Genomic DNA, 57671 nt, shown 5'->3' on the forward strand with positions numbered 1-57671 from the left:
CTCCTGGGGCGGGGGTGAGGTCACCCCGCATTCTCCGTCCACCCTCCGGCCGGGCCGCAAGCCGGGACATTCCGGACGGGCGGGCTGCCGCCGGGCTGCTTAGCCTGACACCGTGACCCGGCATCCGCCCTCCGCCCCGCACCCGGCCCCGGGGCCCACCCACGGCTGGCTGCACGCACTCGCCGCGGTCCTGGCCGGGTACGCCGTCATGGTGGTCGTGGCGGCCCTGGGCCTGTGGCTCGCCGGAGCCTCCGAGCTGCCGCAGGGCGCCTTCCTACCCGTCATCGCGGCTACGGTGGTCATGGCCGTCGGGGGCCGCGTCGGCCTGGAGGGCGGTGCGGGCACCATCGCCCGGTCGGACGCGGCGGTGACCGTCTTCCCGCTCTCCGTCGCCCTGGCCGGAGCCCTCGTCACCGCCTACGTGGTCGTACGGCCGCTGCGCCGGCACGCGGTGGTCTCCGGGGACCGGCTGCTGTGGCTCTTCGTCCGGACGGGTGTGCTGTGGGCCCTCGTCACGCTGCTGATCGCCCTCGGCGCACGCCACACCTTCACCATCTCCACGGGCGAGGAGTTCCTCAACGAACTCGGCGACCTGTTCGGCATCACCCCCACGGTCGGTTTCCGCGCCGACGTCCCGGTCACGGTCGTCGCCGGGCTGCTCTGGCTGGCCGTCGTCCTCCTCCTGGCCTTCGCCGTGTCACGACGGGCGCCCCTGCCCTCCCGGCTGGTGCCCGTGCACACCGTCGTCCGGCCGGCCGCCCGGGCCATGGTGGGCGTCCTGCTCGCCTACGTGGTCGCCGGCGCCGTGATCGCGGTGGTCACCGCCTCCACGCGCGCGGAGCCCGCGGACAGCTTCGCCGTCGTCTTCCTCGGCCTGCCGAACGTGGCATGGCTCGCCCTCGGTCTCGGCATGGGCGCCTCGTGGCACGGCAGCGTGCAGGGGGCGCTGGGTGTGCCGATGCCGGAGGCGCTGGCCGCGGTGCTGCGCAGCGGGGACGGGGAGGCCACCCTCGACCTCGCGTCGCTCTCCGAGCACGACGGCAGGGCGTGGTGGCTGGTGGTCGCGGCCGCCGTCGCCATGCTGGGCGCCGGCTGGGCCACCGCTTGGCGCGCGCGACCCGGCACGGGGCACGTACGCAACGCCGTCCACCTGGGGGTGGCGTCCGCGGCGGCCATGCTGCTGATCGGCGTGCTCACCCGGATCGACGCGCACTACGGCCTGTCGCTGTTCGGCATCGGCGACCCGTCCGACACCGGCGGCCTCGGCGGTTCGATCGTGCTGCTCCCCAACCTGCTCCCCGCGATCGGCATCGCCGCGCTGTGGGGCGTGGCGGCAGGCCTGCTCGGCAGCATGGCCGTCCACCTGCTCGCCCGCGGGCGCACCGCCCGCCGGGACGCTGCGGCCCGCTGACCGGGTGCCCCGACCCGGAGGTTTGCCCGTCCGGGTGATCGGACGGCTCCGTGCCGGGGGTCGCCCGGTGCGAGGTCTGCCGGGCCGGGGCCGGTTCGGGCTCTGTGGGTGGCGATCCGGGCGCCGTCGCGTGGGGGCCGCCCCGCTGAGGCCGTCGCGGCGGCTGCGCACGGTTGCTCGGCGGACCGCGGTCAACGCGTGGTCGCAGGGCCACCTGAGGCCGTGCCGGGCGGCCCCTCGGGTTAGTCCGTCCGGGTGATGGGGCGGGTCCGTGCCGAGGTTCGCCCGGCGGCTGGTCCGCCGGGCCGGGGCCGGTCTGCCGGTGGCAGCTCGGCGCCGTCGCGTGCGGGCCGGCATTCCGGGCTGTCGGGCGTGGCGGCAGACCTGCTCGGCGGCATGGCCGCCCGCATCCTGACACCGGCCCGTCCTGCTGACGGCTGACCCGGCGGCGGCCCCGCCCAAGGCGGAGGTTTGCCCGTCCGGGTGATGGGGCGGCTCCGTGCCCGGGGTCGCCCGGTGCGAGGTCTGCCGGGCCGGGGCCGGTCCGGGCTCTGTGGGTGGCGATCCGTCCGGGCGCCGTCGTGCGGGGGGCCGCGGCGGCGACGGCTGTGTCCTGGGGCCTGCGGCAGACGATCGGCATCGGCGCGTGGCCCGGGCAGTACCGGCCGTCGGCCCTGGTATCCGCCTCAGGATTCGCTCGCCCATGTGATCGGGTGGGTCTCGGTCGGGGACGCGTCGTCGCGCAGCGGCGGCTCCGCCGGGGGCGGGGGTTCGCCGGGCCGCATCGCGGGCGGGTCGGCGGCGGCGTAGGTCGCCATGCGGGCGCCGTCGCAGTAGCACCAGCGGTCGTGCTCGGCGTCGAAGAGCCAGACGGCGTCGCCGTCCACGACGGCGCCGATCCGCATCCCGCTCGTTCCCCGGTCGAAGGTCTCCAGGTCGATCGTCCCGGCCGCGAGGTCCTGCACCATGGTCCGGTAGGAGCCGAGCGCCTCCACCAGCCGGTCCAGCAGCGGACGGGCGTCCGCCGTGCGCGCCGGGGAGCCGCCCACCGCCGGAGGGCCCTGCGGCACCGTGATCAGCAGCCGTCCGTCCACCCACGCGGACCAGCCGTTGGAGCACACGACCCGCGCCCAGTCGCCCCGGTGCTCGGTCACCCGCACCGGCAGCAGGGGGTCCAGCCCCGCGGAGGGGCTGGAGTCGTCCGGCGCCCGCCAGGTGGGCAGTCCGCCCGCCGGGGCGACATGGGTGGGGACGAACTCCGGCTCGTACATCAGGCCTACCTCCGCATGACGGCCGGCTCGTGCTGCCGCAGCAGCCTGACCACGACGAGACCGAAGGCCACCGACAGCACCACGAGCATGCCCATGTTCAGCAGCCACATCGAGGGCACGGGCCGGAAGAGCGGGTCCGACGTCACGTTGCTGGGTGTGAAGGCATGCAGGTCCAGCGTCGCGGCCATCGCCCCCAGCGCCCAGCGCGAGGGCACCAGCCAGGACAACTGCTCCAGACCCGGCACCCCGTGCAGGGGCAGCAGGGCGCCGCAGAAGACGACCTGCACGATGGCGATCAGCACCAGCAGCGGCATGGTCACCTCCTCCTTGCGCACCAGGGCCGAGATCAGCAGCCCGAGCATCATGGAGGTGAACGCCAGCAGTGCCACCGCCAGCGTGATCTCCGGCAGCGGTGGCATCAGGACCCCGCTGCCGCCCTGGGGTCTCAGACGCACGCCGACGAGGGCGACCATCGTCAGGACCACCGCCTGCGCGACGGTGATCACTCCCAGGACCACGACCTTGGACGCCAGGTAGGCCGAGCGGGACAGGCCCACGGCCCGCTCCCGCTGGTAGATGACCCGTTCCTTGACGAGTTCGCGGACCGCGTTGGCGGCCCCGGTGAGCACCGAGCCGACGCACAGGATCAGCAGCACGTTGAGCGCGTTGTTCCGGCCCAGCGCACCGCCGGCCAGTGCGCGCGCCATCCCGCCCATCACGAAGGGCAGGGCCACCATGATCGCCAGGAAGGTGCGGTCGGCGGCCAGCGACGCCGTGTAGCGGCGCACCAGCGTCCACAACTGGTCGCCCCAGCCCTGCGGCTTGGGCGGCTCCAGGGGTTCGAGCTCCGCCGGGGGCTGCGGTCCTGCGGGTTCCAGCGCCGCCGCGACGTACTCGTCGTAGAGCGGGGAGGCCTCGTACTGGCCCGCCCAGTCGCGGTTCTCCTCGTTCTCGAAGGCCTCGAAGGCTTCCGGCCACTGCCGGAAGCCGAAGAAGGGGAGGGTCTTGCTGGGCGGCCCGTAGTAGGCCATGCGCCCGCCGGGGGCCATCACCAGCAACCGGTCGCAGACCTCCAGGCTGAGCACGCTGTGCGTCACCACGATGACCGTGCGGCCGTCGTCGGCGAGCTCGCGCAGCATCGTCATCACCGAACGGTCCATCCCCGGGTCCAGGCCGGAGGTCGGTTCGTCCAGGAAGAGCAGCGAGGGCTTGGTCAGCAGTTCCAGGGCGACGCTCACGCGCTTGCGCTGGCCGCCGGAGAGGGTGTGGACCGGCTGCTTCACCCGGGCCTCCAGGCCGAGTTCGGCGATCACCTCGTCCACCCGGGCCTGCCGTTCCTCCTTGGCGGTGTCGCCGGGGAAGCGGAGTTCGGCGGCGTACGACAGGGCGCGCCCGACGGGGAGCTGCTGGTGCAGGATGTCGTCCTGCGGGACCAGGCCGATGCGCTGGCGCAGGTCCGCGTACTCGCGGTACAGGTCGCGCCCGTCGTAGAGCACCGTGCCGTGGTTCGCGGGGCGCAGGCCGGTCAGGGCGTTCAGCAGCGTCGACTTGCCGGAGCCGCTCGGCCCGACCACCGCCAGCAGGCACTTCTCGCCGACGGGGAAGCTGATGTCGTCCAGCAGCACCTTGCCGCTGTCGTCCACGCGCACCGACAGGTCGCGGACGTTGAGCGAGACCTCGCCGGTGTCGGTGAACTGCTGCAGCTTGTCCCCGACCAGCCGGAAGACCGCGTGGCCGACGTCGATGATGTCGCCCTGGTGCACGACCGCCCGTTCGACGCGCTGGCCGTCCAGATAGGTGCCGTTGTGGCTGTGCAGGTCGACGATCTCGTAGCCGCCGTCCGGCAGCGACCGCAGTTCGGCGTGGTGCCGTGAGACCAGCAGGTCCGAGACGACCAGGTCGTTGTCGGAGGCGCGCCCGATGTGGATCGTGCGGTCGGGCAGCGACCGCACCGACGTCGGGCGGCGGAAGGTGCCGGTCGCCGCGGGGGAGGCCATCGGCGGCGCCCGGTAGACCCCGGTGGGCGCCTCGGCGCTGCTCAGCCGGGCGCACGGCCCCTGCTCGGCGTGCCCGAAGCGGATGACGCTGCCCGGGCCGACGCCCCACTGCCGGACCTGCCGGCCGTTGACGAAGGTGCCGTTGGTGCTGCCCAGGTCGTGCAGCATCCAGCTGTCGCCCGCGGGCCGGATCACCGCGTGATGCCACGACACCCGGGGGTCGTCGAGGACGACGTCACCGTCGGGGTCGCGACCGACGTGGTACTCCCGACCCGGGACCAGGATCCGGGTGTCCCCGTCGGTCTCGAGCACGAGCTTGGGCGCGGTGGGCGCGAAACCTCGCTCGGCCACGCTTCGATCGTAGCCGCGGACCGGCCGCCCCGCCTGTCCCACCTGTCCCGCAACGGGCCGTCACATGGCCCTGAGGGACGGTGCCGGGGCCCTCACCACTCGGTCGGCGCGTAGTCCTTGAGGAACACCCCGTGCAGGTCCTCGCCCTGCTCGCCGCGGACAATCGGGTCGTACACCCGGGCCGCGCCGTCGATGAGGTCCAGCGGGGCGTGGAATCCCTCTTCGGCGAGGCGCATCTTGTCCGGGTGGGGCCGCTCGTCGGTGATCCAGCCGGTGTCGACGCTGGTCATCAGGATGCCGTCGGTCTCCAGCATCTCCCGCGCGCTGGTACGGGTCAGCATGTTGAGCGCGGCCTTCGCCATGTTGGTGTGCGGATGGCCCGCGCCCTTGTAGCCGCGGGTGAACTTGCCCTCCATCGCGGAGACGTTCACCACGTACTTGCGGCGGGCGGCGGCGGCCGCCATCGCCGGGCGCAACCTGCTGACCAGGATGAACGGCGCGGTCTCGTTGCACAGCTGCACTTCGAGCATCTCGACCGGGTCGACCTCGCCCACGGCCCGGCTCCAGCTGTTTGCCGCGTCGAGGTCGGGGACCAGCCCGCCGGCGTCGATCGCCGTGCCGGCCTCGATCCGGGCGAGCGAGGCCGAACCGCTCACCAGCGCCAGGTCCGTGACCTCCTGGGCCCGGGCCGACAGCTCCGCGCGCGGGGCGGGCAGCGCGGGCTGGGCACCGCTGCCGAAGGCCCCGAAGACCTCCGAGACGGGCAGCGCCCCGGCCGGGAGCGGGGCGGACTCGGCGGCCACCAGTTCCGCGTAGGCGGCGGGGGAGCGGCGCACGGTCTGCGCCGCGTTGTTGATCAGGATGTCCAGGGGGCCCTCGGCGGCCACCGAGTCGGCGAGCGCGACGACCTGGGCGGGGTCGCGGAGGTCGATCCCGACGATCTTGAGGCGGTGGATCCACTCCTCGCTGTCCGGCATCGCCTTGAAGCGCCGGATGGCGTCCGCGGGGAAGCGCGTGGTGACGGTGGTGTGGGCGCCGTCGCGCAGCAGCCGGTGCGCGATGTACATGCCGATCTTGGCCCGGCCGCCGGTGAGCAGCGCGCGGCGGCCGGTCAGGTCGGTGCGCGCGTCGCGCCGGGCACGGTTGGCGGCCGCGCACTCCCGGCACAGCTGGTGGTAGAAGGCGTCGACCTCGACGTAGCGCCCCTTGCACACGTAGCAGGAGCGCGGTCGCCGCAGGACGCCCGCGATCGCACCGGTCGTCGACGAGGAGGGCAGCAGCCCCTGGGTCTCGTCGTCGATCCGCTCGGCGGAGCCGGTCGCGGTGGACTCGGTGACCATCTTGTCGTGGGCGGTCTTGGCGGCCCGCCGGTCCTGCCGGCGGCGCTGCTTCACCATCCGGTAGATGCCGGCCGTGGCCTTGCGCACGGTGACCGCGTCGGGGTGGTCGATCGGCAGCTCGTCGAGCTCCCTGAGCACGCTGAGGCACAGCTCCAGGCGCGCCGGGTCGATGCCGGGGACGCCCTCCCAGGCCGTTGCCGTGCTCTGCTCGTTCTCGGTCGCCGTCATGCCCGCCGTCGTTCCCTGGATCGTGTGTTCCCACTGGTGTCCTGCGGAACTCTACGGAGGCCGGGGCGCCCGGCCAAAACGGCGGCTTTCGCCCGTGCGTCCCCGGCGGCCGCAGCCGGCGGCCCGGGGGCGGCCCCGGGACGGTCCGCGGCGTGCCGGCGGGTCACTCCAGGGGGGCGGTGGCCTCGCTCTCGTACGCGTAGTCCCACGGCTCGTCGGCCATGTGTTCGAGGCGCTTGTAGTACGCGGCGCTGTCCGGCCACGCCTGGTGCGCCCCCGCGTCCTGCACGCTGATGGCCAGCGGGTCGTACAGGATGCCATCGGGGGGCTGCCCCCCGGCTCCCAGTGCGATGCCGAGGGTGAGACCGTCCCCGGGGCCGCCGTGGAGTCGGATCCTGGTGGTCATGGAGGTCACCTCCTGCATCCATGATCTCTCGCCGGGGGAGGTTTGGTGAAGAACCCGGACAGCGACCCGGCCGTGGGCCGACAGTGCGTGAGAGATCCGTTACGTTACGCTTCTCCGCCCGCTCCAACCCCCCACGAGGTGCCCGCGTGCGCGAATTCAGTCTGCCCGCGCTGGTCCCGGCCACCCTCGCCGGCGGCCTGGCCGACGTGGTGTTCGAGACCGCGGCGCAGGCCCCGGACGAGGTGCGGCTGGGCCGCAAGGAGGACGGCCGCTGGCGGGACGTGACCACGGCCGAGTTCCGCGACGAGGTGACGGCCCTGGCCAAGGGGCTGCTCGCGCACGGGGTGCGGTTCGGGGACCGGGTGGGGATCATGTCGCGCACCCGGTACGAGTGGACGCTCTTCGACTTCGCGCTGTGGACCATCGGGGCGCAGCCGGTGCCCGTCTACCCGACCTCCTCCGCCGAGCAGCTGCGCTGGATCCTCCACGACACCGGCGCCGTCGGCTGCGTCCTGGAGCACGAGGACCACGCCATGACGCTGGGCTCGGTGATCGACCGGCTGCCCGCCGTGACCCGCGTCTGGCAGCTGGACTCCGGGGCGGTGAAGCAGCTGGTGGCCGACGGGGAGCGGATCTCCGAGGACGTGGTCCACCGGCACCGGCTCGCCGTGACGCCCGACGCCGTCGCCACCGTGATCTACACCTCGGGCACCACCGGACGCCCCCGGGGCTGCGTCCTGACCCACGGCAACTTCATGTGCCAGACCGACAACCTCATCGCCGGCTGGCGGCCGGTCTTCGACAGCGGCACCTCCGCGCAGCCGTCCGTGCTGCTCTTCCTGCCGCTGGCCCACGTCTTCGGCCGCATGATCCAGGTGGCGGCCGTACGGGCGAGGGTGCGCCTGGGCCACCAGCCCGGGATGACGGCCGCCGAGCTCCTGCCCGACCTGGCGCTGTTCCGGCCGACGTTCGTGCTCGCCGTGCCGTACGTCTTCGAGAAGGTCTTCAACGCCGCGCGCGACAAGGCGGAGGAGGCCGGCCACCTCGGTGTGTTCGACAAGGCCGTCGACGTGGCCGTGCGCTTCGCCGAGGCCCGCGAGCGCCGTGCGCTGGGCACCGGCCCCGGACCGAGCGCGGCGCTGCGCGTGCTGCACCGCGTCTACGACCGGATGGTGTACGCCAGGGTCCGCGAGGCGCTGGGCGGCCGGGTCCGCAACGCGGTGAGCGGCGGCTCCACCATGGGGCGGCGGCTCGGGCTGTTCCTGGAGGGCGCGGGGGTCACGGTGTACGAGGGCTACGGACTCACCGAGTCCACCTCGGCCGCCACCGCCAACCCGCCCGGGCGGGTGCGCTACGGCACGGTCGGCCTCCCCGTGCCCGGCACGGACGTGCGGATCTCGGACGAGGGCGAGATCCTGCTCCGCGGCCCGGCCGTCTTCTCCGGTTACCTCGGCGACCCGGGGGCCACGGCGCAGGCCCTGCGCGACGGCTGGCTGCACACCGGCGACCTCGGCTTCCTCGACGAGCACGGCTACCTGACGATCACCGGCCGCAAGAAGGAGATCATCGTCACCACCAGCGGCAAGAACCTCTCCCCGGCCGTCCTGGAGGAACGCGTCCGCGAGCATCCGCTGGTCGAGCACTGCCTGGTCATCGGCAACGACCGGCCCTATGTGACGGCCCTGGTGACCCTGGACGCCGAGGCGACGGCCCAGTGGCTGCGGTTGCGCGGCAAGGCCGAGGCCGGGCTGCAGGAGCTGGTGCGCGACCCGGAACTGGAGACCGAGGTGCGGCGGGCGGTGTCGGCGGCCAACACGCGGGTGTCGAAGGCGGAGTCGATCCGTTCGTTCCGCGTGCTGGCCGCCTCGTTCACCGAGGAGCGGGGGCTGGTCACCCCCTCCCGCAAGCTCAGGCGCCGGGCGGTCGAGGAGGCCTACGCCGCCGAGATCGACGCGATGTACCGGCGCTGAACCGTGGTCACGGCTTGGGGAGCAGGCATCCGGGCAGGGTGAGGTCGAACCGGTTGCCCGTGGTCACGCACGTGCCGATCCCGTAGGTCTGCTCGGCGTAGTTGATGCCCTGGCGGACGGTGACGGTGCCGTTCTCGGCCACCTCGCAGGGGTTGTTGAGGGTGCAGCGGCCGCCGTCCTCGTTCCCCGTGTTGTTGATGGCGACGACCTTGCCGGTCGCGGTGTCGATGACGGGCGAACCCGAGGTGCCGCCGATGGTGTTGCACGAGGAGGTGTAGCGGACCGAGTCCTTCCAGGTCCAGTCGCCCTCCTTGAGGAGGTGGACGAAGCCGTCGATGCTGCAGCTGTAGATGGTCTTCCAGTAGCCGGAGACGACCTTGATGGCCGTGCCCTGCACCGGGTGCGTACCGGAGACCCCCAGCGCGGAGATCCCGTAGGAGGACTGGATCTGCGCGTAGGTGCGGTTCAGCTGGTACACCGAGATGTCGGTGTCGGTCATGGTCGCGTACGCCAGCTTGGTGGCGCGCAGCGTGGCGACCGAGCGGCCCGAGGAGTTGAGCAGGCCGAAGGTGCGTGTCGACGTCTGGTTGACCAGCACCTCGCCGGGGTCGAGGAAGCCGCTGGTCAGGCAGTGCCCGTTGGAGAGCACCAGGGCGGGGTCGGTGGACGCGGAGCCCGGGAAGCGGATGAGCGACCCGGAGCAGTTGCTGAGCGACACCGTGCCGGCGAAGTCGACGGTGACGGCGGCCCTGGCGTCCGGTGCGGCCGCGGTGTCCCGGCCGGCCGCCGAGGCGGGGGCTGCGGACAGCCCGAGGGACGCGACCGCGGCGAGGGCCGCAAGGGCAGCCGCGAAGACTCCTCTGAGAGGTCGTTTCATGTGGGGGGTCCTCTCGAGACCGAAGTTCTTTCGGTTTTGGCATGGACATTGTTGTGAACTCGAGAGGGTGGTCACAAGAGGGCCCCATGCGGCCGGACCGCGCCCGACGGCGCGCCGGAGGCGGCTGCCGGCGGGCACGGTCCGGTGACGGGGCGTCAGCCCGGGAGCCCCACGACCCGGTCGCCCGCCCGGCGGGCGGGCGCGCCGATCCGGACGTCCGTCCCGCGCTCGTGGGGACCGGCCTGGACCGGTACGGCCGCGCGCGGCGCGGGGGCGACCAAGGCGTGGCGGGCGGCGGCCGCGAGCGCACGCCGGTCCGGGAGCGAGCCCGCCGCGATGCGGGGGAACGCCGCCACTTCCGCGGTGAGTCCGCGGGCCGCCACCACCCGGCGCACCGAGTCCATCAGGGTGTCCTCGCCGAGGAACGCCGCCTCGGTGCTGGGCCTCCCGTCGGCGTGCCGGTAGCGGATGAGCAGCGGCTGCACGTCTGCGCCGGCGTCCAGCGCGGCCTGGAACAGCGCCCGGCGGTACCGGCCTTCCTCACGGCCGCACCAGGTGCTGCCCTCCGGGAAGGCCACCACCGTCGCGCCCGAGCGCAGCGCCGCCGCGACCTCCGCCACCGTGTCCGGCAGCGCGCGGATCCGTTCCCGGTCGATGAAGATCGTGCGGCCGCGCACGCACAGCCGCCCGATCACCGGCCAGTCGCGGATCTCCCGCTTGGCGACGTTGCGGCCCGGGAAGACCGCGGCGATCAGCGGGATGTCCAGCCACGACACGTGGTTGGAGACCACCAGCAGGCCGCGGCCCGGCTCCCGTGGCGCAGGCTCGGGCAGCCGCACCCGGACGCCGAAGGCCGCCGCCAGTGAGCGGGTCCAGTGCCGGATCAGCCGCTCGCGCCCGGCCGGGCCGCACAGCGCGCCGAGCGGTACCGAGAGCACGACGCCGGTGAACAGCACCACCAGAGCGGCGGCGTACCGCAGCAGCCGCCGGACCCGGCCCACCACCTGACCGTCGCCGGTCACGCACGCCTGCGGGGTGCAGGGGGCGACCGGCGACCACCACGCCGCGGCCATCTCAGACCGATCCGAGCGAGCCGATGGCGCCGAAGTGGCGCAGGTAGCGCTCGTCGGTGCGCTCCAGCGAGAGCAGGATGAACAGGTCGGCGACGCCGAAGTCCGGGTCGTAGGCGGGCTCGCCGCACACCCAGGCGCCCAGCCGCAGGTAGCCGCGGAGCAGCGCGGGCAGCGTGGTCCGGGCCGGGCGGACGATGCCCGCCGGGTCCCAGGGGCGGTGCGGGGAGACCAGGTACTCCTCGGGGGCCATGTTCTTGGCGGAGACCCGGTCCCACACGCCCGCGGCCAGCGCGCCGCCGTCGGTGAGGGGCACCGAGCAGCAGCCGGCGACCCAGTTGTGGCCGGTGGTCGCCATGTAGCGGGTGATGCCGCCCCACATCAGCGCGACGACGGCCCCGTCACGGTGGTCGGGGTGCACGCACGAGCGGCCCACCTCGACCATGTCGTGCTGGATCGGCGCGAGCCGGGTCAGGTCGAACTCGGACTCGGAGTAGTTGCGGCCCGCGCGGCGGGCGTTGGCGGGGGTGAGCAGCCGGTAGGTGCCGACGACCTCGCCGGTGGGGTCGTCCTTCACCAGCAGGTGGTCGCAGAAGGCGTCGAGGGCGTCGACGTCCAGGCCCGGCTCGGGCGTGTCCAGCAGGGCCCCCATCTCCCCGGCGAACACCTGGTGCCGCAGACGCTGTGCGGCCCGCACCTCCGCCTCGTCCTGGGCGAGGCTCACCGAATAGCGGGGGCGGTCGGTCGGGGTGTCGACGACGGGAGCGAGTTCGTACGAAGCGGTCATGGCGCGATTCCCTGGTCAGGGGGACGGGGACACCCTTATCTGTCCCGTCGCGGCCTTGCCTTGGCGTGTCCTTGACGGAGCGCGCAGATGTGCGCTCGCTGAAGTGCCGGTGCCGTGGGTCCGCGGGCCGCCCGCTTCACCCGGAAAGCGCTCCCAAGCGGCCTTCGAGCAGCAGCAGGAGCTCGCCGAGGATGCCCGCCAGCTCCTCGCGGCGGCCCTCCGGGAGCCCGGACAGCAGCCCCGTCTCGTAGGCGAGCTGCTCGGGCAGGACGCGGTCGACGAGCGCGCGGCCCTCCTCGGTCAGCCGCAGGTGGGAGACCCGGCGGTCGCGGCTGTCCGGGCGGCGGGCGACCAGGGTACGCTCCTCCAGCAGCTTGATCCGCTTGGTGACCGCGGCGCCCGAGGCGAAGGTCTCCCGGGCCAGCCGGCCCGGGGTCAGCTCCCCGCCGACGCGGCGCAGGGCGATGAGGATGTCGTACTCGGGGCGGGTGAGGCCTTCGCGACCCAGGGGCGTCTCGGTGACCTGCTGCAGCAGTGCGGTGCAGCGGTTCAGCCTGCCGATCACGGCGACCGGCCCGAAGTCCAGGTCCGGGTAGACGTCCTGCCACTGGCGCAGCACCGTCGCGACGGCGTCCTCCACGCGGGTTGTCCTTCCTCCGTACGCCGGCGGCTCCGGCGGCGTGCGCATGATCGTACGCGTCGTCACGGCACTGTGACGGACCGGCCGTCCCCGCGCCGACCTGCCAGCATCAGGTGGCCGCGGTCCTCCGCGGCGGCGATCCGACGCTCGGGCAGGGCCCGGCTCCACCATTCGCCGGAGGCGGTGTCGGCGGCTTCGCGCAGTTCCAGGAGGGCGGTCACGAGCCGGGCCTCGCGGGCGACGGGCGCGGCGAGTTCGTGCTCCAGGCGCCGCAGCGCGGCGCCCACCCGGTGGCCCGCCCGGCGGTTCGGCACGGCGAAGCAGGCGAGCAGCCCGGCGGCGGCGCCGACGAGGGTGTCCAGCCAGCGGTCGGACACCAGCCGGCCGGCGGGCTGTGCGCCCGCGAACTCGGTCATGATCATGGCCATGGGCGTCACGAAGGCGCTGGCGATCCAGTAGTTGCGCGCGATGGTCGCCTCGGCCGCGAAATTGCAGGCCAGCGCGGTCACGATGAGGGCCACGGCCCCGGTGGCCGTGAACGGCACCAGGACGGTGAACAGCAGCACGCCCAGGAGGTTGCCGAGCACCCGCTGCAGCGCGCGGTGCCACGACAGGGTGGTGTTGGCGGCGAAGACGGCCGCGGCGGTCACCACGGCCCAGTACGGCCGGTCCACGCCCAGGGCCATCGATCCCCACCCCGCCAGGGCGCTGCCGAGCAGGACGCGCAGCCCGACGGGGAGCAGATGCCGCAGGCCGGGGCGGTGGGGCCGCCCCGCCCGGCCGGTCCGGGTGCCGACGGAAGGGGCGGGGGTGCGCGCGGCGGGGCCGGGGTCCGGCAGGGTGCGGGTACGGCGCAGGGTGCGGGCCCACTCGGTGAGCCGGTCCGCGTCGGCCGGCTCGGCGGCCTCGGCGCGTGCCAGCAGCCGCTCCAGGCCCACCAGATGGACGGTGGTCCGGGCCGCCCGCAGGGTGTGCCAGCCGGTGTGCACGGCCAGGGTTGCCTCGTGGCGGCTGCCGGGGGCGCCCCCGTCGGTCAGCGCGCGCGCCCGGACCTCCAGGGCCCGCGCGACGGCGGTGCGCTCGGGGGCGTGCGGCCGCACGAGCACCGGGGCCATGCATACCAGCCAGGCGACGGCCCCGCCGAGCAGCACCAGCCCGGTGTGCGCGGGCACCTGCCCGAGGGTCTGCGGGACGAAGGCCGCGCTCGCGGCCACGAAGGTGAAGATCACGTTCCCGGGCGGCCCGATCCGTGTCGCGTCGCACACCACCTTGTGCACCGCCGCGAGCAGGGCGGCCACCGCCACCCGGACCGGCGTCGACTGGGTCAGCGCCGCGGTGGTCAGCGCCACCCCGGCCCCGGCGGCCATGCCCAGGACGACCAGGGCGAGCGTCCGGGCCCGGGCGGCGAAGGGCAGCCCGTGCGCGTACAGGGCGCACAGTCCGCCGCCGACGGCGTACAGCACCAGGTCCAGGCGCCCCAGGGCCAGCAGCGTCACCTCGATCAGGCCCACGGCGACGACGACGCTGAGGGCCCGGCGGTGCCAGAGGTCCTGGACGGTGCGGAGCCGGAAGGCGCCGCGGACGGGGAGGGGGAAAGCGGGCATAGGGGAAAGCTTAGCAGATGTTTTACTCGTGAAAGATAATCCGGCCGGCCGGCCCGGACGGACCCGGACGGACCCGGACGGACGGACCCGCGACGAACGCGGTGGCCGGCCCCCGGGACCGGCCACACGCGGACCCGCGCGGATCAGGCGGGGAACGCCAGCGACAGCGCGAACCGCCCCTCGGCATCCGTCCACCAGTGCCGCAGGGCGAGACCGGCGGCGGCCAGCTCGGCCCGCACGCCCTCCTCGCGGAACTTGGCGGAGACCTCGGTGCGCATCTCCTCGCCGCGGGCGAAGTCCACGGAAAGGTCGAGCGCGGGGACCTTCACGGTCACGTCCGCGCGCGCCCGCAGACGCATCTCGATCCACTCCTCCTCGCGGTCCCACACGGCGAGGTGGTCGAAGTCGTCCGGGTGGAAGTCCGCGCCGAGCTCGCGGTCGATGACCGACAGGACGTTCTTGTTGAAGGCGGCCGTGACCCCCTGCGCGTCGTCGTACGCCGCCACCAGCGTCGCCTCGTCCTTGACCAGGTCGGTGCCGAGCAGCAGCGCGTCGCCCTGGGAGAGCAGGGCCCGGACCGAGGAGAGGAAACGTGCCCGCTCCTGCGGCAGCAGGTTGCCGATCGTGCCGCCGAGGAAGGCGACCAGCCGCGGCCCGGGAGTCCCGGGGAGGGCCAGGCCGTGCTGGAAGTCGGCGACGAGCGCGTGCACGGTCAGCTCCCGGTGGTCGGCGAGCAAGGCGTCGCCGGCCCCTCTGAGCGCGGACTCGCTGACGTCGATCGGCACGTACGTCAGCGGTGCGCCCAGCGCGCCGATGAGCAGCCGGGTCTTCTCCGAGGAGCCGGAGCCCAGCTCGACGAGGGTGCGGGCGCCGGTCGCCTTGGCGATCTCCGGCGCCCTCGCGTGCAGGATCTCCCGCTCGGCGCGGGTCGGGTAGTACTCGGGCAGCCGGGTGATCTCCTCGAACAGCTCGCTGCCGCGGGCGTCGTAGAACCACTTGGGCGGGAGCTGCTTGGGGCTGCGGGTCAGCCCGTACGCCACGTCGGCGCGCAGCGCGGCCGCGGTGGCGTCGGCGGGCAGGGTGCGGGTGAGGGTGAACGGGCTCACAGGTGCGGCTCCTTGAGCGGGATCAGCAGGACCTCGGTGGGATCGCCGTACAGCAGGTGGCGGTCGGGGACCTCGGTCCAGCGCGGACTGTCGTCGTACGGCTCGGAGGCCACGACGAGGGAGCGGCCGGGCGTGTCCAGGTACCAGAGCGTGTCGCCCCAGGCGGTACCGGCGATCGCCCGGCCGTCGGTCAGCAGGAAGTTGAGCCGTGAGTCGGGGGTCAGCGCGGCCAGCCGGCCGACGGTGTCGGCGAGCGCCTCGTCCGCACCGGCGCCGGCGCGCAGCCGGTGCAGGGTCAGCGCCCAGGCCAGGGCGGAGTCGCAGCGTGCCTCCAAGGTCAGCAGCTCCTCGGGGGGCAGCGTGCGGGCCGCCTCGGCGACCGAGTGCGGCCAGCCGCGCAGCGCGCCGTTGTGGCTGAACAGCCAGCGGTCCGCCGTGTACGGCGCGGCGGCGGACTCGTCGGCCACCGAGCCCTCGCTGATGTCGCGGACCGCGCCGAGCAGCGCTCCGGAGCGCGTCACCCGGCACACGTCCGCGAAGGACGGGTCGTCCCACACCGGCCCGGAGCGCCGGTAGCGCGCGGGCAGCGGATCCCCGTCCGCGTACCAGCCGAGCCCGAAGCCGTCGGCGTTGACCGTGCCGTACTTCTGCCGGCGCGGCGCCCACGACTGGCGGTACAGCGAGTGCGGCGGGTCGATGACGAGCTCGCGGAGCGCGACGGGCGGCCCGACGTACGCCAGGTGCCGGCACATCAGCCGCGCCCCCGTCTGCTCGGGGCGGCGCTCACACCTGCTCCGGGCGGGCGTCGCGGGCGGTGCGGAAGCCGGAGAAGATCTGCCGCCGGATCGGGTAGTCCCAGTTGCGGAACGTGCCCCGGCAGGCCACCTGGTCCACGGCGAACGAGCCGCCGCGCAGCACCTTGTGGTCGGGGCCGAAGAAGACCTCCGAGTACTCCTTGTACGGGAACGGGGCGAAGCCCGGGTAGGGCAGGAAGTCGCTCGCCGTCCACTCCCACACGTCGCCGACCAGCTGCCGCACGCCCAGCGGCGAGGCACCGGCCGGGTAGCTGCCCACCGGGGCCGGCCGCAGGTGCCGCTGCCCGAGGTTGGCGTGCTCCGGGCCGGGGTCGGCGTCGCCCCACGGGTAGCGGCGGGAGCGGCCGCTCCCCGGGTCGTGCCGGGCGGCCTTCTCCCACTCCGTCTCGGTGGGCAGCCGGCGCCCGGCCCAGCGGGCGTACGCGTCGGCCTCGTACCAGCACACGTGCAGCACGGGCTCCTCGCGCGGCACCGGCTCGGTCACCCCGAAGCGGCGGCGCAGCCACGTACCGCCCTCCCGGTGCCAGAACAGCGGGGCGGACAGGCCGTGCTCGCGGACGTGCGCCCAGCCCGCCGGGGTCCACCAGCGCTCGTCCCCGTAGCCGCCGTCCTCGATGAAGGCGAGGTACGCGCCGTTGCTCACCGGCACGGTGTCGATGAAGAACGGGGCCACCTCGCGCACGTGCGAGGGACGTTCGTTGTCCAGCGCCCACGGCTCGGCCGAGGTGCCCATGGTGAACGGACCGCCGGGGACCAGGACCTCGGCCGGCAGCAGCGCAGCGTCCGCGGGTGCGGGCGGCGGCGGGGGGGCGGTCAGTGCCGCCGGGCCGCGGCGCAGCTGATGGGTGATCAGCATCGTCTCGTCGTGCTGCTGTTCGTGCTGGGCGATCATGCCGAAGGCGAAGGCCGCGTCGGTCAGCGGCGTGCCGTGCAGCGGTGCCCGCTCCAGGATGTCCAGCACACGCCCGCGCACCTCGGCCGCGTACGCGTGCGCCTCCGCGGGCGGCAGCAGCGGCAGGGTGGGCCGTTCCGAGCGCGGGTGCTCGAAGGCGTCGTAGATCGGGTCGATGTCGGGGCGCAGGGCCTCACGGCCGCCGACGTTCCGCAGCAGCCACTGCTCCTCCTGGTTGCCGATGTGGGCCAGGTCCCAGACCAGGGGCGACATCAACGGGGAGTGCTGCGCGGCGAGTTCGTGGTCGTCGACGCAGGTGGTGAGCGCCCGGGTGCGGTCGCGCGCGGTGGTCAGGGCGTCCAGCGCCCGCCGGCGCAGGGTCTCGGGGTCGAGCGCGGGTGCGGTCACGTGCGGCTCTCCTTGCGTAGGAAGGCGTCGAGCATGTCGTCGGCGGGACAGCGGCCGCGCTGGACGTAGCGCTCGGTGAAGTCGTCCACCGCCCGCTGCACGGCCTGGTCCGCGCCGAGCCGGGGCAGGGCCTCCCGGGCCGCGGCGAAGCAGGTCATGGCGGTGGCGTGGAGTTCGGGGTCGGCCAGGCCGTGCCGGGCGGCGCGCCGCCACAGCGGGTTGCGCGGCGCCGGGTCCCGGCCCGCCGCGTCGGCGAGCGGCTTCACCGCCCGGTAGGCGACCTCGGAGGCGGCGGCGTCGTCGAAGAGCGCCACGGCCACGGCCAGCGGCACGATCCAGCCGTCCCGCCCCGACTGCGCGTCGATCATGCGCAGTTCCAGGTAGCCGCGTGGCCGCACCGGCGGGAACAGCGTCGACAGGTGGTAGTCCAGGTCGGCGGCGGTCGCAGGCCGGTACGACCCGTCACGGATCCAGTCGCGGAAGGTGAGCCCGTCGGGCACCGCCCAGGGTGCCTCGTCGCCGCGGATGCACAGCACCGGGGCGTCCAGGGCGTAGGCGGTCCAGGACGTCCGCGGGTCGGCCCCGGTGGGCGGGGCGAGGGTGCGCCCCGGGTCCAGGGCGGCCCACACCGCCTGCCGCGTGGACCGCCAGCCGGTCGGGCGGCCCGCGCTGAGCGGCGAGTTGGCGAACGCGGCGACCAGGACCGCGCCCAGCAGGTGCGCCAGCAGCCAGCGTCTGCCGAGTCCGAAGGGGCCCGGCTCCTCCGTACCCGAGTCCAGGCAGACCTGGACGGAGGCCGTGGAGCACATCATGGACCGGCCCGCGGGTCCTGAGCGGTCGAAGTAGGTCTCCATCGCCGCGTACCGGGGCTCGTCCAGCAGCCGCCGGGGCCGGCGCCAGGGGTCGTGGCCGTGGCCCGCCAGGGCCAGGCCCTCCCGGCGGAGCCGGTGGCGTACGGAGTGGAGGTCGGCGGCCGCGGCGTTGACGCACGCGGTGAGCGAGGGGGCGGGCAGCGAGCTCAGCTCCAGCTGGCCGCCGGGCTCGGTCGTGAGCCGGGAGCGGAGGTACAGGTCGTGCAGTGCGGCGACGGCGGCGCCGAGCCGTGCGGGGCCCACCGGGCGGGCCGGGTCGTGCGGGTCGTGGAGGAACCATTCCAGTTCCACGCCTATGCGGCGCGGCGGGCCGGTCTTGAAACAGATGCCCTGGATGTGTTCCTCCGCCGCTGTCTCGGTGATCGGTTCGGATGTCTCCATCCGCTGGCTGGTGCCGGGCATGGCCGGGACCTCCCGTCGAAGGCGGCTTTCCGTGTCCCGCCCGGCCACGGCCGGGCGGTGTCCGTACCACCTAAGCCCTTCGGTGCGGGTCGCTCAAGAGCGCCCCGGACGAACGGCCGAGGGACGGTAGATGACACCCGAGTCGAGGGCGGCCTCTGCCGTCCGGTCCGAATCAAGCGTGGACCGCGACCTGGCGGCCCGCATCTCCAGAGCGCGTCCGTGCAGGTCAGAGGGTGGATGCCAGGACCTCCCCGGCGATCTTCCGGTCCACCGCGGCGCGCACCAGCGCCGCGGCCAGGACGGCCTCCTCGCCCTCCGGCACCAGCTCCGCCAGCTCGCCGGCCGTGCCGGGGAGCTGCAGCCGCTGCGCACCCTGGAGCACCTTCCCGTCGAAGGCGGGGGCGAATTCAGGCCACACCGCCTGCACCTCCCGCAGGAAGACGCCCGCCCCGACCGGGCCGATGCCGGGCACCTCCCGCAGCAGCCGGCACAGCCGCTCCGCGTCCCCTTCGGCCGCCGCGCGGGCCTTGCGCAGGTCGCCGTCGTACCGGTCCAGCAGCAACTGCGCCGCGTCGCCGAGCCGGGTCGCGGTCCGCTCGTCGTACCGGCGGTAGCCGCCCTCGTCCAGCACGTCCCGTCTCCGCTGCCAGGTCGCGCCGGCCGTCGCGGCGGGGTTGCGCAGCCCCGCCGCGAACAGGGCGCGGGCCGCGGCGATCGCCGTCCGCGTGCGGATGCGGGCACCGAGCAGCATCGCGAGGACGAGCAACTGGTAGAGCGGCTGCGGGGTGTCGCGCAAGCGGATGCCCGCCTCCATGGCGTACGTCTCGCCGTGCGCCGCCAGCAGCGCCCGCACCGTCGCCCGGGCATCCCGCACGTCCCCGGCGTTCTCCGTACTCCGGCCGGCGGTCACGTCGGGCCCGTTCCCGCGCGCAGTGCCCGGCGCGGCGGCCGGAGCTGGTCGTGGCGCATGGGGTGCGTGTTCCCGGACGGACCGGCATGAAACGGCTGCCCGAGGGCGCGGGCCCGGGCGGTGGGCTCAGCGGTCCAGGAGCCCGGCGCGGTCCTGGGCGCGGTAGCGCTCCAGCAGCGTGGCGAGGTCCGCGGCGGTGAAGCGGCGGTACGCCGCGCCGCAGGGTCCCTCGCCGGGCGGGGACCACCACACGGGATCGGGGCAGCGGAAGCCCTCACGGCGCAGGGCGGCGCGCCGCACCTTGTTGGTGGCGGTGACCGGCATGCGCGGTACGACCCGTACGAAGCGCGGGGCCGACTTCGTGCCGAGGTCCGCCTGCGCCGCCAGGAACGCGGCGAAGGCGCCGGGGTCGAAGGCGGCGCCCTCGCGGAGTGCCAGGGCCGTCATCACCTGGTCGCCCGAGACGGGGTCGGGGACGGCGTACACGGCGACGGCCGCGGCGGCGGGGAAGCGGGCCAGGACGTTCTCCATGACGGCGGCGGCGAGGTTCTCGCCGTCCACGCGCAGCCGGTCGTCGGCGCGGCCCGCGAAGTGGAACCAGCCCTCGGTGTCCCGGAAGAACAGGTCGCCGGTCCAGTACCAGCCGTCGCGGGTACGAGCGGCGACCGCCTCGGGGTTGCGCCAGTACCCCTCGAAGCGGGAGGGCCCGCGGTTGACGAGCTCGCCGATCGCCTCGTCGCCGTTGAGCAGCCGGCCCGCCGCGTCGAGGACCGCGCGGGGCCGCTCGGCGCCGGTCGCCGGGTCCACCACGGCGAGGTCGGCTCCGGGGGCGGCGCGCCCGACCGCGCCGGGCGGCGTGCCGGGGGAGCGCTGGATGGCGGCCCCGCCCTCGGAGGAGCCGTACCCCTCGGTGAGGGGCACGCCGAAGCGCTCCGCGAACCGGGCCGCGTCGACCGCCCCGGCCTCGGTGCCGAAGCCCCGGCGCAGGCGGTGGTCGCGGTCGTCGGGGCGCTCGGGGGTGGCGAGCAGGTACTGCACGGCCCGCCCGACGTAGGTGAAGTACGTGGCCCCGTAGGCGCGTACGTCCGGCAGGAAGCGGGAGGCGGAGAAGGACCGGCGCAGCGCGACCGCGCCGCCGCCCGCGAGGGCGGGTGCCCAGCCGGCCATCACGGCGTTGCCGTGGAAGAGCGGCATGCACAGGTAGTGGACGTCGTCCGGTCCGAGGCCCAGGAAGCCGCTGAGGGAGGCGCCCGCGTCGGCGAGCCTCCCCTGGGAGACGACCACGGCCTTGGGGGCGCCGGTCGAGCCGGAGGTGAAGTAGAGCAGGAGCCGGGAATCGGGGCGTATCCGGCTGCCGCGCGGCGGACCGGCGTCCTCGTACGGGCGCAGCAGCGCCGCGTACGCCGGGTCGTCCACGACCAGGATCCGTTCCGGGGGGAGGGGGAGCGCGAGACCGCGCAGCGAGGGCAGGTGCGCGCGCTCGGTGACCAGCAGCGCGCACTCGGTGTGCGCGATGTCCCGGGCCAGTTCCGTACCGCGCCGGGTCGGGTTGACCCCCACCACGGCGGCCCCCGCACACGCCGCGGCGCCGAGCCACAGCGGGAACTCCGGGACGTTGCCCAGGAGCACCCCGACGTGCGGCTCGGCGCCGTACGGCAGCAGGTCGGCCAGGAGCGCGGCGCGGGCGGCGGAAGCGGCCGCCACGTCATGGCGGCTGAGCCTGTGCTCCCCGTACAGCAGCCCGGGGCGCCGATCGCCCCACTGGCCCTCGACGAGCTCCGCTATGGTGCGCCCCATACGGCCGCACCATAGCTGACGCCTCGTCAGATGTCAGGCCTTCGGGGCCTCCTGGTCCGCGCCCTGTTCGGCGATGGACTTGCGGACCTCGTCCATGTCCAGGTCGCGGGCCTGCTTGATCAGGTCCTCGAACGCGGGTGCGGGCAGCGCGCCGGGCTGGGAGAAGATGGCCACCTTGTCGCGGATGATCATCAGCGTCGGGATGGACTGGATCTGGAACGCGGCGGCCAGCTCGGGCTGCGCCTCCGTGTCGACCTTGCCGAACACGAGGTCGGTGTTCTTCTCCGCGGCCGACTCGTAGACGGGGGCGAACATCCGGCACGGGCCGCACCAGGACGCCCAGAAGTCGATCAGGACGAAATCGTTGTTGCCCACGACCTCGTCGAAGTTGTCCTTGGTGAGCTCAACAGTGCTCATGCTTCCCTTACCTGCTTCCGGGTGCCGTCGGTCGGGACCCACTGACCGTAACCGAGGGCAGCGCTGCGCTATTCCGAACGCCGTCCTCCCGGCGCGTCCCCCCGCCGCCCCGCGGAACGGGATGCAGGGAGCCGGGCGGGGCCGGATGCTGGAGGGAGCGGGGACGTCCGTCGCCCCCGCCGGTCAGACGCGGGGGCGACCCACGGGAGCGGCCGATGGTGACGACGATGCACGCCGTACGGGCGCATCGGCGCGGCGGGCCCGAACAGCTCCGCTACGAGACCGTGCCCCGCCCCGAGCCGGACGCGGGTGAGGCGCTGGTGGCGGTGCGGGCGGCCTCCGTGACGGCCGGGGAGCTCGGCTGGGACGCGACCTGGACCGACAGCTTCGACGGCTCGGGCCGCGACCGCACCCCCACGATCCCCTCGCACGAGGTCTCCGGCGTGGTCGCCGAGGTGGGCCCCGGGGTGATCACCCCGAGGGTAGGGGACGCCGTCTACGCACTGATCCCCTTCGTCCACGACGGTGCCGCGGCCGAGTTCGTCACCCTCCCCGCGGGCATCCTCGCCGCCAAGCCCCGGCGTCTCGACCACGACGCGGCCGCCTCGGTCCCGCTCGCCGCGCTCACCGTCTGGCAGGCGCTCGCCCGGCACGCAGGGGTCACCCCGGGCCGGCACGTGCTGGTCCACGGCGCGGCGGGAGGCGTCGGCTCCTTCGCCGTCCAGATCGCCGCCGCGCTCGGCGCGCGGGTCACGGCGACCGCCGCCGCGCGCGACGCGGGATTCGTCGCCGGACTGGGCGCGGAGCGGGTCGTCGACTACGCCGCCGGCCGCTTCGAGGACGAGGTGGCGGACGTGGACGTCGTCTTCGACGCCGTCGGCGGCGCCACGCAGGACCGCTCCTGGTCGGTGCTGCGTCCCGGCGGGCTGCTGGTGAGCATCGTGTCCCCGCCGGACGAGGAGAGCGCCCGCGCGCACGGTGCCCGCGGCGTCTTCTTCGTCGTCGAGCCGGACCGGACGGGCCTGGAGGCGGTCTCCCGGCTCATCGACGGCGGCAAGCTCACCCCGCGGGTCGACCGCGTGGTGCCGCTCGCGGAGACCCGCGCCGCCTACGAGGCGCTGGAGCACGAGCACCGCCGCGGCAAGGTCGTCATCCACGTCGCCGACGGGGCCTGACCGCCCGCGGCGGGAGAGGGCCTACGGGACGACCGTCACCGGCCAGCGGCCCGCCTTGACCAGCCGCACCGCCACCGAGCCCACGAGCCGGTGCCCGGCCTTCTCGGAGGCGCCGACCACGACCGCGTCGGCCTTGAGCTCGTCGGAGGCCTGGGACAGCCCGCTGAACGGGTCGCCCGTGAAGGTGTGGAACTCCCAGCGCAGGCTGGACACCGACTGGAAGCGTGAAGCGGCCTTCTCTATCTCCGCCTTGAGCTCGTCGGCGATCTCGGCGGTCGCCTCCGCGACCGGGGCGCCGAAGGCGGCCCCCGCCGCCAGGACCGGCTGCACGTACACGATCGCCAGCAGCGCCCTCTGGCGCCGCGCCAGCCCCGCCGCGTACGCCGCGGCGCGCCACGACGACTCCGATCCGTCCAGTCCCGCCACGATCACCTTGGGACCGTCCGTGCCCCGCTCGAAAGCCGCCTTGTCGCTCACGTTCCGAGCCTACTTGCGGGACTGCCGCGCGCGCCGCACCGGACGCGGGGAATCCGCGCCCGCGGCGAGATGACCGTCCACCAGCCGCTGCAGCGCGGAGGTGAAGACCGCCCGTTCGTCCTGCGGAAGGGCCGCCAGCAGGTCGCCGTGGACGCGGGCGGTGATATCCCTGCCGAGGGCGACGCGCTCCCGGCCCGCCTCGGTGACGGTGATGATGCGGGCCCGGCGGTCCGTGGGGGAGGGGTGCCGCTCGGCGAGGCCGGCCCGCTCCAGCTCGTCCATGGTGACCACCATCGTGGTCTTGTCCTGCTGGGAGACCTCGGCCAGTTGAGCCTGCGTCAGCTCCCCGGGGAGCGCGTGCAGCAGCACGCAGTACCCGCGGGGGGTGAGCCCGACCTCGGCCAGCGCCGCCGCCAGCCGGTTCGTCATGGCGTGGCTGGCGTACTGCAGCAGCCCGGTGAAGTCGGGCGCGGAAACCGTGGGACCCATGGTCCGAGCCTAGCAAAAAGGTCCGTTACCGAATCATCGGTGACACGAACGATCCGGCGGGTAAATCGTTCGGCCGCGGGGGCCCGCATGCCTACCATGGGACGGCATGAACCTCCCGTCCCGTCACCACGACGTCCCCGGCAAGCCCTCCCTCGAGGGGCTCGAAGCGAAATGGTCGCGGCGCTGGGACGAGTCGGGCGTACACCGCTTCGACCGGTCGCGGCCGCGCGAGGAGATCTTCTCCATCGACACCCCGCCGCCCACGGCCAGCGGATCGCTCCACATCGGCCACGTCTTCTCGTACACCCACACCGACACCGTCGCCCGCTACCGGCGCATGCGCGGGCAGACCGTCTTCTACCCCATGGGCTGGGACGACAACGGCCTGCCCACCGAGCGCCGGGTCCAGAACCACTACGGGGTCCGCTGCGACCCCTCGCTCCCGTACGACCCCGGTTTCACCCCGCCCGAGCGTCCCGGCAGTCACCAGCAGTCCGTCTCGCGGCGGAACTTCATCGAACTGTGCGAGGCCCTCACCGCAGAGGACGAGAAGGCGTTCGAGCAACTCTGGCGCCGCCTGGGCCTGTCGGTCGACTGGACGCTCACCTACCAGACCGTCGGCGCCCGTTCGCGCGCCGCCTCCCAGCGCGCCTTCCTGCGCAACCTGGCGCGCGGCGAGGCCTACCCGGCCGAGGCACCCACCCTGTGGGACACCACCTTCCGCACCGCCGTCGCCCAGGCGGAACTGGAGGACCGCGAACGGCCCGGCGCCTACCACCGGCTGGCCTTCCACCGCCCCGGCGGCGGCCGGGTCGTCGTCGCCACCACCCGGCCGGAACTCCTCCCCGCCTGCGTCGCCCTGGTCGCGCACCCCGACGACGAGCGCTACCGGGAGCTGATCGGCACGAGCGTCACGACCCCGGTCTTCGGCGTCGAGGTCCCCGTCCGCGCCCACCGGCTGGCCGACCCGGACAAGGGCACCGGCATCGCCATGATCTGCACCTTCGGCGACACCACCGACGTCACCTGGTGGCGCGAACTCCGGCTGCCCACCCGCCCGGTCCTCGGCCGCGACGGACGCTTCCTGCCCGCGCCGCCGGCCGCCCTGCGGACGGCGCAGGCCCGTGAGGCGTACGGAGAGCTGGCCGGCGCCACCGCGCACACCGGCCGCGAGCGGCTGGTGGGGATGCTGCGCGAGCGCGGCGACCTGGAGGGCGAGCCCGAACCGGTCGTCCACGCCGTCAAGTACTACGAGAAGGGCGACCGGCCGCTGGAGATCGTCACCACGCGCCAGTGGTACCTGCGCAACGGCGGCCGCGACGAGGCCCTGCGCGAGCGGCTGCTGGAGCGGGGCCGCGAACTGCGCTGGCACCCGGAGCACATGCGCGTCCGCTACGAGAGCTGGGTCGAAGGGCTCAACGGCGACTGGCTGATCAGCCGCCAGCGGTACTTCGGCGTCCCCGTCCCCGTCTGGTACCCGCTCGACGAGGCCGGCGAGCCCGTCCACGACACGCCGCTGGTCCCCGACGAGTCGGCGCTGCCCGTCGACCCCGGCACCGACGTCCCCGACGGCTACCGCGAGGAGCAGCGCGGCGCGCCCGGCGGGTTCACCGGTGACCCGGACGTCATGGACACCTGGGCGACGTCGTCGCTCACCCCGCAGATCGCCGCCGGATGGGGCACCGACGACGAACTGTTCGCCAAGGTCTTCCCGATGGACCTGCGGCCGCAGGCCCACGAGATCATCCGCACCTGGCTGTTCGGCAGCATCGTCCGCGCCCACGCCGAGCAGGGCGTCCTGCCGTGGCGGCACGCCGCGATCTCCGGCTGGATCCTCGATCCGGACCGCAAGAAGATGTCCAAGTCCCGGGGCAAGGCGGTCACCCCGGGCGACCTGCTGGAGCAGCACGGCTCCGACGCCGTCCGCTACTGGGCGGCCGCCGCCCGGCCGGGCACGGACACCGCCTTCGACACCGGGCAGATGAAGATCGGCCGCCGCCTGGCCACCAAGGTCCTCAACGTCGGGCGCTTCGTCGTCACCTCCGGCGCGGTCACCTCCGGCGCGGTCGTGGACGGCGCCGCACCGGCGGTCGCCGCACCGCTGGACCGCGCCCTCCTCGCGGGCCTCGCGTCGACCGTCCGCGCCGTCACCGACGCCCTGGAGGAGTTCGACCACGCCCGCGCCCTGGAACGCGTGGAGTCCTTCTTCTGGGACTTCTGCGACGACTACGTCGAACTGGTCAAGGGCCGCGCGTACGACGGCGACCCCTCCGCCCTCGCGACGCTGTCCACCGCCCTGTCGGTCCTGCTGCGGCTGTTCGCGCCCTTCCTGCCCTTCGTCACCGAGGAGGTCTGGTCGTGGTGGCGCGAGGGCTCGGTCCACCGCGCCGACTGGCCCGACGCGGACGCCCTGCGGGCGCTCGCCGGCGACGGCGACCCCCGCGTCCTGGCCACCGCCCGCGACGCGATCACCGCGGTCCGCAAGGCCAAGTCCGAGGCACGGCTGTCGATGCGGGCGGAGGTCGCCCGGCTCGTCGTCACCGGCCCGGCCCCGCAGCTGGCGCTCCTCGCCCAGGCCGAGGACGACGTCCGCGCCGCGGCCCGCGCGGCGGCGGTGGAACGCCTCCCGGCGGCCGGCGACGCCCTGGCGTACGAGGTGCGCTTCCCGGACTCGCCCTGAACGCCCGCGACATGCCGGGCCCGCCCGCCCCGCCCGCGCCCGGAGCCGGTAGATTGCGCCCGTCATGGGACCGGTGAGCGGTGTGGGGCGGGTGGATCGGTGAACGACAGAACGGGCCGGTGGGGACTGGCGGCCGGGGCGGGGCTGTTCACAGCGCTGGCGGTGGCCGGATGCTCGGGGGAGGGCGGCACGTCCTCCGCACCACCCGAGCCGTCGGCCCCGGCCACGGTGTCGCCCTCGCAGTCACCGTCGCCGTCGGCGTCGCCCTCGGTCTCCGCCTCCCCCACGCGGTCCGCGTCCCCTGCGCGCTCCGCGCCCCGGCCCGGGCGGACGGCGGCGCCGCCGCGCCCCACCCAGGGCGGGACGGCCGGCCGCGGGCACGGGTCCGGAACGACGATCGAGCAGAACCCCAAGGGCTACGGAACGCCGGTGCCGCGCACACCGCCGACACCGGACTGGACGCCGGCCACCGGTTTCCCCACCGACGCCGTCGAGGTGCCGATGCCCACGCAACTCGGCTGACGGACCCCCGCGGCGGGCCTCAGGGCAGCGGCTGCGGAGGGCGCGGGCCCACGTAGTGCCCGCTCGGGCGCATGCGCAGTGGGGGTTCCTCGTACTCCTCCAGGGCGTGGGCGATCCAGCCCGCCGTCCGGGCGACCGCGAAGACCGTCTCACCGGCTTCGGGGACCATGCCGGCGGAGACGGAGAGCACCGCCAGGGCGAGGTCGACGTTGGGGTGGACCGGGGTGTGACGGGCCGTCGTGGCGGCCACCTCGCGGGCGGCGGTCAGCGCCCGCTCCGCGTACGGGACGTCCTCGAGCAGCCGGAGGAGCATGACCGCGCGCGGGTCCTCGGCCCGGTAGAGGCGGTGGCCGAGCCCCGGCACACGGCGGCCCGCGCGCAGGTGGTCGGCGACGACGGCCGCCGCGCTGCCGCGGTCGAGGACCTCGGCCAGCATGCGGTGGGCGAGGCCGCTCGCGGCCCCGTGCAGCGGGCCGTCGAGGGCCCCGAGGCCGGCCGAGACCACGGCGTACGGATGCGCGCGGGCGGAGGCGGCCACGCGCACGGCGAGCGTCGAGGCGGCCAGGTCGTGGTCGATGAGCAGGACGAGCGCCGCGTCCAGCGCGCGCAGTGACGCGTCGTCGGCCGGGCGGCCGGACAGCCGCGACCACAGCCGCCAGGCCAGCCGGCCCTCGCCCCGGTGCGAGGTGCCTGCCGCGGGCAGAGCCCGGACCAGCGTGGGGATGAGGCCCCGGGCGGCGCCGAGCACGGCCTCGGGGGAGAGGTCGAACCGGAGCGGGTCCGCCACGGCCGCCGCGACGGCGGTCGCCCGCAGCCGGTCCATCGGGCCGCTGTGCCCGGGCAGCACCCCGACCGCCCGCCGGGCGGCCTGCAGCGCCTGCGGTGGCGCGGTGAAACGCACCCCGGAACGCAGGACGCCGGTCCACAGCCACTCCGCCACCTCCTCGTACCCGTACCGCTCGGCCAGGGCCGTCGCGTCGACCCCGCGGAAGTAGTAGCGGTCCCCGTCGATGAGGGTGATCGCGGTGCGCACGGGGCCCGTGCCGTCGTCCTCGGGGGGCGGCTGCGCCGCGCGCCGGTTGCGGCGCACGAGGGCGTCGACCTCCCCGGGGTCGAAGGTGCTGCCGCGCCCGCCGGGGGCGCGCCGGCTGCTCAGCAGGCCGCGGCTGACGTAGGCGTACACCGTCTCCGGCTTGACCCCGAGCCGCCCGGCCGCCTCGCGGGTGCTCAGCCGTTCCTCCGTCGTCATGACTCCATCCCATCACACATTGATCCAATCAATATTGACGGGGATTGAATCAATGATGGATGGTCGAGTCAACGCCGAGTCGTCGAAGCAGCACCGGAGGACCACCGTGACCGTCATGCCCGTCACCCCCGACGTACCCCGCGGCCTGAAGGGAGTCGTCGTCACCGAGACCGCGCTCGGCGACGTCCGCGGCACCGAGGGCTTCTACCACTACCGTCAGTACTCGGCCGTCGACCTGGCGCAGAGCCGCACCTTCGAGGACGTCTGGCACCTGATGCTGCTCGGCACGCTGCCCGACGCCGCCGGGCGCGCAGCCTTCGCCCGGCGCGTCGCCCCGCTGCGCCGGCTGCCCGCCGCCGTCCGCGACGCGCTGCCGGCCGTCGCCCGCTCCGGAGCGCTCAGCGGCCCGCTCGCCGGGCTGCGCTCGGCGCTGTCCCTGCTGGGGGCGGCCGAGGGGTTCCGCCCGCTGTACGACGTCGACCCGGAGCGGCGGCTGTCCGACGCGCTCGCCGCGACCGCCGCCGTGCCCACGCTGCTGACCGCCCTGTACCGGCTGGGCCAGGGCCTGGAGCCGGTGGAACCGCGCGACGACCTGCCGTTCGCGGCCAACTACCTGTACATGCTGACCGGCGAGGAGCCCGACCCGGCCCGCGCCCGGGCCGTCGAGCGCTACCTGATCTCCACCGTGGACCACGGCTTCAACGCGTCCACCTTCACCGCCCGCGTCATCGCCTCGACCGGCGCCGACCTCGCCGCCTGCCTCACCGGCGCCGTCGGCGCGCTGTCCGGCCCGCTGCACGGCGGCGCCCCGAGCCGGGCCCTGGACACCCTGGACGCCATCGGCACCCCGGACCGCATCGGCCCGTGGATCCGTGAACGCGTCCTGGCGGGCGACCGCATCATGGGGTTCGGCCACCCCGTCTACCGCACCGAGGACCCCCGTTCCCGGATGCTCAAGGAGATCGCCCGGTCCTTCGGCGGCCCGCTCGTCGACCTCGCCGTCCAGGTGGAGGCGCGGGTCGAGGCGATCCTCGCCGAGCTGAAGCCCGGCCGCGAACTCCACGCCAACGTCGAGTTCTACGCCGGCGTCGTCATGGAGCTGTGCGGCCTGCCGCGCGAGATGTTCACCCCCACCTTCGCCTGCGCCCGTGTCGTGGGCTGGTGCGCCAACGTCCTGGAGCAGGCCGAGGACAGCAAGATCATCCGTCCGGCCGCCCGCTACGTCGGCCCGGTGCCTCCCCAGCCGGTGCCGTCGACCTGAGGGGTCCGCGGGCCCGTCAGAGCGCCGAGGGGTGTTCCAGCAGGAGGTAGTCGCCGTCCTCGCCCGTGCGGTGGTAGCCGGCGCCCTCGTAGAGGCGGAGGGCCGGATTGACGCGGTGGACACCGAGCGCCAGCGTCCCGTGGCCGGCCGCGCGGGCCTGCGCGGCGAACGCGTCGAGGAGGAGTCGGCCGAAGCCGCGGCGCCGCAGGGTGGGCACCACGTGCAGGCCGACCAGCAGGGCCTTGCCGTCGTCCGCCGGCATCCACATCATCGAGCCGCCCGGCCCGCCGCCGGCCTCCAGCACGAGGGTGCGGTCCAGGCACTCCACCCACAGGCCGAGGTTGAGGTCGATCGCCTCGGTCCAGGCCGCCTCGGCGGCGGGTTCCACGGTACGGATGTAGTCGCGTTCCCACCGCAGGAGGTGCGGCAGGTCCGTGGGCCGCGCGGGGCGGGTGACGGCCGTCGGGCCGGGGCTGCTGGGCACGGTGGTCACCGTAACGCCCCTGCCGCGCCCGCCGGCGGCCGGGCCGCCGCTACTCCCGGGCGGCCGGCTTGCGGTCGACCGGCGTGACCGGGGTGACGGTCTCCTCCATGGTGCGGCGGGGGCCGGACCAGGGGGCGGGGACCGCGTCGAAGAGGTAGGCGAAACGGTAGGCGAGTTCCTCGTAGTTGACCCGCCAGCCGCGGAAGTGCGGCCACGCCTCCTCGGGGGTGCGCTCCAGCGGGTAGCCGTTGGCCGCGGCGTGGGCGACCGCCGCGGCGAACTCCTCGTACGGCAGCCTGATGGTCGCGTTGGGCGAGGGGTCGGCGTCGTACGGGATCCGCCAGATCGCGGCGATGTCGCGCAGGCAGACGAAGCCGGCCCGCAGGGCGAGCCGGGCCTCGGCCTGCGGGCGCCCGGGGTTGAGGGCGAGTTGCATGGCGGCGGCGTCCATGACGGCGAGCAGCGCGATCAGCCAGCTGCGGTCGGGCTGCGGCGAGCGGAACCGGCTGAGCACCGTGTAACTGGTGTGGCTCTCGCTCACTTCCGCCGCCCACCGCTCCCAGTTGCGGAACAGCTCGGTGAGACTGTCGGTGAGCCCGATCTGGGCGTAGCGGGCGAGGATCTCCGGCCCCCAGGGCGGGTTGCCCGCCCGGGCCTGCAGCAGGGTCACCTCCGCCTCGCGGCGCGAGTAGGCGGCGTACAGGGTCGGCAGGTAGCCGATCTGGAGGCCGATGGTGATCGGGCCGGTCGCGGCGGCGATGAAGTCGATCACCGTGAGGTCGACGTGGTGGCTGCTGGCGAAGCCCAGCGTGAACAGCGACGACCCCGCCTCCCGCAGCGCGTCGAGCGGGGCGAGGTCGCTGACCGCCGCCTGCAGCATGGCGTAGCCCGCCCAGAACGCGACCAGCCAGCCGATCAGGTTGGCGAGGATGGACACCGCGGCCACCGGGACGAGGACCCGGTCCTTGGCCTCCGGCGTCCGGCAGCGGTCCGCGACGAACTGGAAGGGCAGGTGGACCGCCGCGTGCACCAGGCGGGTGAAGCTGGACCGGGTCGGCCGCGGGATCACCAGCGTGCGCAGCACCGAGGAGAAGGTCCCGGCGACGACCAGCGCCCCGACGAGACCGATCAGGACGCGCACTGGACTTCCCTCCCCGGACGGTTCACAGCACCCGCCGGCGGACCAGCGCGGCCAGCACCAGCACACCGGGGAGCAGGGGCAACCATACGGTGACGATGCGGTACGCCAGCACCGCGGAGGTCGCCGCCACCCCGGTGGCGCCCGCGGTGACCAGCGCCAGGACCAGGGCCACGTCCAGCGAGCCGATTCCGCCCGGGGTCGGCAGCAGGGCCGCCGCCGCGCTGCCCGCCAGGTACGCCACCGCGACGTGCGCGGCCGGCACCGGTGCGTGCAGCGACCGTACGACCGCGACCAGCACCGCGGCGTGCATCACCGGGAAGGCCAGGGAACCCGCCCACAGCGCCGCCACCCGCGCGGAACGGCCGTGCACCGCGCGGACGTCGGTGGCGACCGTGCCGAGGAACGAGCGGACGGTGCGGCGGACGTGGCGCACCGACAGCAGGACCACCAGGACCAGGCAGAGCGCCGCGCCGGCCACGAGGGCGACGGTGGGACCGGGCCGCCCGGGTGCGACCTTGCGCAGGTCGAGGGCGTGCGGGAAGGTCGCGAACAGGACCACGAGCAGCCCGATGCGCACCACGCAGGCCGCCAGCGCCCGCACGGTCAGCGCGGCCGCCGAACGACTGGGGGAGAGGCCGCAGCGCAGCAGGAAGCGCAGGTTGACGGCGTTGCCGCCGACGCCCGCCGGGAGGATGTGGTTGGCCGCGGACGCGGCGAACTGGGTGGCCAGCAGGCGCCCCGTGGGCAGTTGCTCCAGCACGGCGCCCTGCTGGGCGGCCGCCGAGCACACCCAGGCGAGCAGCGTCGCGGCCCCGGCCGCCAGCAGCCACTCGGCGTCGGCGGAACCCAGCCGGTCGGTACCGGCGTCCACCATCGGCCACTGCCGCAGGACGATCAGGGCCACCAGCAACAGCGGTGCCACACCGACGATCTGACGTACTGGGAGGCGCCGCCACATGCCGTTCGTGCCCTTCCGGTCGCCGCGGTCGCCCGCTGCCGTGAGGTGCTCCCCGGCGCAGCCCCGGCCGTACCTACGCACGACCATACGGTGCGGCGACCCGTAGCGCTCATCCGGCGGCGCGTCCGGCCGCCCCGTGGTACGGGGCGGGACCGGACGGCGCCCCCGGCGCGCGGGACGGCCTACAGCTCCAGGAGGCCGCCCTGGTCGTCCACGCGGTCGGCCGACTCGTCGTCGAACCAGACCGCGCCGGTGGCGAGGTAGCGGAAGCGGTGCACGCCCGCCGGGAGGATCACCGACACCGTGCGGGTGCCGTCGCGGCGGGGGACGAGGGTGTGCCGGCCGGGCTCCCAGCCGTTGAAGTCGCCGACCACGCTCACGGTGCCGGGCGGGTGGTCGACGGGGAGGGCGAAGGTGATCCGCGTCTTGCGGCCGAACAGCTTGCTGCGCCTGAGCATGGGCTCTCCCTGCGGGGCGGACGAGGGACGGAGGACACGTGCGGTGCTCGGGTGCCCCACATTCTTCCGGTGCCCCGGGGAAAGTCACATACCGACTGGTCGGTGTTACGGGCTATCGTGACCCCGGACGACGTTGGTACGTACGCGGAGGGAGTCGCGGTGCGCGCGATCCAGATCACCGAATTCGGCGGGCCGGAGGTGCTGCGGCAGGTCGAGCTGCCCGATCCCGTGCCGGGGCCGGGGCAACTGCTGGTCGAGGTCTCCTCGGCGGGGGTGAACTACGCCGACACGCACTTGGTGGAGAACTCCTACCTCTCCAAGGCCACCCTGCCCCTCGTGCCCGGCGCCGAGGTGGTCGGCCGCACCGCCGGCGGCCGCCGCGTGGTCGCCCTGACCGACAACGGCGGCTACGCCCAGAAGGCCGTCGCCGAGGAGTACCTCGCCCACGACGTGCCCGAGGGCGTCACCGACGGCCAGGCCCTCGCCCTGGTCGTCCAGGGCCTCACCGCCTGGCACCTGCTGCGCACCTCGGCCCGCATGGCCGAGGGCGAGTCGGTGGTCGTGCACGCCGCCGCGGGCGGCACCGGCTCGCTCGCCGTGCAGCTCGCCAAGGAGTTCGGCGCGGGACGGGTCATCGCCACCGCCTCCTCCAAGGACAAGCGCGACCTCGCGCTGGAGCTCGGCGCGGACGTCGCGATCGAGGCGGACCCCACGGACGCCGCGGGACTGAAGGAGCGGCTCGTCGAGGCCAACGGCGGCAAGAAGGTCGACATCGTGCTGGAGATGACCGGCGGCCCGGTCTTCGACGCCTCGCTGGCCGCGCTCGCCCCCTTCGGCCGCCTGGTGACGTACGGACTCGCCTCCCGCGTCCCCCCGACCCCGGTGCAGGCCGCGCAGCTCATGGGCCGCTCCCGGGCCGTCGTCGGCTTCTGGCTGATGCACTGCCTGGGGCGCCCCGGCATGTACCGCGAGCCGATGGCCGACCTGCTGGCCATGACCGCCGACGGACGGCTGAAGCCGCAGGAGGGCGGCAGGTACCCGCTCTCCGAGGTCACCCGCGCCCACGAGGACCTGCGGGCCCGCCGTACTTACGGCAAGCTCACGCTCGACCCGGCAGGCTGATCGCTCCGGGCCGGCCGCGCCTGTGCCCCCGCCGTTCGCGTTCCGGCGGAGGCACAATCGACAGCGGAGCACGAAGCCGCGGCCGGCGGCCCGGAGGAACGGGAGGGGCCATGGACAGGACCCGCTTCGCCCCCGACCGGGGGCTGACCACCCGCATGGTGGTCACCATGTTCATGATCGGGCTGCTGTACGTCGTGTTCGTGGGCGTCCTGCTGGCCCTGCTGCGCGGTGCCTGGCCACTGATCCTGATCGTCGCGGGCGGGCTGTTCATCGCCCAGTTCTGGTTCAGCGACCGGATCGCCGCCTTCAGCATGGGCGCCCGCGAGGTCACGCCCGAGCAGGCCCCCGAACTGCACGGAGTCGTCGACCGGATCTGCGCCCTGGCCGACATGCCCAAACCCCGCGTCGCGATCGCCGACAGCGACGTCCCCAACGCGTTCGCCACCGGACGCAACGAGAAGGCGGCCCTGGTGTGCGCCACCACCGGCCTGCTGCGCCGGCTGGAGCCCGAGGAGCTGGAGGGCGTCATCGCCCACGAACTCTCCCACGTCGCCCACCGCGACGTGGCGGTCATGACGATCGCCTCCTTCCTGGGCGTCCTCGCCGGGGTGGTCACCCGCATCGGACTGTGGGGCGGCCTCGGCCGCAACAGCCGCGACCCCGGCACCGCGATCGTGGTCATCCTGATCCCGCTGGTCAGCGCGCTCGTGTACTGCGTCAGCTTCCTGCTGACCCGGATGCTGTCCCGCTACCGCGAGCTGTCCGCCGACCGCTCCGCCGCGCTGCTCACCGGGCGGCCCTCCGTCCTGGCCTCGGCGCTGACCAAGGTCTCCGGGCAGATGGCCCGCATCCCCACCGAGGACCTGCGCAAGGCCGAGCCCTTCAACGCCTTCTACTTCGTCCCGGCCCTCGCCGGCGGCCAGAGCCTGGCCCAGCTGCTGTCCACGCATCCCACGCTGGAGCAGCGGCTGGCGCAGCTCGGCCGGATCTCCGTCGAGCTGGGACGGCGCTGATGGGGTTCCTGGACGCGCTGCTCGGCCGCAGCAAGCCCGTCAGACCCGACCTGGACCAGCTGTTCGGGCTCCCCTCAGCGGCGGTGACCCTGGAGGCCGCAGCCGGCTTCCGGCCCACCGGCGTGGGCTCGGTGTGCTTCGCCGCCGTGGAGGGCGGCGCGTTCGCCGAGGTCCAGCAGGACGTGCGGGCGCTCCTCGACATGGACACCGGCCGGGGCGCCGTGCCGGTGGAGTCCGTCCGCGACGCGTACGGGTACACATGGCTGGTCGTCCGCCGTCCGGCCGAGGACCTGGCGGTCCTTGTCGGCGACCTCCACGCGGTCAACTCGGCCCTGGAGGGGCACGGCTTCGGCCCCCAGCTGCTCTGCTCCCTGGCCGCCTTCCGCGATGACGCCGGGCGGTCGCTGGCACTGGTCTACCTCTACAAACGAGGCTCGTTCTACCCGTTCGCCCCGCTTCCGGGGGAGAAGCGCGACAACCCCCTGGAGCTCCAGGTCAAGGCCCTGCTCGGGAACGACCTCCGCCTCGAGGAGGACCTGGGCCGCTGGTTCCCCCTCTGGGGCGCGCCGGGTCTGGGGGGCTGAAGGGCAGGCGGTTCTCACCTCCAGGGCTGCACGTCCACCACGGCCTCGACCGCCACGGGCCCCTGCACATGCGGGAACTCCTCGATGCCGGGCCGGGCCGGGTCCAGGGTCCGGCCGCGGCGCTGTGGGCCGCCGGTGGTGAAGACGCCGATGCCGTTGGCGACGAGGCGTTCCGTGCCGCCCGCCGGGTGGTTGCGGACCTTGACGCGGGACGCGCCGGGGGCGCGGGTGACGAGGGTGGAGGAGCCGCCGCCGTCGAGGTTGACGGCGGCCTGGGCGCCGATGCCGGACATCAGGGAGGCGAGTTCGCGGACCGTGAGGCCGGCGCCCGACTCGGCCTTCCCGTCCAGCGCCAGCAGGTACATCACGTGCCCGTCGTCGCCGAAGCCCGCCGCGGTGCGGGTCGCCGTGACGCCGTTCTCCAGGCCGACCAGGGGGTAGCCGTCGCGCAGGATCGGGTAGCCCCCGACGGCGAAGCTGTACCCGCCGCCGTACGCGGAGGCCGCCAGGCGCTGCTGCACGTCGACCGCGTCGCCGGGCTCCAGCAGGCGCAGCGCCTCCGCCCCCGCCTCGCGGCCGACGAGGACCACCGCGTCGGGCGGGATCTCGCCCTCTCCCGGGCCCTCGCCGACGGCCACCACCTCGCCCCGGCTGACCATGACCTCGTAGGTGTCGTCGCTGCAGGGCGCTGCGCGCCTGGTGTCGTCGCCGCAGCCGGCGCGGAGCCGGGAGGCGCTGCCCCAGTCCGAGGTGTACAGGCCGACGCCGCCGACCGGGAGCGCGTACTGGTTGAGGCCGGCGAGCGGCACCGTGCCCGCCTCGAAGCTGACCGAGCCGGCCAGCCGGAGCCGGTCGAGCCGGGCGATCCGGTCGGTGCCGACCGCGAGGACGTCCTCGGTGGTCGCGCCGGGCGGCAGCTTGGGGCCGAAGCGCTGGGCCGGCGGCACCGCCGACTTCAGGGCCCGTCCCGCGGCGACCGCCGGGCCGACCGCGGCACCGGTCGCGGGCACCCCGGGGTGCTGGGCCTCGCTCATGTTGAAGAAGTCGGCGTTGATGCCGCCCACCGCGCCCGCGGCGTCGGCGAGCCCCGAGACCGTGCCGCGTCCGGCGACGACACCGGGGTGCAGCAGGTCCACCGTGACGCCGGGCGTGCGCAGGTCCACCGTCAGCAGGTGCCCGCGGGCCGTGCCGTGGGCTCCCCGGTAGGTGAACGTCCGGTAGTCCACGCCCGAGGCGAGCCGGGTGGTCGCGCCGTAGCGCAGCCCGTCCCCGGCGACCGCGGCGGCGGCCCCGCCGGCGCCGCCGAGCACGGCGCTCCACGCCAGCGTCGCGGAGATCGCCAGGCGCACCCGGCGGGGTCGTCGAGTCACGTCGCTCCAGCCCGAAAACCGATTATCTGACGAAAGGTCAATGGTTGCCCGGACCGGCTGGGTTGTCGCACCACCACGCCGCGCGTGACGGGGAATCCGACTCGATACGGTGAAAAGCGGGCAGGAGGGGATCTGCAGGGGGTCTACCGGGGCGCCCCCTGCCGCTCCTGCTGCTCCTGCCGCTCCAGCCGTCTCAGCCGGGGAAGGCGTAGACCGTGGCCGCCTGCGCCGCGGGCTCGACGGCGCCTTCGGGGGTGAGCTCGACGTCGATGAACGCCAGCCGCCGCCCGAGCTTGGTGACACGCGCCGTGACCAGGACGTCGGTCCCCATGACCGCCCGCTGGAAGGTCGTGGACTGCTGGATGGTCGTCATCGGCCCGTAGCCCCCGCGGGCCGCGGACACCGCGATCACCGTCGCCGTGTCGGCGGCGGCCATCAGCGCCTGGCCCGACAGCGCGCCGCCCTCCCGGGCGAGCCGGTCCGACCAGGGCAGCCGCAGCACGGCGTGCCGCTCCCCGGTCTCCTCGACGGAGAGCCCCAGGTCCTGCACCCAGGGCGCGAAGTTGTCGGCCAGGACCTTGTCCGCCTCGGCGGTGGTGATCGTCACGGCGGACATTCTGACCCACCGTCGGGGGCGCGCACCAGGGCGCGACGAGGCCCGGGCGCGTGCCCGCCGCGCACACATGCCGTTGTGGGTATATAGCTTGAGGAGTATGTTGGGGAACGTGTCCATACCCTTCGACGTGCTGGCCGAGCCGACGCGACGGCGGATCCTCGATCTGCTCCTGGAGCGCCCCCGCCTCGTCGGCGAGCTCACCGAGCACCTCGGCCTCAGCCAGCCCGGTACGTCCAAGCACCTGCGCGTGCTCCGTGAGGCGGGCCTGGTCCGGGTGCGTGCCGAGGCGCAGCGGCGCTGGTACGAGCTGAGCCCCGAGCCCCTGCGGGAGGTCGACGCCTGGCTGGCGCCCTACCGCAGGCTGTGGGGCACCGGCCTGGACGCGCTGGAGCGGCACCTGGACGCCATGCCCGACGAGATGGAGGAGCCATGACCACGGACACCGGCGAGACGCTGACCACCGCGGACGGCCGGACCGCGCTGCGGATGGAGAGGCGGCTCGCGCACCCGCCGGAGAAGGTGTGGCGGGCCCTGACCGAGCCGGGGCACCTGTCGAAGTGGTTCCCCTCCGACGTGGAGATGGAGCCGCGGGTGGGCGGCAAGGTGCGCTTCCCCTTCCGGCACGGCGAGGGCGAGGCCATGGACGGCGAGGTCACCGAGTGGGACCCGCCGCACGTCGTCGCCTACACCTGGGGCGAGGACCTGCTGCGCTGGGAGCTGGTGCCGGAGTCCCTGGGCTCGGTGCTGACCCTGACCCACACCTTCGGCGACCGCCCCGGCGCCGCCAGCTTCGCCGCGGGCTGGGACGCCTGCATCGCCGGCATCGACCCCGAGCTGGAGGGCGAGCCGGTGCCCGGGCCGGGCGACATGAAGGCGGCCCACGAGCGCTACGTCAAGGAGTTCGGGCTCGACCACGGCACCGTGGAGGAGCTGCCGGTCGGCTGGAAGGTCCGCTTCGAGCGGCAGCTGACCCAGCCCGCGGCCACGGTGTGGAAGACCCTGCTCGGCGGGGTGTCCGCGCCCGAGGTGGGCGGACCCGTGCCGCGCGGCTTCGTCGTGGGCGACTTCGCCCCCGGACCGGTGAGCGAACTGCGCCCGAAGGAGGCGCTCGCCTACCCCTGGGACCTCCACGGCCGCCACGAGGGCACCGTGCGCTGGGAGCTGACCCGCGGCACCGGGCACGGCGCGCGACTGGTCCTCACCCAGACCGGCGTCCCCGAGGTGCCCCCCGCCCTGGCGCTGGACGTCTGGCGGGACCGCGTCGAGAGCCTCGCGGCGAAGCTGGCCGCGATGCCCCGCTGACCGGTGGACGGCACGGCGCCCGGCCTCACAGCCGGCCCCGTGCCTCCTCCAGGAACTCCCGGGTGGGGCCCGCGGGCAGGGCCTGGGCGCTCATCCGGTCCAGGGCCTCGCGGAACCGCGAGACGTCCTCGCGTTCGTCGAGGTAGACGGCGCCGATCAGGCTCTCCGCGTACGCGATGTCCGGCAGTTCCGGCAGCGGGAAGCGGAAGATGTGGAACGGGCCGTACATCGCCGGGTGCGGCCCCGACGCGAAGGGCAGCACCTGCAGTCGCACCTGGGGCATCCCGCACGCCTCGATCAGGCGGTCGATCTGCAGGCGCATCACCTCGGGGCCGCCGATGGGGCGGCGCAGCACCGTCTCGTCCATCACGACCCACAGCAGCGGCGGGTCGTCGCGGGTGAGCAGCGCCTGCCGTTGCATGCGCAGCGCGACGCCGCGCTCGATCTCCTCCCGCGAGGCGTGCGGCCGCCCCGCGCGCAGCACGGCCTCCGCGTACTGCGGGGTCTGCAGCAGCCCCGGGACGTAGTGCGGTTCGTAGGCGCGGATCAGCTCGGCGGCGCCCTCCAGGCTGACGAAGGCGCTGAACCACTCGGGGAGCACGTCACGGAAGCGGTGCCACCAGCCGGGACGGTTGGCCTCGCGGGCCAGTTCCAGGAAGTTGGCGATCTCGGCGGGCTCGGTGACGCCGTAGGTGAGGAGCAGTTTCTCCACGTACGGGATGCGCAGGCCCACCTCGGCCTTCTCGATGCGGCGGACCGTGGCGTGGGTGACGTCCAGGGCGCGGGCCGCCTGCTCGTAGGAGAGGCCGGCCCTCTCGCGGAGGTCCTGGAGGCGTCTGCCGAGCACCACCCGCAGCACGGTGGGAGCACTTGCCGCCCGGGCTTCAGTCACGGTCCATCCCCTCCAACACCGCTGATCCCCGCGTAGTTTGTCATGACGTCAGGGCCTGGCACAGCATGTTGGGGACGCTTTGCAATGTGCAGAACGCACCGTACCGCGGCGGCCCGGAGGCAGGCGGGCCCACGTCCAGCCGGCCACCGCCCCGGCCCCGGACTCGGCCCCGGTTTCACGCGGGGCCGGGGCCGGGGTTTCGGCGCGGGACGCGGCTCACCAACCGGGGTGGCGATCCCACCGGGACCGCTGCCCGGCGTCGGGTTCCGGATCGGACGCCTCCCGTCCGCCCTTGTCGATCCGGGCTCCGGCGGCCGCCGCCGGGGCGGTGAGAGCGTGGACCGCCGACTGGAGTTCGGGGTGCGCGTGGAGGTGCCAGCCACCGGTCAGCGCCCGGCGCAGGTCCCGCAACGCGCTCTGCGCGTCGGTGCCCTTGGCCAGGTGGCTGTAGACGGCGGCGACGGCCGGGGTGCGGCTCTGCCCGGCATGGCAGTGGAGCAGGACCCGCTTGCCCTCCTGGCGCAGCCGTAGCACCTGGCGGGCGGCCTGGTCCACGACGTGGTGGAGGTTGGCGTTCGCTCCCTCACTGTCGACCAGCCAGACGCGTACCTGCTCGACGTCGGGTGTGCCGGGCAGGAGCGGGTCCGAACCGACGCGGCAGAGCGAGACCACGGCGTCGACGTCGACCGGCTCCGTGCCCTGGGCCAGGGCCAGGTTGCCCAGGATCACCCCGTCGTCGTGCGGGTGGGGGATGGCGAAGCCGGGGTGGCCACCGTCCGGCAAGCGCGGCGCCGAGGGCCAGCCGGCGTCGTCGTCGTTCCCGCCCCGGGCGGTGAGCACGGCCAGCCGGACCAGGTCGGCACCCGTGAGCCCCGGCCAGCCGTAGACGGCCTGCTGCCACTCCAGAGGGATGCCGGAGCAGCCCCAGCGCGCGCCGAGCAGGGCGCCCGCGATCGCCGCGACGGTGTCGGTGTCCGTTCCGGCGCGTACCGCCGCCTCCAGCGCGAGGCGCAGGTGCCGGGCGGGGAAGCCGCCTTCGGCAGGGTTCAGTTCGGGAACGGCGGTGCGGGTGATGGCCGACCAGGCGGCCTGGAGCGCGTGGACGACCCAGCCGTTGTTGCCGAAGTGGTGCGGCGGATGGGCCTCCGCCGCGTCAAGGCGCTTCGCCCACGTCTCCCGGCGCTCGGGCGGGAGCAGGGCCAGGCCGTCGCGCACGCCGTCGAAGGTGCCGTACAGCACCGCGGTGCGGATGCCGGAGCACCACAGCACGCAGGCGTCGGCGCAGTCGGGGTCGGGGTGGGTGAGCGCGCCGACGGCGATGGCGGCCTCGGCCATCGCGGCGGGGTCACCGAGGTGTGCGAGGGCGACGATCCCGGTCCGCATCAACGAGCCGTTCCCGGCGCTGCGCGCGTTGCCGGCGGTGTACTCGCGGGCGGCCTCCCGCATCGCCGTGCCCGCCGACCCGGGGGCGCGGGCGGCGGTGCTCAGGACGAGGCTGGTCTGGTTGCCGACGTCGCTGGCGCCTTCGCTCAGCCAGCCCTGGAAGTTGGCGGCGATCGCGTCCAGGGCCTCCGGGTCGCGCAGATCCGCTCCGGTCGCCGCGACCTGGGCGATGCAGACCTGCATCTGGGTGTCGTCGGAGTACTCGCCCGGCTCGTACGGACCGAGGCCGCCGCCGATCATCCGCGGCTGTTGATCCTCACTCAGCGTCGCCTTGAACTCGTACGGCACACCCAGCGCGTCGCCCACGGCCGCGCCGAGCAACACCCCGGCGGCCCGGTCGGCGGCCCGCGCGTCCAGGTGGGGATGGGGTGTGGGGGCGTGGGCCATGGGCGTCCTCCAGGTGATCCGGCGGCACGTGCGGGACGGGCCGAACGGCGGGTGCGGAGCGAGCGCCGTCCTGGCCGGATACACCGGATACAGCGGTTCCGGGGCATCCCGGGGACTGCCGGTTCAGGACGGATCTCCGGCGTGATGCCGCGTCAGCCTGGCACGAGGAGCCACTTATCGTCAATGGGACGCTATGGAGGCCGGGAGGTGGCCGGAGTGGTTCCCGCAGGTGTGGCGGCGACGGGTCGGACATCTGGCCTGACGGTCCGTCGGGCCGGTCGGCCGAGCCGAACGCGAGGGGTGACCGTGGACCGTCGCTGGTCAGCGCCGTGTCCCGGGCCCGAGGCGTGGTCCGCTGCGGGGAGGGTCACGGATGAGCGGCCCGGGCCGAGTTGGGGGCGGAGTCGGATCTTCCATAGGATCCGCCAATGATCACAAGCAAACGGCTGGCGGTGGGGCTGTGCGGCCTCGCGGCCACCCTCGCCACCGCGCTCTTCCCGGCCGCGGCGCCGGCCGCCGCGGACGACGGGCCGGAGACCGCGCACGAGGCCCCGAAGGTCGAGCTCGTGCTCGACGTCAGCGGCTCGATGCGGGCCAACGACATCGACGGCAGGTCCCGCATGTCGGCGGCCAAGCAGGCGTTCAACGAGGTCATCGACGCCGTACCGGACGAGGTCCGGCTCGGCATACGCACCCTCGGCGCCAACTACCCCGGCAAGGACAAGGTGGTCGGCTGCAAGGACACCGAGGCCCTCTACCCGGTCGGCAGCGTCGACCGCACCGAGGCCAAGACCGCGGTCGCCACCCTCGCCCCCACCGGTTGGACGCCGATCGGCCCCGCCCTGCAGGCCGCGGGCAAGGACCTCGCGGGCGGTGACGGCACCCGCCGGATCGTGCTCATCACCGACGGCGAGGACACCTGCCAGCCGCTCGACCCGTGCGAGGTCGCGCGTGAACTCGCCGCCGAGGGCACCCACCTGGTCGTCGACACCCTCGGCCTGGTGCCCAACACCAAGATCCGCGAGCAGCTGAGCTGCATCGCCGAGGCGACCGGCGGTACCTACACCGCCGTCGACCACGCCGACCAGCTCTCCGACCGCATCAAGCAACTCGTCGACCGCTCCGCCGACAACGTGGTCGTCACCCCCACCGTGACCCAGGGTGCCGACCGTTGCGCCGACGCCCCGCTGCTCGGGGCCGGCGTCTACAGCGACCGCGAGGCGTTCACCGAGCACCGCTGGTACCGGGTGAGCGTCACCGACGGCCAGGAACTGCGCGCCTCCGTCAGCGTCGGTGCCGACCGCGCCGTCAACCGCGACTACGGCGTCCTCGTACGGGCCGTCACCTCCGGCGGCCGGGAACTCGTCCGCGGCTCGGAAGCGGGCAGCGGGCGCACCGACGTCATCTCCTCCGGTCTGCGCTACGCCTGGCCGGAGCGCGACGACGACGCCGCCGCGGCCGCCCGCACCGTGTGCATCGAGGTCAGCAACTCCTTCTCCGCCCCGGACGCCGTGAAGCGCACCCCCGGCCTGCCGCTCGAGCTCAGCGTCGACCTGGTCTCCTCGCCCGACGAGCCGTCCGACGTCGCCTCCTTCGGCCTGGGCCGCGGCTGGTGGCTGCTGGCCCTGCTGGTCGTGACCGGCCTCGTCGCCGGTGTGCTGTGGGGCTGGATCTCGCGCTGGCGCGTCGCCGTCTGGAGGACCAACTGATGCGTACCATCCGAACGGCGCGCCGGGCGGCCGCCGTACTGCTCGCGGGCACGGCCCTGTTCGCCGCCGGAGCGGGCACCGCCGCCGCGGACGACGCCACGCCCAGCCCGGGTGCGAGCGGCACGGGGACCACCGAGGAGACCGTCCAGCCCGGCACCGGTTTCCGGACCGCAGGGAACCTCCGGCCGGGGGTGCGGACCGTCCCGGCCAGCGCCTCCACCGGCGACTACCTGTACTGGGTGTTCCCGGCCGCGGTGGGCGAGGTGCCCACGGTCTCCGCGACGGTCGGCCTGCCGGAGTCCGCGAGCCGGCACGGCGACCAGACCTGGCAGCTCGACGTCTACGACGGCCTGCGCCGCCGTCAGGCGTGCACCGCGGGCAAGCCGACCAGGACGGCGTCCGCGCAGGACACCCAGCTGGAGCTGAGCTGCCGGCTGCGCACCGTCCGTGCGTGGTCCGAGGCATGGGCCGACGACCCGCTCCCGGGCGCGTACTACATCCGCCTGACCGTGCTGCGGCTCCCGGACGAGGACCTCGGCCTGCCGGTCCAGGCACAGGTCGGCACCACCTCGACGGACGCGGGCGGCTCCAAGGCCGTCGACGGCGAACTCGCCGCCCCGCTCACCCCCGTCGCCAAGGCCGGGGCCACCCTCGACCCCAACGCCGTGCCGTCCGTCTCCGCCACGGAGGAGTCCGACGAGGCGGCGGACGACGGGGCCGACCCGAGCGCCTCGCCGGTGCCGGCCGGGCTGGCCCAGCCCGAGGACGGCTGGGGCGGCGGCTGGTGGTCCGACCGCTGGATCTGGACCGCGGCCGGGGGCGTGCTGGGCGCGCTCGCGGGCATCGGCGGTTACAGCCTCACCCGTGGACGGGGACGCCCCCGCCCGGTCGCGTAACCAGGACGTCCGGCGGCGCGCCGGTACGGTCCCGCACCGCGGGACCGTACCGGCGCGCCGTGCCATCCGGCCGTCCTAGCCGGCCGTGGGCGGACGGGAGTCCGCCGCGGCGCGCAGCAGTGCCGCCGTCTGCGGGTACGGGCCGTGCTCGGCCCATGCCAGCGGCGTGAGCCCCGTGCCCCGGTCCTCGCGCAGGCGGGGATCGGCACCCTGGGCGAGGAGCCGGCGCACCGTCTCGGTGTGTCCCCAGCACGCGGCCCCGCACAGGGGTGTGCCCTCGTCCCCGTGGCCGCTCTCGGTGTCGGGCAGGGCCCCCGCCGTGAGCAGCAGCCCCACCACGTCCGCCGCGCCGTGGACCGACGCCGCGTACAGCGGTGTCGTGCCGTCCGCGTCCGGGAGTTCGGGGGAGGCGCCGCGCCGCAGGAGCCGGCGCACGGTCCCGGTCTCACCGTTCCCCGCGGCCCACACGAGGGCTCGGCTCAGCTTCTTGCGGCGTCTGCGGTTCACGAACGCAGGCTACGGGCGGGAGGCCCCGCCGCCGGAGCCGATTCCCAGGCGTGCGACGCGGCCCTGCTCACCCGCGGCCCAGCAGCCCAGGTCCGGGGCGCAGTCGACGGTGTCGTAGGACCCGGAGTCGAACGTCCGCCAGGTCCGGCCGCCGTCCAGGCTCAGGTCGCTGCCGGACGGCCCGACCGCGATCGCCGCACGCGAGGAGTACGGCAGCCAGGTCACCCCCGAGCGGTAGGCGGCCGGGGGGCGTGCGGAGCCGGTCCAGGTGGCGCCGCCGTCGCGGGACACCGCGGCGGCGTCGGGGGAGGCCTGGTCGGGGCGGTAGTCCCCGCCCACGGCGATCCCGTGCCGCGCGTCGCGGAACGCCAGTGCGAACACGCCCTTCGCGGGATCGCCCGCGGGCAGGGTGGACGACGCCACGGTCCAGGTCAGCCCCCGGTCGCGGGAGTGCAGGACGCGGGCCTGCGACGCCCCGCCGGTCGCCAGCCACACGTCGCGCGGGCCACGGCTCACCAGGCACTGACCGCTCGCCGCGAACGAGGCCTCGCCCGGGAGCGCGGGGGGCATGCCGGCGGAGGGCAGCACCCGCCAACTGCGGCCGCCGTCACCGGTGGACAGCATCCGGTACCTGCCGTCGACCGGGTCGCTGACGGCGAGGCCGTGCCGGTCGTCGAAGAAGGTGACGCAGTCGTAGAAGGCGCGGGGATCGGTGTTGCGGAAGGTCTCCGTCCACGTCGCGCCGCCGTCCTGGGTGCGCAGCACGCGGGACGCCTCGCCCTCGCCGATCGCCAGCACCACCGCGCGCCGCGCGTCGAACGCCTCGACGTCGCGGAACTGCAGTTCGGCGACGCCCGGTGGCGACACGTCCGCCCAGTGGCGTCCGCCGTCCATCGTGCGCAGCACCTTGCCCTCGGACCCGGCCACCCAGGCGGTGTTCCTGCTGACCGCCGCCAGCCCGCGGAACCGCGCGGTGCTGCCGGTCTCCTTCAGCTCCCAGCGCGGACCGGGCCGTTCACCCGCCGCGTGGGCCGGGACCGCCGTCAGCGCGGCGAGCGCCGCCCCGCACAGCACGGCCGTCCACACCCGTCTCATCGTCCCCATCGGCGTCATGCCGCGGCAACGTAGCCCACCGCGCGGCACCGCACCAGACCGCCTCCGGCGCGCGACCGGACATCCCCTCGCTGGTGCGCCTTCCGTGAGTCCGTGGACCGTTGCCCCTGAGGGCGCTTGGGGCTTCCGGGTCGGCGGCGCGATGTGCCGTGCGGCCCGGGACCTGCGGTCGCGACGCCGACTGCGGTCGCGCCGTGGCGTCGCCGCCGGCGGGCGGTCCGGTCGCCGGTGGCGGGGGTGACCGTTGTGCCGGGCGGTGGGGCGTGGCCGGGGCCGTGGTGTGCGGACTTTCCGCGTTGGGCGGGTTGTCCGGGGCCGTGGACCGTTGCCGCCCCAGGGTGCTTGGGGCTTCCGGGTCGGCGGCGCGATGTGCCGCGCGGCCCGGGACCTGCGGTCGCGACGCCGACTGCGGTCGCGCCGTGGTGTCCCCGTCGGCGGGCGGTCCGGTCGCCGGTGGCGGGGGTGAGTTGTGCCGGGCGGTGGGGCGTGGCCGGGCGCGTGGTGTGCGGACTTTCCGCGTTGGGTGGGTTGTCCGGGGCCGTGGGCCGTTGCCGCCCCAGGGTGCTTGGGGCTTCCGGGCCGCGCGACGCGATGCGCCGCGCGGCCCTCGGACCCCAACTGCGGCTGTCGGGGCCCCGGGTCGGGTTGCCGGCGGGGCCGGCCCGTCAGCCGGCCTGCGACAGCGTCGTCCTGGCCTGTTCGACGGCGATGGCCACCCGGGGCGACCCGCAGTCGCGGGCGAGGTCCACGGCGTCCTCGGTGAGGGCTCGGGCGGTGTCGAGGTCGCCGGTCCGCGCCCGGGCGAGGGCGGCGCGCGCGGTGTAGAGGGTGCGGTCGCGCCGGTAGAGGGGGTCCTGGATCGCCAGTGCCTTCTCCAGCAGCGGGGCCGCCTCCTGCGCACCGCCGAGGTCCAGCAGCGCGATCCCGCTCTGCGCGCACAGCTCCGCCTCGTCGAACCAGTAGATCCACGACGGGTCGTCGTCGCCGGGCGCGGTGTCCAGCAGCCGTCCCGCCTCCTCCAGCGACCGGCGGCACGCCGCGTCCTCGCCGAGCCCGGCGTGGGCCCGGGCCCGGCGGGTGGCGAGCATCGCGCGGGTGCGCGAGGTCGCCCCGGTCGCGGCGGACTCCGCGGCACGGGCCGCCGCGAGGGCGTCGTCGTGACGGCCCGCGAACACCGCCTGAAGGCTCAGTCCCGCCCACAGGTTGGCGGCTTGTGGGCGGTCCCGCGCGCCGTGCGCGAGGCGCAGCCCGGTGAGGTAGTGCCGCTGGGCCGCCCCGTGCCGTCCGCAGTCCGTCGCCGCCCAACCGCCCAACTGGGCCAGTCCGGCGGCGATGCGCAGCAGACGGGCGTCGAGCCCGCCCCGGTACGGTCCCCGGCGCAGCAGGTCGAGGGCGATGCGCAGATCGGCCTCGACCCGGTGCCGTACGGCCGCGCCGCCGAGCCGGTCGTCCAGGCGGCGCAGGCCGAGCACGCCGCGCTCCAGCCAGGCCACGGTCTCCTCGTCGGCCGCAGCCCCTTCCCGGCCGGCGTCGGGGTCGTCCCGCGGCAGCTCGTCCCTCCCGCCGTCGCTTCCGCGGTCCTTCCCGCCGTCCGTCGCGGCCGTCCAGTCGGCGACGGCGTCGCCGAACTCCGCTCCCTCCAGCACGGGGTGGCCCCGCAGGTCGCGTCCGCCGCCGTCGAGCAGGGCGTCCAGCGCGTCGAGACCGCCCGCCCGGGTCCACGGCAGCCCGTCGGGGATGCCGTCGAAGGACGGTAACCAGCCGGGCCACGGGCGGGTGTCCACCTCCCGCAGCGGTACGCCCAGGGCCCGGGCCAGGGCCCGCTGGCTGTCCCTCTCCGGCACCACGCCCCAGTGCTCCCAGCGCCACACCTTCTCCCGACGGGCCGCCATGGGCACGCCGAGGGCACGGGCGTTGTCGGCGACGATCCGGGCGAGGTCCTGGTAGCTCCAGCCGTGGCTGCGCCGGACGGACGCCAGGGGGTGGGACGGTGCCGGCGCGGTGTCGTCCGCCACGGCGTTGCTCCTTCGTCTCATATTCGTACGTTCGAATATCAGGCGCGGGCGGTGCGGCGCAGGCGATCGCCGCGATCCGTCCCGATCCGTGTCCCGCGGCGTCCGGCGGCGCCCGCCGCCGTTCGGACGCGTGTGCGGGACTACATCGAGACAACAGGCCCGGACTTGAAGTGGACCTGCTCATACCGGTTGGCTTTGTGTGATCAAGCGATCACCGGACGCCGAACGGGATGCCCCGCCCCGGGCCGGACATCACGTGCGCGCCGTGGAGGCACCCCGAGGATGACTCCTCCTCCACCCCCGTTCGGTTTCTCCCGCTCCCGGGACGACCTGCGGTTCGACCCTGCCCTGGACGACGAGCCACTGGCCGACGCCCGCGCTGCGCTCGCCCAGGGACGCTGGACCACCGCCCGCAGCCTGCTCGCCGAGACCGGCGACGACTGGGACCGGCGCGGCCACCGCCTGGTCGTCCTCGGCGAGGGCGGCGCCAGTGCCACCTGGGCCCGCGAGTGGCAACTCGCCGAACCCGGCAGCACCGACGCGGCCGCGCTGCTGGCCTGCGCCACGGTGTTCCGCGCCGTCGCCGGCAAGGAGAAGCCCGAACGGGCCCGCGAGACCTGCCTCGCCGCCGCCGCGCTCACCCCGGCCGACCCCACGCCGTGGCTCTGCCTGCTGATCCTGGCCCGTCACACCGGCACCGACGACGAGCAGATGCGCGCCTTCGACCAGGTCCGGGGCCGCCACCGCGGCCATCACCACGGTCACCATCTGATGGCCGCCTGCCTCGCCGAACGCCCCCAGGCCGCCTCCGACGGCGGGCCCTTCCACGAGGTGTACGAATTCGCCGACTGGGCCGCGGGCGAGGCGCCCGCCGGCTCACCGCTGGCCGTCCTCCCGGTCGTCGCCCACGCCGAGCTGTACCGGGTCCTCGCCACCGCCGGGACCCTGCCCGCCGATCCCGCGGCCTCCGGGCACTGGGACGGCTGGCGGGCCCGGCAGGCACTCAAGCGGGGCTTCGACTGGTGGCTGGAGTGGGACGGTGCCGGGCACGACCACCCGCGCCTCCACCTCGACCTCAACTTCCTCGTCCACGCGCAGTTCCTGCAGGGCCGCAACGCCGAGGCGGCGGCCCTGTTCAACCGGATCGGCGCGCACGCCACCCGCACCCCGTGGGCCTACCCGGACCGCGACCCCAAGAAGGCCTTCCGCGCCGCGCGGGAGGCCGTGCTCGGCCCCGGCCCCCCGTAGGGCCCGCACCGCATGACGCACCAGCACCACCCCAACCCCTCCCAGGAAGGAACCGCCATGCTGACGGGCAACAGCGGGATCAGCACGTTCAAAGGCGAGGAGAGAGCCCTGCGGGCCGACCGCCTCGGCATGTCCGGCCTGCTCCTCTCCGTGGTCGCCGCCAGTGCGCCGCTGATGGTGGTCGCGGGCGTCATGCCCACCACGTACGGCGTCATGGGCATCGTCGGGCAGCCGCTGCTGTTCGTGATCCTCGGCGTGGTACTCCTCCTCTTCAGCGTCGGCTACGCCGAGATGAGCCGCCACGTCCACAACGCGGGCGCCTTCTACGCCTACATCGCCCGCGGGCTCGGCGGCACCGCGGGCGCCGCCGCGTCGCTCGTCGCCCTCGTGTCGTACAGCGCGATGCAGTTCGCGGTCTTCGGCCTCTTCGGCTTCGAGATCTCCGGGCTCTTCCAGACCTACCTCGACACCACGATCGCCTGGTGGATCCCGGCCGTACTCGGCGTCCTCGCGGTCGGTGCGCTCGGCTGGCTCAAGATCGACGTCAACGCCAAGGTGCTCGGCGTCCTGCTGCTGATCGAGATCGCCCTCGTCGTCATCTTCGACGTCGCCGCCATCGGCAGCCCCGCCAAGGAGGGCCTGTCGCTGCACGCCTTCGACCCGAGCACGCTCAGCGGCGCGGGCCTGGGCACCGCCCTGTGCTTCTGCATCGCCAGCTTCGTCGGCTTCGAGCAGTCGCCCGTCTACGCCGAGGAGACCAGTCGCCCGCAGGTCGTGGTCGCCCGGGTGACCTTCCTCGCCGTCACCTTCGTCGCCGTCTTCTTCGCCATCAGCTCCTGGGCGCTGAGCATCGCGGCCGGCCCGTCGCAGATCGTGGAGGTGTCGCAGAAGCAGGGACCGGGACTGCTCTTCGGCCTCAGCGAGTCGATCATCGGTGCCGCCTTCACCGACGTCCTGCACGTGCTGTACGTGACCGGCATGTTCGCCTGCCTGCTCAGCTTCCACAACGTCGTCGCCCGCTACGCCTTCGCCATGGGCCGCGAGGGCCTGCTGCCCCAGGCCTTCGGCCGCACCAACCCCAACAGCGGCGCCCCCGCCTTCGGCTCGCTGCTGCAGACCCTGGTGTCCCTCGGCTTCGTGGTCGCCTTCGCCGTCACCGACGGCAGCGCCGCGGCGGACCACGACCCCACCGCGCCGGTGCTGAAGCTCTTCACCTGGTTCGGCAACGTCGGCGCCCTGGGCGTGATCGTGCTGCTGGCGACCGCGTCCTTCGCCGTCATCGGCTACTTCGTCCGGCGCGGCGCGCTGCGCACCCAGGCACCGCGGATCGTCGCCTCCGCCCTCGCGGGCATCGCGCTGGTCGTCATCGCCGTCTACGCCGTCAAGGACTTCGACGTCCTGGTCGCCGGCGACGGCTCCGCCGTCTCCTGGACCCTGCCCGCCATCATCGGCGTCACCGTCGTCGGCGGCCTGGTGTACGGCGCGGTCCTGCGGGCCACCCGTCCCGAGGTGCACGCCCGCATCGGCCTCGGCAACGAGGCGTTCCGGATCGAGCAGGCGCGCGAGGCCGTGCCCGCCACCGACGCGGAGACCAGCGCCTCCTGACCCCGACCGGCCCGTCGCACCCCTGGCCGGGGGAGCGGCGGGCCGGTTCCATGTCCGTAGCGCCCGACAGCGCAACGACCAACGCCGACAAGAGGGTTGCCCCGATGTCCTCCTGCTGCCACACCGACGCCGACGCCGCGCCCGCCGCGCCCCACCCCCTCGACCCGCTGACCGCCGACGAGATATCCGCCGCCCGCCGCATTCTTGCGGAGGACGGCCGGGTCACCGACACGACCCGCTTCCCCCTCGTCCTGCTCGACGAGCCCGACCGGCACGCCGCCGACGCCCACCGCGACGGCGACCCCGTGGTGCGCCGGCTGCGCGTGACCCTGCTGGACTCGGCCACCGGCGCCGCCGCCGAGGCACTGGTCGACGTCACGGCGGGCGTCGTCGTCGCCCACCGCGCGCTCGACACCGCCGAGGAGGGCCAGCCCCCGGTCACCTTCGAGGAGTACGAGATCGTCGAGCAGGTCGTCAAGGCCGACCCGGGCTGGCGCAAGGCCATGGCCGAACGCGGCGTCACCGACCTCGACCTCGCCGTCGCCGCCCCCCTCGGAGCGGGACCGCTGCGCTTCGAGGACCGGCCCGGCGCCCGCCTCATGCGCTCCCTGACCTGGCTCCGCTGCAACGCCTCCGACAGCCCCTGGGCGCACCCGGTGGCCGGGCTCGTCGCCGACGTCGACGTCATCGAGCGGAAGGTCGTCCGCCTGATCGACACCGGCGCCGTGCCGATCCCGTCCGAATGCGGCCGCTACGAGGCCGAGTTCAACGGCCCGGCCCGCACCGACCTGCGCCCGCTGGAGATCACCCAGCCCGAAGGGCCGTCCTTCACCCTCAGCGGCCGGCTGATGACCTGGCAGAAGTGGCGCTTCCGCATCGACTTCAACGGCCGCGAGGGCCTGGTCCTGCACCAGATCGGCTACGAGGACGGCGACCGCGTCCGCCCGGTCCTGCACCGGGCCTCGCTCGCCGAGATGGCCGTCGCCTACGCCGAACCCGGCGACGACCGCAACTGGGTCGCCTTCCTCGACGCGGGCGAGTACTCCCTCGGCCGCAACGCCAACGCCCTGAAGCTCGGCTGCGACTGCCTCGGCGAGATCACCTACCTCGACGCCGTCCTCTCCGACGACCTCGGCAACCCCGAGACGCTGCCCAACGCCATCTGCATCCACGAAGAGGACTACGGCCTCCTGTGGAAGCACACCGACATCTTCAACGACATGGCCGCCGACAGCCGTCGCGCCCGCCGCCTCGTCGTCTCCTACATCGCCACCGTCGGCAACTACGACTACGGCTTCTACTGGTACTTCCACCAGGACGGCACGATCGGCTTCGAGGCCAAGTCCACCGGCATCGTGCAGACCTCCGCCGTCGAACCCGGCACCGCCGACGCGGTCGGCACGGAGGTCGCGCCCGGCCTGCTCGCCCCGTTCCACCAGCACCTGTTCTGCGTACGGCTGGACGCCGCCGTCGACGGCCACGCCAACACCGTGGAGGAGGTGGACGTCGTCCCCGTCCCGAGCGGGCCGGACAACCCCAACGGCAACGTCTTCACCACCCGGGTGACCCCCGTCGCCGACAGCGCCGAGGGCGGCCGCCTCGCCGACCCGCTGGCGGGCCGCCGCTGGCGGATCACCAACCCCGGCTCCCTCAACCGCATGGGCAAGCCCGTGGCGTACACGCTCGTGCCGCAGCCCGGCCCGGTCGTCCTCGCCCAGCCCGACTCGGCGGTCGCCCGGCGCATGGCCTACGGCACCAAGCACGTGTGGGTCACCCGTTACCGTCCCGAGCGGCGCTTCCCCGCGGGCGACTACCCCAACCAGAACGCGGGCGGCGCCGGACTGCCCCGCTGGACCGCGGCGGGCGAGTCGCTGGAGGACACCGAGCTGACCGTCTGGCACACCTTCGGGCCCACCCACCTCCCGCGGCTGGAGGAGTGGCCGGTCATGCCCGTCGACCACAGCGGGTTCACCCTCAAGCCCACCGGCTTCTTCGACCGCAACCCCGCGCTCGACCTCCCCAAGGAGACCCCGCGCGGCGAGGGCCACTGCCACACCGCCTAACGCGGCGCGGCTCCCGAGCAGTGCCCCGGCCCCGCGGTCCGCACGGACCGCGGGGCCGGGGCACGCCGGCTCAGGGGCGGTGCGCAGGGACGTTGTCGTGGACCCGCTTGGGGTCGGTGACCGCGACCGGCTCAAGGATCTCCTCGATCCGCGCCATCAGGTCCTTCTCCAGGACGACGCCCGCCGCCTTGGCGTTCTCCGCAACCTGCTCGGGACGGGACGCGCCGACGATGGCCGCCGAGACATTGGAGTTCTGCAGCACCCACGCCACCGCGAGCTGGGCCAGCGACAGGCCGGCCTCGGCGGCGAGCGGCTGGAGCCGCTGGACGGCGTCGAGCACCTCGTCGCTCATCCACCGCGAGATCATGCCCGCGCCGCCCTTGTCGTCGGTGGCCCGCGAGCCCGCCGGGGGCTCCTGCCCCCGCCGGTACTTGCCGGTCAGCACACCCTGCGCGATCGGCGAGAAGACCACCTGGCCCATGCCCAGTTCCTCGCAGGTCGGGACGACCTCGCCCTCGATGACCCGCCACAGGGCGTTGTACTGCGGCTGGTTCGACACCAGCGGGACGTGCAGTTCCCGCGCCATCGCGTGGGCGCGCCGGATCTGCTCCGCCGGCCACTCCGAGACGCCGATGTACAGGGCCTTGCCCGAGTGCACGACGTCGGCGAACGCCTCCATCGTCTCCTCGAGCGGGGTGTCCACGTCGTAGCGGTGCGCCTGGTAGAGGTCCACGTAGTCGGTCTGCAGGCGGCGCAGCGAGCCGGCGATCGACTCCATGATGTGCTTGCGCGACAGCCCGCGGTCGTTGCGGCCCGGCCCGGTCGGCCAGTACACCTTGGTGAAGATCTCGATGCCCTCGCGGCGCTCGCCCTTCAGCGCCTCGCCGAGGACGGACTCGGCGCGCGTCCCCGCGTAGACGTCGGCGGTGTCGAAGCTGGTGATGCCGACCTCCAGCGCCGCGCGCACGCACGCCGTGGCGGCGTCCGCCTCCACCTGCGAGCCGTGGGTGAGCCAGTTGCCGTACGCGATCTCGCTGATGACCAGGCCGCTACGGCCGAGATGGCGGTATTCCATGGGAGCGAAGCCTCCGTTGGCGTGTCCGTGGGTGCCGGCCGGCCGGGTGCTGGCGCACCGGGGCCCGCCGGGGGCGCGGCGCCCGGTCGGGCGTCGGCCGCAGGAAAGATGGCAGGGGCAAATACATCTGATCATTACATGCCTCCCCACCGGCGCGGTGGCCGGTCCCCCGGTGGCCCGCGCCGGCCGGTCCCCCGGTCGCCGGGTGCCCCGGCCGCGACGGGCCTCAGCGGAAGTCCGGGGTCCACAGGCGCACCGTGGCGAAGGCGGCGCCGGGGCGGGTCCGTGCGTACGCGGGGGTCCCGTCGGCGTCGAGGAACTCGACCGTCGGCCCGCCCCCGCCCCGGCCACGGGGCCCGGTCGCCTGCGACCTGGCCCGGATGCGCGTCCCCGTCGGCTGGTTGGTGTAGGCGCTCACCCCGCTCTCCCCGTCCACCTGCCGGTACCTGCGGGACGCGACGTCCAGCCGGTACACCCCGTAGGTGTCGGTGAACCACAGCGACCCCGGGTCGCCGTACACCGGCTGCAGATCACGGCCCTCGCCCTCGAAGCCCACGGCGCTGTGCTCCGTCAGCGTCGTCGCCGTGCCCCGGCCCGACACCGCGTAGCGCACCAGCCGCTCGGCGCCGATCGCCCACAGCGCCCCGTGCTCCGGGTCGTACAGCACACCCCGCGCCCTCGGCAGCGGCACGGTGCGGAACGGCGCGGTCTGCTCCGTGTCCGCGTACAGCCGCAGCCGGCCGGGCGCCCCGGAGGCCACGACGATCACCCCGCCCGGGATGCGCTCGATGGCGTGCGGGCTGTCGGCCGGGGTCACCGTCTGCCACACGATGGCCCCGGTGTCCTCGCGCACCATTGCCGCCCGGCCGCCGGACGCGGCCACGAGCACGACCCGCCCGTACGCCTGCGTCCTGCGCAGCCGCACGTCCGACAGGTGCTGCCAGCTCGTGCCGGCCCCGCCCGGCGCGCTCCAGTGCCAGGTCACGGCCCCGGGCCGCGACCAGTCCGGTGCGTCGGGGTCGAAGACCAGGACGCCGTTGCAGGACTGGTCGGCGGTGGCGATGGGATGGCTCTTCCGCGCGGCGTGCCGCGTCATGTCGTGCCCCCGTATGTCGTTGACGTGCCAACGAATATTCGGAGGATAGCGACGCCGGGTGCTGCCACGATGGGCCGCGTGACCGTACCGCGACCGAACGTCCACGCTTCGCCCGTATGGGAGATCGCCCCGCTCGCCGTTGACGACCCCGTGTCGAGGGAGCTGCTGTGGCGGTACTACGACGACATCGTCAGCCGCTACTACGGCAGGCCGATGACCCCGCGGGAGATCGACGACCTGCTCACCGAGCACACCAGTGACGACCTCGCCGGCCCCCACGGGCACTTCCTCGTCGGCCGCCGCGACGGCGAGCCGGCCGGCTGCGCGGGCGTCCGCCTCCTGGCCCCCGGCGTCGCCGAGCTGCGCCGCGTGTGGGTCGTCCCCGGCGCCCGCCGCACCGGCGGCGCCGCACTGCTGGTCACCGCCGCCGAACACGTGGCCCGCGAACGACTGGGCGCCGCCGTGATCCGCCTCGACACCCGGGCCGACCTGGTCGAGGCACGGGCCCTGTACGCGAAACTGGGCTACCAAGAGGTCCCCGACTACAACGGCGAACGCTACGCCGACCACTGGTTCGAGAAGCGTCTGGGCCCGGACTCCGGCGCGGCATAGGCCCAGGCTCGCGGCCGGGCGGCCGGGCTCCGCAATAATGCACCGGTAGTCCAGCCAGAAAGCAGGTCGCACATCGTGACGACAACGGTCTCGGTCGAGCGCAGGATCGCCGAGGAACTCGGCGTACGGGAAGGTCAGGTCAGATCGGCGGTCGAGCTGCTCGACGGCGGCGCGACCGTGCCGTTCGTGGCCCGGTACCGCAAGGAGGCGACGGACGGCCTCGACGACGCCCAGCTGCGGACGCTGGAGGAGCGCCTGCGCTACCTGCGCGAACTGGACGAGCGGCGGGCCGCCATCCTGGAGTCCATCGAGTCCCAGGGCAAGCTCGACGACGCCCTGAAGGCGCAGATCCTCGCCGCGGACTCCAAGGCCCGCCTCGAGGACATCTACCTGCCCTACAAGCCCAAGCGGCGCACCAAGGCGCAGATCGCCCGCGAGGCCGGCCTGGAGCCGCTCGCCGACCGCCTCCTCGGCGACCCGTCCCTGGAACCGCAGGCCGAGGCCGCCGGGTTCGTCGACGCCGACAAGGGCGTCGCCGACGCCGCGGCGGCGCTGGAGGGCGCCCGCGCGATCCTCACCGAGCGGTGGTCCGAGGACGCCGACCTCGTCGGTGGGCTGCGCACCCGGATGTGGGAGCGGGGCCGGCTCGTCGCCAAGGTGCGCGAGGGCAAGGAGGAGGCGGGCGCGAAGTTCGCCGACTACTTCGACTTCGCCGAGCCGTTCACCAAGCTCCCCTCGCACCGTGTGCTCGCCATGCTGCGCGGCGAGAAGGAGGAGGTCCTCGACCTCACCATGGAGCCCGAGGAGCCGGTCGCGGAGGGCCCCTCCAGCTTCGAGCGCACGATCGCCCACCACTTCGGCGTCGCCGACCGCGGCCGCCCCGCCGACAAGTGGCTCGCCGACAGCGTCCGCTGGGCCTGGCGCACCCGCTTCCTCGTCCGGCTCGGCCTCGACCTGCGCGTCCAGCTGCGCCAGGACGCCGAGGACGAGGCGGTCCGGGTCTTCGCCGCCAACCTGCGCGACCTGCTGCTCGCCGCCCCCGCCGGCACGCGCGCCACCATGGGCCTGGACCCGGGCTTCCGCACCGGCGTCAAGGTGGCCGTGGTCGACGCGACGGGCAAGGTCGTCGCCACCGACACGATCTACCCGCACGTGCCGCGCAACCAGTGGGACGCCTCCATCGCGACGCTCGCCCGGATCGCCGCCGCCCACAAGGTCGACCTGGTCGCCATCGGCAACGGAACCGCCTCCCGCGAGACCGACAAGCTCGCCGCGGACCTCATCAAGCGGCACCCGGAACTGAAGCTCACCAAGGCCGTGGTGTCCGAGGCGGGCGCCTCGGTCTACTCCGCCTCCGCCTACGCCTCCGCCGAGCTCCCCGAGCTCGACGTGTCGCTGCGCGGCGCCGTCTCCATCGCCCGCCGCCTCCAGGACCCGCTCGCCGAACTCGTCAAGATCGACCCCAAGTCGATCGGCGTCGGCCAGTACCAGCACGACCTGTCCGAGGTGAAGCTCTCGCGCTCCCTCGACGCGGTCGTCGAGGACTGCGTGAACGGCGTCGGCGTCGACGTCAACACCGCCTCCGTGCCGCTGCTGCGCCGCGTCTCCGGCATCACCGAGGGCCTGGCCGCGAACATCGTCGCCCACCGCGACGCCAACGGCCCGTTCCGCCGGCGCACCGCCCTGAAGGACGTGGCCCGGCTCGGCCCCAAGGCGTACGAGCAGTGCGCCGGGTTCCTGCGGATCCCCGACGGCGACGACCCCCTGGACGCCTCCAGCGTGCACCCCGAGTCCTACCCCGTCGTACGCCGCATGAGCACGGCGGCGGGCACCGACATCAGGGCGCTCATCGGCAACACCACGGTGCTGCGCGGGCTGGCGCCACGGGAGTTCGTCGACGACACCTTCGGTCTGCCGACGGTCACCGACATCCTCTCCGAACTGGAGAAGCCCGGACGCGACCCGCGGCCCGCCTTCAAGACCGCCGCCTTCAAGGAGGGCGTCGAGGAACTCAAGGACCTCAGGCCCGGCATGCTCCTGGAGGGCGTCGTCACCAATGTCGCGGCCTTCGGCGCCTTCGTGGACGTCGGCGTCCACCAGGACGGGCTCGTGCACGTCTCGGCGATGTCCAGGAACTTCGTCAGCGACCCGCGCGAGGTGGTCAAGCCCGGCGACATCGTCCGCGTCAAGGTGCTCGACGTCGACATCCCCCGCAAGCGCATCTCCCTCACCCTCCGTCTGGAGGACGAGGCGAGCGCGCCCAAGGGCAACGCCGGCGGTGGACGCCCCGAGCGCGGCGGCCGCCCCGACCGCCCCGACCGGCCCGACCGCCGCGGCGGCAACCCGCCCCGCCAGTCCCGCGGCGGCGACCGCGACCGCGACCGCCCGGCCCCCGGCGGCGCGATGGCCGACGCCCTGCGCCGTGCCGGGCTCGACAAGGGCCTCGGCGGAGGCAACAACGGCCGCCGCGGCTGATCCCACCGCCTGAGCCCCTGAGGCCCTGAGGCGCGCTCTCCCCGACGGACCGGGGGAGCGCGC

The 57671-nt window shown here is 74.5% G+C and carries 50 protein-coding genes; 18 read left to right on the top strand and 32 right to left on the bottom strand.

The features are described from left to right. Window positions 1–112: 112 nt before the first annotated feature. Window positions 113–1411: a streptophobe family protein gene (locus tag PV350_RS06670; protein WP_499515376.1), complete on the top strand. Its 1299-nt coding sequence runs from the start codon at window positions 113–115 to the stop codon at window positions 1409–1411. 686 nt (window positions 1412–2097) lie between these two features. On the opposite strand, the gene PV350_RS06675 is transcribed toward PV350_RS06670, so the two are convergent. The 4 genes from PV350_RS06675 to PV350_RS06690 all read right to left on the bottom strand — a co-directional run bounded on the left by PV350_RS06675 (window position 2098) and on the right by PV350_RS06690 (window position 7004). After that, window positions 2098–2682 carry an SH3 domain-containing protein gene (locus PV350_RS06675; RefSeq protein WP_499515377.1) on the bottom strand — a complete coding sequence of 195 codons (585 nt, stop codon included), beginning with the start codon at window positions 2680–2682 and terminating at the stop codon, window positions 2098–2100. 5 nt (window positions 2683–2687) lie between these two features. After that, on the bottom strand, window positions 2688–5030 hold the full coding sequence (locus PV350_RS06680) for an FHA domain-containing protein (protein ID WP_499515378.1): 2343 nt from the start codon (window positions 5028–5030) through the stop codon (window positions 2688–2690). A gap of 92 nt (window positions 5031–5122) precedes the next feature. Then, window positions 5123–6598, bottom strand: a complete 1476-nt coding sequence (locus PV350_RS06685) for an SDR family NAD(P)-dependent oxidoreductase (protein WP_499515379.1) — start codon at window positions 6596–6598, stop codon at window positions 5123–5125. 163 nt (window positions 6599–6761) lie between these two features. Continuing rightward, the gene (locus PV350_RS06690) at window positions 6762–7004 is read right to left on the bottom strand and encodes a hypothetical protein (protein WP_499515380.1); all 243 of its coding nucleotides are present in this window, start codon (window positions 7002–7004) and stop codon (window positions 6762–6764) included. Window positions 7005–7150: 146 nt separating this feature from the next. Here PV350_RS06690 and PV350_RS06695 point away from each other — a divergent pair, with 146 nt between their 5' ends. Next, window positions 7151–8974 (top strand): AMP-dependent synthetase/ligase, encoded by a 1824-nt coding sequence (locus PV350_RS06695; RefSeq protein WP_499515381.1) that lies wholly within the window; start codon window positions 7151–7153, stop codon window positions 8972–8974. 7 nt (window positions 8975–8981) lie between these two features. Here PV350_RS06695 and PV350_RS06700 read toward each other — a convergent pair whose 3' ends face one another. The 12 genes from PV350_RS06700 to trxA form a co-directional block, all read right to left on the bottom strand. Beyond that, window positions 8982–9851, bottom strand: a complete 870-nt coding sequence (locus PV350_RS06700) for a S1 family peptidase (RefSeq protein ID WP_500333120.1) — start codon at window positions 9849–9851, stop codon at window positions 8982–8984. A gap of 155 nt (window positions 9852–10006) precedes the next feature. Beyond that, the gene (locus PV350_RS06705) at window positions 10007–10924 is read right to left on the bottom strand and encodes a lysophospholipid acyltransferase family protein (protein ID WP_500333121.1); all 918 of its coding nucleotides are present in this window, start codon (window positions 10922–10924) and stop codon (window positions 10007–10009) included. 1 nt (window position 10925) lies between these two features. Beyond that, complete coding sequence (locus tag PV350_RS06710) at window positions 10926–11708, bottom strand: GNAT family N-acetyltransferase (protein ID WP_500333122.1); 783 nt, start codon at window positions 11706–11708, stop codon at window positions 10926–10928. A gap of 136 nt (window positions 11709–11844) precedes the next feature. Next, window positions 11845–12396 carry a MarR family winged helix-turn-helix transcriptional regulator gene (locus PV350_RS06715; protein ID WP_499517000.1) on the bottom strand — a complete coding sequence of 184 codons (552 nt, stop codon included), beginning with the start codon at window positions 12394–12396 and terminating at the stop codon, window positions 11845–11847. A gap of 14 nt (window positions 12397–12410) precedes the next feature. After that, window positions 12411–13952 carry an FUSC family protein gene (locus tag PV350_RS06720; RefSeq protein ID WP_500333123.1) on the bottom strand — a complete coding sequence of 514 codons (1542 nt, stop codon included), beginning with the start codon at window positions 13950–13952 and terminating at the stop codon, window positions 12411–12413. A 143-nt stretch (window positions 13953–14095) separates the two neighbouring features. Then, window positions 14096–15058, bottom strand: a complete 963-nt coding sequence (egtD, locus tag PV350_RS06725; RefSeq protein WP_500333124.1) for an L-histidine N(alpha)-methyltransferase — start codon at window positions 15056–15058, stop codon at window positions 14096–14098. Continuing rightward, window positions 15055–15810, bottom strand: a complete 756-nt coding sequence (egtC, locus tag PV350_RS06730; RefSeq protein ID WP_500333125.1) for an ergothioneine biosynthesis protein EgtC — start codon at window positions 15808–15810, stop codon at window positions 15055–15057. Before egtC ends, egtD begins: the two co-directional genes overlap by 4 nt. A gap of 31 nt (window positions 15811–15841) precedes the next feature. Further along, window positions 15842–17173, bottom strand: a complete 1332-nt coding sequence (egtB, locus tag PV350_RS06735; protein ID WP_499515388.1) for an ergothioneine biosynthesis protein EgtB — start codon at window positions 17171–17173, stop codon at window positions 15842–15844. Further along, entirely contained in the window at window positions 17170–18447 is a 1278-nt protein-coding gene (gene egtA, locus PV350_RS06740) for an ergothioneine biosynthesis glutamate--cysteine ligase EgtA (RefSeq protein ID WP_499515389.1), read from the bottom strand. Before egtA ends, egtB begins: the two co-directional genes overlap by 4 nt. 226 nt (window positions 18448–18673) lie before the next feature. Next, window positions 18674–19261, bottom strand: a complete 588-nt coding sequence (locus PV350_RS06745) for an endonuclease (protein ID WP_499517001.1) — start codon at window positions 19259–19261, stop codon at window positions 18674–18676. A 222-nt stretch (window positions 19262–19483) separates the two neighbouring features. Next, the gene (locus tag PV350_RS06750) at window positions 19484–21154 is read right to left on the bottom strand and encodes an AMP-binding protein (RefSeq protein ID WP_500333126.1); all 1671 of its coding nucleotides are present in this window, start codon (window positions 21152–21154) and stop codon (window positions 19484–19486) included. Between the two features lie 33 nt (window positions 21155–21187). Next, a complete protein-coding gene (trxA, locus tag PV350_RS06755; protein WP_499515391.1) occupies window positions 21188–21571 on the bottom strand; it encodes a thioredoxin in 384 nt (127 codons plus the stop codon). Window positions 21572–21786: 215 nt separating this feature from the next. Between trxA and PV350_RS06760 the strand changes: the two genes are divergently transcribed. Then, window positions 21787–22746 carry an NADP-dependent oxidoreductase gene (locus PV350_RS06760; RefSeq protein WP_500333127.1) on the top strand — a complete coding sequence of 320 codons (960 nt, stop codon included), beginning with the start codon at window positions 21787–21789 and terminating at the stop codon, window positions 22744–22746. Window positions 22747–22767: 21 nt separating this feature from the next. Here the strand turns inward: PV350_RS06760 and PV350_RS06765 are convergent, their stop codons facing one another. Beyond that, window positions 22768–23223 (bottom strand): universal stress protein, encoded by a 456-nt coding sequence (locus PV350_RS06765; RefSeq protein ID WP_499515393.1) that lies wholly within the window; start codon window positions 23221–23223, stop codon window positions 22768–22770. Between the two features lie 9 nt (window positions 23224–23232). Further along, complete coding sequence (locus PV350_RS06770) at window positions 23233–23712, bottom strand: MarR family winged helix-turn-helix transcriptional regulator (RefSeq protein ID WP_500333128.1); 480 nt, start codon at window positions 23710–23712, stop codon at window positions 23233–23235. 106 nt (window positions 23713–23818) lie between these two features. Between PV350_RS06770 and valS the strand changes: the two genes are divergently transcribed. Both valS and PV350_RS06780 read left to right on the top strand, forming a co-directional pair. Next, window positions 23819–26392: a valine--tRNA ligase gene (valS, locus tag PV350_RS06775; RefSeq protein WP_500333129.1), complete on the top strand. Its 2574-nt coding sequence runs from the start codon at window positions 23819–23821 to the stop codon at window positions 26390–26392. A 99-nt stretch (window positions 26393–26491) separates the two neighbouring features. After that, a complete protein-coding gene (locus PV350_RS06780; protein WP_499515396.1) occupies window positions 26492–26914 on the top strand; it encodes a hypothetical protein in 423 nt (140 codons plus the stop codon). 19 nt (window positions 26915–26933) lie between these two features. Here the strand turns inward: PV350_RS06780 and PV350_RS06785 are convergent, their stop codons facing one another. Then, window positions 26934–28163, bottom strand: coding sequence for a citrate/2-methylcitrate synthase (locus PV350_RS06785; protein ID WP_500333130.1), 1230 nt, complete (start codon window positions 28161–28163; stop codon window positions 26934–26936). A 115-nt stretch (window positions 28164–28278) separates the two neighbouring features. On the opposite strand from PV350_RS06785, the gene PV350_RS06790 reads away from it, so the two are divergent. Then, window positions 28279–29424: a citrate synthase gene (locus PV350_RS06790; protein ID WP_500333149.1), complete on the top strand. Its 1146-nt coding sequence runs from the start codon at window positions 28279–28281 to the stop codon at window positions 29422–29424. Between the two features lie 16 nt (window positions 29425–29440). Here the strand turns inward: PV350_RS06790 and PV350_RS06795 are convergent, their stop codons facing one another. The 4 genes from PV350_RS06795 to PV350_RS06810 all read right to left on the bottom strand — a co-directional run bounded on the left by PV350_RS06795 (window position 29441) and on the right by PV350_RS06810 (window position 32465). Then, entirely contained in the window at window positions 29441–29908 is a 468-nt protein-coding gene (locus PV350_RS06795) for a GNAT family N-acetyltransferase (RefSeq protein ID WP_500333131.1), read from the bottom strand. 49 nt (window positions 29909–29957) lie between these two features. Next, window positions 29958–31049, bottom strand: a complete 1092-nt coding sequence (locus PV350_RS06800; protein WP_500333132.1) for a hypothetical protein — start codon at window positions 31047–31049, stop codon at window positions 29958–29960. 22 nt (window positions 31050–31071) lie between these two features. After that, window positions 31072–32094, bottom strand: coding sequence for a lysylphosphatidylglycerol synthase transmembrane domain-containing protein (locus tag PV350_RS06805; RefSeq protein WP_499515400.1), 1023 nt, complete (start codon window positions 32092–32094; stop codon window positions 31072–31074). Window positions 32095–32189: 95 nt separating this feature from the next. Next, window positions 32190–32465, bottom strand: a complete 276-nt coding sequence (locus PV350_RS06810; RefSeq protein WP_499515401.1) for an isoamylase early set domain-containing protein — start codon at window positions 32463–32465, stop codon at window positions 32190–32192. Window positions 32466–32624: 159 nt separating this feature from the next. Here PV350_RS06810 and PV350_RS06815 point away from each other — a divergent pair, with 159 nt between their 5' ends. The 3 genes from PV350_RS06815 (at window position 32625) to pspAB (ending at window position 35184) form a co-directional block, all read left to right on the top strand. Then, window positions 32625–33587, top strand: a complete 963-nt coding sequence (locus PV350_RS06815) for a quinone oxidoreductase family protein (protein WP_500333133.1) — start codon at window positions 32625–32627, stop codon at window positions 33585–33587. 110 nt (window positions 33588–33697) lie between these two features. Beyond that, window positions 33698–34600 (top strand): zinc metalloprotease HtpX, encoded by a 903-nt coding sequence (gene htpX / locus PV350_RS06820; protein WP_499515403.1) that lies wholly within the window; start codon window positions 33698–33700, stop codon window positions 34598–34600. Beyond that, window positions 34600–35184 (top strand): PspA-associated protein PspAB, encoded by a 585-nt coding sequence (pspAB, locus tag PV350_RS06825; RefSeq protein WP_500333134.1) that lies wholly within the window; start codon window positions 34600–34602, stop codon window positions 35182–35184. The genes htpX and pspAB overlap by 1 nt, the downstream gene beginning before the upstream one ends. Before the next feature lie 14 nt (window positions 35185–35198). Here the strand turns inward: pspAB and PV350_RS06830 are convergent, their stop codons facing one another. Both PV350_RS06830 and PV350_RS06835 read right to left on the bottom strand, forming a co-directional pair. Continuing rightward, window positions 35199–36554, bottom strand: a complete 1356-nt coding sequence (locus tag PV350_RS06830; protein WP_500333135.1) for a phosphodiester glycosidase family protein — start codon at window positions 36552–36554, stop codon at window positions 35199–35201. A gap of 193 nt (window positions 36555–36747) precedes the next feature. Continuing rightward, window positions 36748–37161, bottom strand: coding sequence for a PaaI family thioesterase (locus tag PV350_RS06835; RefSeq protein WP_500333136.1), 414 nt, complete (start codon window positions 37159–37161; stop codon window positions 36748–36750). A gap of 118 nt (window positions 37162–37279) precedes the next feature. Between PV350_RS06835 and PV350_RS06840 the strand changes: the two genes are divergently transcribed. Further along, entirely contained in the window at window positions 37280–37603 is a 324-nt protein-coding gene (locus tag PV350_RS06840; RefSeq protein ID WP_499515407.1) for an ArsR/SmtB family transcription factor, read from the top strand. After that, complete coding sequence (locus tag PV350_RS06845) at window positions 37600–38472, top strand: SRPBCC family protein (RefSeq protein WP_499515408.1); 873 nt, start codon at window positions 37600–37602, stop codon at window positions 38470–38472. Before PV350_RS06840 ends, PV350_RS06845 begins: the two co-directional genes overlap by 4 nt. Window positions 38473–38497: 25 nt before the next feature. Here the strand turns inward: PV350_RS06845 and PV350_RS06850 are convergent, their stop codons facing one another. Next, the gene (locus PV350_RS06850; protein ID WP_499515409.1) at window positions 38498–39364 is read right to left on the bottom strand and encodes a Sco1979 family transcriptional regulator; all 867 of its coding nucleotides are present in this window, start codon (window positions 39362–39364) and stop codon (window positions 38498–38500) included. Window positions 39365–39580: 216 nt separating this feature from the next. Continuing rightward, a complete protein-coding gene (locus PV350_RS06855; protein ID WP_500333137.1) occupies window positions 39581–41194 on the bottom strand; it encodes an ADP-ribosylglycohydrolase family protein in 1614 nt (537 codons plus the stop codon). Between the two features lie 428 nt (window positions 41195–41622). On the opposite strand from PV350_RS06855, the gene PV350_RS06860 reads away from it, so the two are divergent. Then, on the top strand, window positions 41623–42903 hold the full coding sequence (locus tag PV350_RS06860) for a VWA domain-containing protein (protein ID WP_500333138.1): 1281 nt from the start codon (window positions 41623–41625) through the stop codon (window positions 42901–42903). After that, the gene (locus PV350_RS06865) at window positions 42903–43799 is read left to right on the top strand and encodes a hypothetical protein (RefSeq protein ID WP_500333139.1); all 897 of its coding nucleotides are present in this window, start codon (window positions 42903–42905) and stop codon (window positions 43797–43799) included. The genes PV350_RS06860 and PV350_RS06865 overlap by 1 nt, the downstream gene beginning before the upstream one ends. Window positions 43800–43874: 75 nt before the next feature. Here the strand turns inward: PV350_RS06865 and PV350_RS06870 are convergent, their stop codons facing one another. The 3 genes from PV350_RS06870 to PV350_RS06880 all read right to left on the bottom strand — a co-directional run bounded on the left by PV350_RS06870 (window position 43875) and on the right by PV350_RS06880 (window position 47434). Beyond that, window positions 43875–44306, bottom strand: coding sequence for an ankyrin repeat domain-containing protein (locus tag PV350_RS06870; protein WP_500333140.1), 432 nt, complete (start codon window positions 44304–44306; stop codon window positions 43875–43877). Window positions 44307–44315: 9 nt separating this feature from the next. After that, window positions 44316–45419, bottom strand: a complete 1104-nt coding sequence (locus PV350_RS06875; protein WP_499515414.1) for a WD40/YVTN/BNR-like repeat-containing protein — start codon at window positions 45417–45419, stop codon at window positions 44316–44318. A gap of 665 nt (window positions 45420–46084) precedes the next feature. Continuing rightward, the gene (locus PV350_RS06880; RefSeq protein ID WP_500333141.1) at window positions 46085–47434 is read right to left on the bottom strand and encodes an NsdA family TPR-like regulatory protein; all 1350 of its coding nucleotides are present in this window, start codon (window positions 47432–47434) and stop codon (window positions 46085–46087) included. A gap of 282 nt (window positions 47435–47716) precedes the next feature. On the opposite strand from PV350_RS06880, the gene PV350_RS06885 reads away from it, so the two are divergent. The 3 genes from PV350_RS06885 (at window position 47717) to PV350_RS06895 (ending at window position 52350) form a co-directional block, all read left to right on the top strand. Further along, entirely contained in the window at window positions 47717–48682 is a 966-nt protein-coding gene (locus PV350_RS06885; protein WP_500333142.1) for a hypothetical protein, read from the top strand. Between the two features lie 57 nt (window positions 48683–48739). Continuing rightward, window positions 48740–50287, top strand: coding sequence for an APC family permease (locus PV350_RS06890; RefSeq protein WP_499517003.1), 1548 nt, complete (start codon window positions 48740–48742; stop codon window positions 50285–50287). A 104-nt stretch (window positions 50288–50391) separates the two neighbouring features. Beyond that, window positions 50392–52350, top strand: coding sequence for a primary-amine oxidase (locus tag PV350_RS06895; RefSeq protein WP_499515417.1), 1959 nt, complete (start codon window positions 50392–50394; stop codon window positions 52348–52350). Between the two features lie 70 nt (window positions 52351–52420). On the opposite strand, the gene PV350_RS06900 is transcribed toward PV350_RS06895, so the two are convergent. Then, on the bottom strand, window positions 52421–53425 hold the full coding sequence (locus PV350_RS06900; protein WP_500333143.1) for an aldo/keto reductase family protein: 1005 nt from the start codon (window positions 53423–53425) through the stop codon (window positions 52421–52423). A gap of 226 nt (window positions 53426–53651) precedes the next feature. Further along, complete coding sequence (locus PV350_RS06905) at window positions 53652–54521, bottom strand: DUF6528 family protein (protein WP_499515419.1); 870 nt, start codon at window positions 54519–54521, stop codon at window positions 53652–53654. 69 nt (window positions 54522–54590) lie between these two features. Here PV350_RS06905 and PV350_RS06910 point away from each other — a divergent pair, with 69 nt between their 5' ends. Continuing rightward, entirely contained in the window at window positions 54591–55133 is a 543-nt protein-coding gene (locus PV350_RS06910; RefSeq protein WP_500333144.1) for a GNAT family N-acetyltransferase, read from the top strand. A gap of 75 nt (window positions 55134–55208) precedes the next feature. Beyond that, window positions 55209–57608, top strand: coding sequence for a Tex family protein (locus PV350_RS06915; RefSeq protein WP_499515421.1), 2400 nt, complete (start codon window positions 55209–55211; stop codon window positions 57606–57608). The last annotated feature ends 63 nt before the right edge of the window (window positions 57609–57671 follow it).

This window comes from Streptomyces sp. PA03-6a (assembly GCF_033792765.1).
Lineage (GTDB): Bacteria > Actinomycetota > Actinomycetes > Streptomycetales > Streptomycetaceae > Actinacidiphila.

Coding starts and splice junctions, on each gene's coding strand:
- egtC (WP_500333125.1), bottom strand. CDS start 15,810: ATGTGCCGGCACCTGGCGTACGTCGGGCCGCCCGTCGCGCTCCGCGAG.
- egtA (WP_499515389.1), bottom strand. CDS start 18,447: ATGCCCGGCACCAGCCAGCGGATGGAGACATCCGAACCGATCACCGAG.
- PV350_RS06770 (WP_500333128.1), bottom strand. CDS start 23,712: ATGGGTCCCACGGTTTCCGCGCCCGACTTCACCGGGCTGCTGCAGTAC.
- PV350_RS06675 (WP_499515377.1), bottom strand. CDS start 2,682: ATGTACGAGCCGGAGTTCGTCCCCACCCATGTCGCCCCGGCGGGCGGA.
- PV350_RS06710 (WP_500333122.1), bottom strand. CDS start 11,708: ATGACCGCTTCGTACGAACTCGCTCCCGTCGTCGACACCCCGACCGAC.
- PV350_RS06875 (WP_499515414.1), bottom strand. CDS start 45,419: ATGACGCCGATGGGGACGATGAGACGGGTGTGGACGGCCGTGCTGTGC.
- PV350_RS06785 (WP_500333130.1), bottom strand. CDS start 28,163: ATGACGACGGAGGAACGGCTGAGCACCCGCGAGGCGGCCGGGCGGCTC.
- PV350_RS06910 (WP_500333144.1), top strand. CDS start 54,591: ATGGGCCGCGTGACCGTACCGCGACCGAACGTCCACGCTTCGCCCGTA.
- PV350_RS06685 (WP_499515379.1), bottom strand. CDS start 6,598: ATGACGGCGACCGAGAACGAGCAGAGCACGGCAACGGCCTGGGAGGGC.
- PV350_RS06690 (WP_499515380.1), bottom strand. CDS start 7,004: ATGACCACCAGGATCCGACTCCACGGCGGCCCCGGGGACGGTCTCACC.
- PV350_RS06895 (WP_499515417.1), top strand. CDS start 50,392: ATGTCCTCCTGCTGCCACACCGACGCCGACGCCGCGCCCGCCGCGCCC.
- PV350_RS06715 (WP_499517000.1), bottom strand. CDS start 12,396: ATGCGCACGCCGCCGGAGCCGCCGGCGTACGGAGGAAGGACAACCCGC.
- trxA (WP_499515391.1), bottom strand. CDS start 21,571: ATGAGCACTGTTGAGCTCACCAAGGACAACTTCGACGAGGTCGTGGGC.
- PV350_RS06890 (WP_499517003.1), top strand. CDS start 48,740: ATGCTGACGGGCAACAGCGGGATCAGCACGTTCAAAGGCGAGGAGAGA.
- PV350_RS06905 (WP_499515419.1), bottom strand. CDS start 54,521: ATGACGCGGCACGCCGCGCGGAAGAGCCATCCCATCGCCACCGCCGAC.
- pspAB (WP_500333134.1), top strand. CDS start 34,600: ATGGGGTTCCTGGACGCGCTGCTCGGCCGCAGCAAGCCCGTCAGACCC.
- PV350_RS06750 (WP_500333126.1), bottom strand. CDS start 21,154: ATGGGGCGCACCATAGCGGAGCTCGTCGAGGGCCAGTGGGGCGATCGG.
- PV350_RS06805 (WP_499515400.1), bottom strand. CDS start 32,094: ATGGTCGTGCGTAGGTACGGCCGGGGCTGCGCCGGGGAGCACCTCACG.
- htpX (WP_499515403.1), top strand. CDS start 33,698: ATGGACAGGACCCGCTTCGCCCCCGACCGGGGGCTGACCACCCGCATG.
- PV350_RS06845 (WP_499515408.1), top strand. CDS start 37,600: ATGACCACGGACACCGGCGAGACGCTGACCACCGCGGACGGCCGGACC.
- PV350_RS06745 (WP_499517001.1), bottom strand. CDS start 19,261: ATGGAGGCGGGCATCCGCTTGCGCGACACCCCGCAGCCGCTCTACCAG.
- PV350_RS06760 (WP_500333127.1), top strand. CDS start 21,787: ATGGTGACGACGATGCACGCCGTACGGGCGCATCGGCGCGGCGGGCCC.
- PV350_RS06720 (WP_500333123.1), bottom strand. CDS start 13,952: ATGCCCGCTTTCCCCCTCCCCGTCCGCGGCGCCTTCCGGCTCCGCACC.
- PV350_RS06705 (WP_500333121.1), bottom strand. CDS start 10,924: ATGGCCGCGGCGTGGTGGTCGCCGGTCGCCCCCTGCACCCCGCAGGCG.
- PV350_RS06790 (WP_500333149.1), top strand. CDS start 28,279: ATGCCCGTCACCCCCGACGTACCCCGCGGCCTGAAGGGAGTCGTCGTC.
- valS (WP_500333129.1), top strand. CDS start 23,819: ATGAACCTCCCGTCCCGTCACCACGACGTCCCCGGCAAGCCCTCCCTC.
- PV350_RS06810 (WP_499515401.1), bottom strand. CDS start 32,465: ATGCTCAGGCGCAGCAAGCTGTTCGGCCGCAAGACGCGGATCACCTTC.
- PV350_RS06700 (WP_500333120.1), bottom strand. CDS start 9,851: ATGAAACGACCTCTCAGAGGAGTCTTCGCGGCTGCCCTTGCGGCCCTC.
- PV350_RS06855 (WP_500333137.1), bottom strand. CDS start 41,194: ATGGCCCACGCCCCCACACCCCATCCCCACCTGGACGCGCGGGCCGCC.
- PV350_RS06860 (WP_500333138.1), top strand. CDS start 41,623: ATGATCACAAGCAAACGGCTGGCGGTGGGGCTGTGCGGCCTCGCGGCC.
- PV350_RS06900 (WP_500333143.1), bottom strand. CDS start 53,425: ATGGAATACCGCCATCTCGGCCGTAGCGGCCTGGTCATCAGCGAGATC.
- PV350_RS06865 (WP_500333139.1), top strand. CDS start 42,903: ATGCGTACCATCCGAACGGCGCGCCGGGCGGCCGCCGTACTGCTCGCG.
- PV350_RS06885 (WP_500333142.1), top strand. CDS start 47,717: ATGACTCCTCCTCCACCCCCGTTCGGTTTCTCCCGCTCCCGGGACGAC.